Here is a 57,671-nt window from a genome sequence, read left to right as displayed (position 1 = left end):
AAGAATTTCTCGAGGTGGATCGTACACATCATTGTAGCGGCCAAGATAGCAGGAATCATGAAAGGTAATCTTTTCATCTACAGCATACTGCGGCTTTAATCGGCCTGCCTTCACTAGCTGATCGAGCAACTCCGTGTGATGGAAAACTTCAATTTCTAGACCGAAATCAGGATATTCATTTTTAAATATATTATATGCATGTGGATCGATCGTCACGATTTTTTTCACATTGTTTTTCTCGAATTCAGCGATATTTGCTGTCGCTAACTCCTGAAATAAAAATTCGTTTCCTAAGCGACGCGGTGTATCACCAGAGTTTTTTTCTTTGTTACCGAGGATCGCAAACTTCACGTCAGCTTCATTAAGAAGCTTAGCAAAAGATAAGGCGATTTTTTGGCTACGGTTATCAAATGCTCCCATCGACCCAACCCAAAATAGATAGTCGAATTCCTCGCCCGCTTTTTTTAATTCCTTTACCGTTGGTACATGGACATCTTCCCTAGCATCACGCCAGTTCTCCTTTTCCTTACGATTCAATCCCCATGGATTGCCTTGACGCTCAATGTTTTGCATCGCCCGTTGGGCATCTGAATCGATCTTCCCTTCCGTCAATACAAGATAGCGACGCATATCAATAATTTGACTCACATGCTTATTCATTACTGGGCACTGATCTTCACAATTTCGACATGTCGTACATGCCCATATTTCCTCTTCTGTGATTACCTCGCCAATCATGCTCGGATGATATTCTAATGATGCAGCGGCTTCAACTGCTCCTTCACTGCCACTTGCTTTCGCTAGTTGATTTGCTTTCGTGTTTGCAAATGCATAAGTTGGAACCCAAGGCTGTTTTTGCGTTACTGCAGCACCGTGATTGGTTAAATGATCACGTAACTTAATCATGAGATCCATTGGTGAAAGCATCTTTCCTGTACCTGTTGCCGGGCACATATTCGTACATCTTCCACATTCTACACATGCATATAGATCCAATAATTGAAGATCAGTAAATTCATCTATTTTCCCGACCCCAAATGTTTCTTGAGATTCGTCTTCAAAATCAATTGCTTTTAATTTCTTTCCTCCATCAAGCGGCTCCAAGTAGGCATTCGCGGGTCCCGCGATTAAGTGCGCGTGTTTAGACTGAGGTACATACACAAGAAAGCTTAATAGCAATAAGAGATGAATCCACCAAGCTACATAGAAAATGGCGGACGCTGTACTTGGGCTCAGCCAACTAAATGCTGCAGCAATCCCAGAAGCAACCGGCTCAGTCCATGAAGAAGGCTCGCTATGCCAAATCAGCGCCATCCCATTTCCCAAGAGAACCGTCAACATTAAACCACCGATAAATAACAAAACAAGCCCTGCATAAAACCCTCGTTTTAAACGCACAAGCTTTTCTACATAACGCCGATAAAAGGCCCATATAACAGCCACGAGAATGACAAGCGTGACAATCTCTTGGAAAAATTTAAATCCTGAATAGAGCGGACCAAGTGGCAGGTGGGATCCCGGGGCAAGCCCTTTCCAAATATAATCAATTGCCCCAAATTGCACGAGGATAAATCCGTAAAAGAACATGACATGAATAATGCCACTTTTTTTATCTTTAAGTAGTTTTTTCTGCCCAAACACATTAATGCCGATTTTTTTTAGACGAGCTTTCACGTCTTGATCGAATGCTTCCTTTTTGCCTAGCTTAATAAAGGTAATACGGGTTTTTACAACATAAACGAATAAAAAAATCGCGTAAGCGGTTACATCTAGAAACGCAAGCCAGTTCACCCAAAGCAATATATTCATCTTGTAAAGCACTCCCTTCTTTTGCCCAAGACTATGTTTATATTCTGAATGTTATTACTATCATTATATAATGAATGAACGTTCAGTCAAGTGATTTTTAAATGAGGTAGAAAAAATACAAGCCACCGTAGTAGTGACTTGCATAGGGTATTAGTATTTGGTTAACTTCCTTCATAGCGAAGATATGTAATTATTTTTTCTGTAAAGGTATCGATATTTATTAATTTTCCAATTTGGGTAGCGGCAATAACTAAGTTAATAGCTCCCTTTGTTGCGGCTATTTTTGTCATTATATCAATAAATGCTCCATCAGAAAGATAGCCATCCACAAAAATCCAAGTTAATTCAGAATTGGTAACAATGAAAGCAGAGCATCTATCTTCCTCCAAGGTTCCAGTTCTTAACTTATGAATGGATTCCTCCATATAAAAACAAATCGCTTCATTTTGTTTATGCTCTAATACATTCGTAGCGATAACAGAGCGATGCCATCCAATCCCAACTTGAGTAGCCATCATTTTTAACGCGACAGGGGAATGATATTCTACACTTGCCTCTGTCCGCTTTAAAAAAAGTTCACCTAATCTTATGCTTTCGTCGATTTGCTTCGTTTCAGGTACCAATAGCATTTGCGGTTGAGGAACATGAGGATGAAATTGTTTTACCACTTTTGTTTGATAGACTTGACGGATGCTACTTTCTTGTAAAACGAATGGAGGCTTGCCTAGTAATTCGACTTCCCCTTCATTCAAAAGTAGGAGTCTATCACAATATAACCCCGCTAAGTTCAAATCATGAAAAATCGAGACAACAGCTATTCCCCTCTCTCGTGTCCAATTTTTTAATTGGTCTAAGAGATCTTTCTGATATGCGAGGTCCAAATGATTTGTCGGTTCATCCAATAAAAGAATCTCTGGTTGCTGTGCAAGGGCTTGGGCGAGGAAAACTCGTTGGCGCTCTCCTCCCGAAAGTTCATGCAAAAGCTTATGCTGAAACTTTGCTACCCCAGTTGTCTCCATTGCCTCTTCGATTAATACTTCATCATCATGATGCCGGGAATGAAACCAGCCACTTTGATGTGCATAACGGCCAAGAGAAACCGTTTCTTTCACCGTATAGGCGAAAACCTCCGATGAAACTTGCGGTAAAACAGCAACTTTTTTTGCTAACTCTTTTGCAGAGAATGTAGAAAGAGCCCGATTTTTTATAAGCACCTCTCCATCATGTGGTGCAAGTAACCCACTAATCATTTTAAGTAAAGTCGTTTTGCCGCTGCCGTTTGGGCCAAGTATGCCAAATAACTCGCCGCCCTTAACAGAAAACGACACATCATTTAGCACGCTATTACCTGGATACCCTCCCGAAACTCCTTTTACATCAAGCATATCTTATCCTCTTCTTTCCATTCGTCTTCTTACCAAAATGAGCGCAAAAGCTGGTGCACCGATTAATGCAGTGATGACACCGATTGGTAATTCAGCCGGTTGAATAATTGTTCTAGCAGTCAAGTCAGCTAGGATGAGAAATCCAGCGCCAATTAATACGGATAAAGGTAATAATTGTTTATGGTCTGGCCCCCATATTATTCGAACTAAATGAGGAATGACGAGTCCCACAAAACCAATCGTTCCTGATACAGCTACAGCAGCGCCTGTCAATAGCGAACCCGCTGCAAGTACCGCTAGTTTACGGCGCTCCACACTTACTCCGAGATGTTTGGCTCGTTCTTCACCAAATGACATCGCATTTAGTTCTCGAGCGTTAAATAATAAAATGAGCCCACCAATTAAAAAGAATGGCAATATGATGCGGATATAACTCCATCCTCGCATCGATACACTTCCTAATAGCCAGCCAATAATTTGCCGTAGCTCTTCACCCGAAAGTGCGATCATCAAGGAAAGTAATGCACCTAGAAAGGAACTAAATATAATGCCCGTTAAAATAATTGTTTCAACCTTCATAGAAGGCTCAATACTTCTGGCAAATATTAATACGAGGAATATAGTAATGAAGGCAGCAATGATACTGACAAGAGGCAATGTAAATATTCCTGCAAATGGTATACTAATGTGAAAGAATAATACACACACAGCGCCGACAGAAGCTCCTGACGATACGCCAAGTGTATATGGATCTGCGAGCGGATTACGAAGCAGCCCTTGGAAAGCTCCTCCTGCCATCGCAAGAGAAGCCCCAACTAGGCCGGCTAATAAAACGCGGGGCAAGCGAATATTCATTACGATGTTTGTGTGCATAGAGTCGATTTGCTCACTCAAAGGTAAGTGAAGGACTCTTGTGCCGATAATAGCAGCTATATCAGCAAACGGCACACGAACAGAGCCAATCGAAATTCCTAAAAACATCGCTAACAATAAAAACCCACTTGCGACTACGTATGAAATTACTTTTTTATTTCCCGAAAACGTCCGGGTAAATGGCTTTTGCAAGCTCCTCTACTCCTTCAATAATCCGTGGTCCAGGACGGCTAACGAGGTCTTCATTTACTTCAGACACTTGTTTATCTTTGATTGCCGTTACTTCCTGCCAAGCGGTACGATCCAATACTTGTTGTTTTGCATTTTCAATATATCCGCCGTACGTAATTAATATTACATCTGGGTTAAGCTTAATAATTGCTTCTTCGTTCATTACAATCCAGTCACCCTGCTCTGTTACAGCATTGTCTGCATGAATTACTTCGAGCATTTCATTCATAAATGTATCATTTCCAGTTGTATATATTTCTGGTTCTGGCCCTAATTCAACGAAAACTGATTTTCTATCCTTATCTGAAATAGCCTCCGCTTTTTCTTTTAATTCGTCCAACTTAGATTTCATATCTTCTAATAATTTCTCGGCTTCCTCATTCTGCCCTGTTGCCTTTCCAACCATCTCAATAGAAGTGTATACCTCATCAAAGCTATGTGCTTCATTAACAACGAGCACAGTTACACCGCTGTCTTCCAGTTGTTTCAGTCCAGATTCCCACATAGAAACGGTTGAAGCATGAGCAAGTACCACATCAGGCTTTAAGGAAATGATTTTTTCAATATTTAATTCCATGCCCGCTACTTTTTCTATCTCATTGACTTCTTCAGGATAATTATCAGATTCAGAAACCCCTACTACTGCGTCCCCATCACCTAGAGCATAGACAATTTCCGTATTGCTCGGTATAAGTGAAACAATTTTTTCTGGTTTCTTCTCTATTACTACGTCCTTATCTGATGCATCTTTAATCGTTACAGAGAAACTTTCTTCTGCTGATTCCTTGTTTTGTTCAGATACCGATTCATTATTCTTTTCATTCGATTTTGGCTCCGTATCTGTTCCACACGCTGCTAAAAAAACAAGCATGAGTGCTACGAGTAACGCATTTAATTTTTTCATAAAACATTCCTCCTTTTAAAATAAAAAAACACCCCCAACGTTGGAGATGTAAAATAGCGGACAGCACTTAATAAAGTCTCTGCTTATCCACCTTCCCCATCCTCGTAGGTTCACTGGTACAATGGCATCGGCAGGTCTCCTGGCTCATGGATCATCGTTTGCTGTTCCTTCCCATACTATAAGTATAGTGGTTTTTTTACAGCTCACTCCCATTTACAGTGGCGGGACCGCGTTGGACTTAAACCAACTTCCCTTTTCAGCTTTATTTGTGTATAGCGTGGACTCTTACAGTGGGGATGGCTGATAATCAGCTTTTCCCTTCTATACGACCATAGCCAAACATACACAAGCACCGATATCCGAAATATGTAATGATAAATCTCCTATCATTATACATGTATTTTTTGTTTATCACATCTTTTTTAAGACTTTCAGGCAATACTATAGATACATATTGAGCGGGGAGTGATGTACATGGGCTGGATTACAGGAATATGCTTACTGATTGTTTTCATTGTGATATGGGCCTATATAGACTTTACTCTCGGCAGCTATATACATAAAAAACAGTGGACAAGAAGAAGTTATCCACTCAGAAAAGGTCAATTACAATTAATCACAAACGGTGCTGATTTATATAGATGCTATTTTAATGATCTTAGAGAAGCAAAAAAAACCATTCACATTCTTTTTTATATCGTAAAAAATGACCGCTTTAGCCATGCCTTTTTTGAAGCATTAAAAGAGCAGGCTCTAAAAGGTGTAAAGGTACGACTTCTTCTAGATTGGTTTGGAAGCAGAAGTGTACCCAAAAATTGGATTGCCGAAGCCAAAGAGATCGGTATTGATATTGTCTTTTGCCATAGACCATATTTCCCTTTTTACTTTTTTACTTTACAAAAAAGAAATCATCGAAAAATTACGATTATCGATGGAAAGATTGGCTTTTTAGGTGGATACAATATTGGCAAAGAATATATTGATCTTGACCCAGAATTATCACCTTGGCGCGATTACCATATTCGAATGGATGGGAAAAGCGTTGCAGATCTTCAGCAAGAATTCCTATTAGATTGGAAACGTGCTACAAACCAAGAAATTCGTATAGATTCAATGTCTTTTTCTGATCAAGCAATGACTATGGAGCATTACCTTTACCCATCGGAAGGAATAGAGGCAGAAGCTAAGTTGATTCAGCTCATTGAAAAAGCGCAAGAAAAAATCATTATAGGCACGCCATACTTTATTCCCCCGGCAAAATTATTTTCTGCAATTGAAATCGCACAAGCAAGAGGTATATCTGTCTCTATACTTGTTCCAGAAAAATCAGATCACCCCATTGTGAAAGAAGCGTCTTTTCGTTATTTAAGAAAAGTGCTTGCTGGGGGAGGTAACGTTTATCAGTTTCAAAAAGGATTTTTCCACGCAAAAGTAATTGTGATTGACGGAAATATTTGTGATATTGGTACAGCAAACTTTGACAGAAGAAGCATTCTTTTAAATCATGAAATTAACTGCTTTATATACGATAAGGTGTTTATTTCAGATGTGGAAAATGCCCTAGCAGAGGATATCGAGCATTCAACTGTGCTAACTTTGGATGAATTACAAAAGGTGCGAGTTTTTGTGCGGATAAAAGAATGGATCGGAATTCTTTTTCAAGGATTATTATAAAATAAACGTGTTTTGATTGGATACACCTTCTCTTCATACAAAAAGATTCCTTATTTGCTGTTACTGGCCATGGTCGGACTTTTACCGGCCGTCATGCGAAGGTTACTGGCCGTCAGAGAGATTTTACAATCCATAGCGAACAATTTACTGGCGGTCGCAACGTGATTACTGGCCATAGCCACTTTCGACCGCCCGGCTGACAGTTGATTTTCACTTTTCTCAATCCCCAAACGCTTAAAAAAAAGAAAAAAGCCACTGCATTCATAGTGGCTTTCGTTCGTTTTATTACATTTTCTCTGGCGCAGATACTCCGACGAGTGCTAATGCATTCTTTAATGTAATTTGCACTGCTTTAACTAATGCTAGTCTCGCTTTTGTTTCCTCTACATTATCTTCATTCAATACTTTTTCCGCATTATAGAAACTGTGGAATGTGGATGCTAGCTCAAAAATATAGTTTGTAACACGATGCGGGATACGCTTTTCAGCTGCATCCGCTACTACTTGTGGGAACTCTCCAAGCTTTTTCAACAGTTCCACTGCTTTTTCGCTATCTAATGTTGCCAAGTCTGCTTGACCATCGACTGTAAAGCCTTTTTCCTGTGCCGAGCGAAGAATGCTACAAATTCTAGCATGTGCATATTGCGAGTAATAGACTGGGTTTTCATTTGATTCCGATACAGCCAGATCAAGGTCGAAGTCCATATGAGTGTCCCCACTTCTCATCGCAAAGAAGTAACGAACGGCATCTAATCCAACTTCTTCAATTAGCTCACGCATCGTGACTGCTTTTCCAGTACGCTTACTCATTTTCATTCTTTCGCCATCTTTAAATAAATTAACAAGCTGAATGATTTCTACTTCAAGACGATCTCTTTCATAACCAAGTGCCTCAACTGCTGCTTTCATACGAGGAATATAGCCATGGTGATCTGCTCCCCAAATATTGATTAATTTATCAAAGCCGCGGGCGATTTTATCTTGATGGTACGCGATATCAGGTGTTAAGTATGTGTATGTGCCGTCATTTTTAATTAATACGCGATCTTTGTCATCACCAAATGTTGTTGAACGGAACCATGTAGCTCCTTCTTCTTCATAGATATGGCCTTTTTCGCGAAGCATTTCTAATGCTACATCAATTTTCCCGTTCTCGTATAAAGACGTTTCTGAATACCAGACATCAAAAAGAACACGAAACTGGGCAAGATCTGCCTTTAACTTTTCCATTTCGTAGTCAAGGCCATAACGACGGAAAAATGCAAAACGCTCTTTTTCATCGACATTTACATATTTATCGCCAAATTCTTTAGCTAACTTCTCACCGATACCAATAATATCTTTCCCGTGATACCCATCCTCAGGCATCTCTTTATCAAGACCTAATGCTTGATAGTAACGTGCTTCAACAGAAAGTGCTAAGTTATGAATTTGATTGCCAGCATCATTTATATAGTATTCACGCGAAACATCATATCCGGCCTTTTCCAACACATTGCAAAGGGAATCTCCAACAGCTGCGCCACGTGCATGCCCAAGGTGAAGGTCACCTGTTGGATTGGCTGATACAAATTCGACTTGCACTTTTAAACCATTTCCCGCATTAGAGCGACCATAATCGTCTCCGGCTTGTAATATTGCTGGTACAAGCTCCGTCAAGTAATTATTGTTCATGTAAAAATTAATAAATCCTGGTCCCGCTATTTCAATTTTCTCGATGGAAGCTTTTGAGTTATCGATATTTGCTTGAATTTGTTCAGCTATCATTCGCGGCGCTTTTTTCGCTACACGAGCAAGTTGCATCGCCATGTTTGTTGAATAATCTCCATGCGTTTTATCTTTTGGTGTTTCTAAAATTACTTCAGGCATCTCTTCCAATGATGCTAATCCGGCATTAACGGCCGCATCACGAATAGCTGTCTTTAGTTCACTTTGAATTTTTTCAACTGCGTTCATTGCTTCTCCTCCGTATATGTAAATTCTAAATTATATTCTCCAACAAGCTGATCACCTGTAAGCAAATCATAGTCGACGATAAAACGACCGCGATCTTCATTATGTTCAAATTGTAATGTATGGGTATGAACGGTCACTGCTAGTGAACCATATCCACCGTCATAACTTCCAGGTTGTTTTTCATTTAAAATGAAAGGTAATCTCATTTTGATCGATCCGCCTCTTAAAATAAGCGCTTCTTCCTCTCCCATTCTTACGGTTGTCCTGACACTTCCATTTTCTTGGACTTCTTCAAATGTTAGATAAGTATGATCTTGTTTTCGAAAGAGGGAACCTTCCACCCATAGCTCAAACGTTTCATTTTCCTGATCCGGATGACGGATTACTGTTACAAGCTTTATTTTCGCCACTTTTTTCTTCTCTTTAACATCCATGACTCCGTCTCCTTTTATCAAATAATCCTTTTATTATAGCCTTCCGTTCCATTCATTTCAACAAATCATCGTCGTTACTTACTATTATATAATATTCCAGGCTTCCACGGTATGCCTTCCCACAGGGCAACACAAATTACGAGAAAAGGAAATAAACTTAAAATAAATGAATAAAAAATCAGTTTTACTTTCATACTGATGAGAAAAAGATTAATAGAATGTGGGAGGTGGATTCATTGGAACCGGAAAAAGCAATAAGAAGAAAATGGAGAACAGTGAGATTACTTACTTTCACCAGCATACTAGCTTTTGCAGCTATTGCAGTTCTTCTATTTTCCTTTTATTTATATATGAAAATAATCGGCCCACCTCCATTATCTATTCCACAATCCAATTTATACTATGCAGATGATGGATCTATCATTGGAGAAAGTAATAGTGGTCAAAAACGTTATTGGGTTTCCCTAGATGACATTTCCCCTACTACGATAGACGCGATAATTGCGATTGAAGACCGAACCTTTTACAGTCATCACGGCTTTGATATTAAAAGAATTGGGGGAGCTGTTTTAGCGAATGCAAAAGCTATGAAAAAGGTTCAAGGTGCTAGTACAATTACACAACAATATGCTCGGAATTTATTTTTAACTTTAGACAAAACCTGGAAAAGGAAAATATCCGAGGCCTTTTATGCCATTCGTCTAGAAATAAATTATGATAAAGATGAAATTCTAGAGGGCTATTTAAACACTATTTCATATGGACATGGTGCCTATGGAATTGAAGCAGCTAGCCAATATTACTTTGGAAAAAGTGCAAAGGATTTATCACTTGCAGAAGGCGCAATGCTCTCGGGAATCCCCAAAGGTCCAGGTATTTTTTCACCACTTATTTCTTTTGAAAAAGCAAAAAATAGACAGTTACTCATTCTGGATGCGATGAAAGAAACAGGTGTTATCTCTAACGAACAAGCTGATGCAGCAGCAAAGGAAAAACTTATATTCATTGGTAAGCATCCACATCATCGGGCAGAATCAGCACCATACTTTTATGATGCCGTAAAAAAAGAACTTCTAACAAAGGTTGGATTAGATGAAAGGATAGTTACTTTAGGTGGATTAAAGGTTTTCACTACACTTGATCCTAAACAACAAGAAATTGCTGAATCAGTTATAGCAGATACTATTTCTGATTCTTCGGACATACAAGTTGGCTTTGCCGCAATGGATCCGCGTTCAGGTTTTGTCACTGCCATGGTTGGTGGTCGGGATTATGATGAAAGTTCTTTCAACCGGGCAACTCAGGCAATTCGCCAACCTGGGTCTACCATTAAGCCGCTTCTATACTACGCAGCACTTGAGAGAGGCTTTACTCCTTCTACTTTATTGCGTAGCGAGGCTACTACATTTAAATATAACGATAATAATTCAGAATACACACCACAGAATTTCAACAACCAATATGCGAACAGGGAAATTACAATGGCCCAAGCCTTAGCTGTTTCTGACAATATGTACGCAGTAAAAACTCATTTATTTTTAGGACAAGAAGTACTGGTCGATACGATGAAAAATTTCGGCATTACTACAGACATTGCTCAGGTCCCATCGCTTGCACTTGGAAGTTCTGGTGTAAAGGTCATGGAATTATTAAATGCCTATAGTATGCTTGCGAATGGTGGAGATAAGGTAGAGCCTGTTTTTATTCAAAAGGTAGAGGATTATCGAGGAAAAGTAGTATACGAAGCAACACAAAATCACGAGCAATTATTAAAACCACAACTTGCGTTCGTGATGAGCCATATGATGACGGGAATGTTTGATACGAAATTGAATGGCTACGCTACTGTGACAGGTGCTTCAATAGCTCCACATATGAACCGACTATATGCCGGAAAATCCGGTTCAACCAATTCAGATAGTTGGATGGCAGGCTATACACCAGCTCTTGCAGCTACAGTATGGACTGGGTATGACAAAGGGTCAGAGATTACACTTACTGCAGATAAATTATATGCAAAAAATATTTGGTCTCAATTTATGGAGCGGGCAATCGAAGGAGAACCTGAAGACATCCATACATTTAAGCCACCTGTAGGGGTAGAGCCGATCCCGATAGATCCTGTAACTGGAAAAATCGCTACTCAGTCCTGTCCAACCTTTAGACTCATCTACTTTGCAAACGGCACGGAGCCTAAAGAAATATGTCATCATTAATTTTAATTAATCACCTGGATTCCCCAAATCTTCGCTAAGTCTGTGAAAACGATTAATTAAATGCCAAAAACCCGAGGTGTGCAGCCTCGGGCTTTTGATTGTCCTAGTCTGCCATGTGCAAACTATATCAAGTTTACTTTTTTTTACGATATTCAGCAAGCAGCCTTTGTTCGTTTTCCGAAACTGTCATAGATTGTTCATACTTTTGTTGATTTTTGTAAAATTTGGTGAGCACTACATTTGAATTACAATTAAATGCACCCAATGACTAGAAAACTTTAGGATTCTTCCTACGATAGGTCAACATTGTGTTTCCTTTATCTCGCATGAAAAATAAGGTTCCTCGACTAAACCGCCACGTCCTGTGGCAACGTCGACTCACCCGCTTCCTGCGAGCGCAGTTTTTGTCGCTGAACGGGCGCTTCCGCTTTTCTTGGTGTCTAGCTACAGCGCCCAGCGACTAGCAAACTTCACGATTCTTCCTACGATAAGTCAACATCGGTTCGCCTTGCAGGCTTATCGTGTTTCCTTTATCTCGTCAGAATCCCTCCAGTTTGTACGTCGCTAAACAGGCGCTTCCGCTTTTCTGTATTAAAATTCTTTTTTTAATTCTTCGTTTGCGCGTTCCCACATGCCTTCGTCGTATTCTTTTAGGAAGTCTGAGAGGATGTTTCTGGATTTTTCATCCATGTTGTGAACGATCACATGTCCTTTCATTGCTTTATCTAGATGGTTGACATGTTCAGGCATTGACTTATAGCCTCGGCGAGCAGGACGATTGATGAGTAATTCACAGGCTGTAATTCCGGCATAATAAGGGCCCTCTGGTTTTCGGTCGACAGCTACCCAAATAACCCAAAATGTCTTTGTTCCTTCTTCTGGTAATTCAGTTCGATCTTTTAAGTATTTTACGCCACGTTCTGTTTTACTGCGTGCGTGCATCGCTTGTTCTTCGATCCACGCTTCACCTTCTTCAGGATCGACCATTAAAGGAGTAATATTTTCTAAATTGAGGGAGCCAATCCCAAAACCTTTATGCCCATCAGTTGGATCATTTTTAATAATATTAAACTCCAGCTTTCTTTTACCTTTTTCCATCCTACATTCCTCCTATCACTCTTTCATAAATTAAAAAAGCATGGCGAAAAAATTATTTAGACTATTAATAAAAAATGGTACGCCATTGTTGATGATTGGATATATTGTATATCTACCTAATGGTGTAATAACAAGGATTAAAAAAATTAAGGATCCATACTGCTCGTATTGCATCATTTTTGCTCTAACGGAAGGTGGCACAAGATCCTCCACAATTCGGTACCCGTCAAGAGGGGGCAGTGGTATTAAGTTAAAGACAAATAGCAATACATTCAGATAAACGAATAGACTAAAAAATTGCACCACTAAAGATGGTAATGTAGCAGCAATCCCAGTCACAACCAAGCCGTACATGATTCCTGTTCCAATTAAAGCGAGGGCAAAGTTACTAACAGGTCCCATCAAGGAAACAAGTATGCCACCTAGACGAGGATTTTTGAAATAATTTCGATTAACTGGTACAGGTCGTGCCCATCCAAATCCAACGATAAAAATGAGCAACGTCCCGATAGGATCAAGATGCTGCATTGGATTTAACGTTAACCGTCCCTGTTTCTTCGCAGTTGGATCTCCTAATTTATTCGCTGTATAGGCATGCGCAAATTCATGCACAGTAAAAGCGATCAGTAATACTCCGGCAATAAGCGGAATTTGTTCCAATGGAAACCTAAGAAATCGTTCCACACACACAGCCCCTTCATTTTTCAAACTATACTTCTAAACTATATTATACAAAATAAATCACGCATACTCATTTAAATTGTTCGATCTCTTGCTCCAAACCTAAAAAAGGCATACACTTTTCATGATACTACATATTGAGGGAGGAAAAATAGTATGCCATATGTAACCGTTAAAATGATCGAAGGCCGTAGTGAAGAACAAAAAAAGGCACTCGTAGAAAAGGTAACAACTGCTGTCAGCGAAACAACAGGGGCCGCCGAAGATAAGATTGTTGTCTTCATCGAAGAAATGAGCAAAAACCATTACGCTGTAGGCGGGAAAAGACTAAGCGACGAATAAAAGAACACTAGTCCAAAAGACAGCAAATCCGACATCTTAATGCGGAACGGCTGTCTTTTTCAATTGCTCTATGTATATATATGCCTGGTCCATTTCTTCTAGTGTATATTGCTGCTTATTTTTTAGTGTATGTATTTTTTTCACTACTTCTGTTTTCGGTTCTTCTTCGAAATATAGAATCGTTGAAACTAACTCTAAAAAACGCGAGGTTTCCTGATTCATACTAGTAAAACATTCATGAAGATGAGGTATTTCTTTTTGGTAAGAATTTAAAAACTCTTCCCCACTTTCAGTAATTATATATCTATATTGATAATAACTCCCTTTATCTTCTTTTGTTTCTTCGATAAAACCAAAGTTACATAATTCTTCTACACGCAGTGTCAATTCTTCTGAATATGGACCATAAAAGTGAAATTCAAATTTCTCTTGAAAAGGAAAGTCTAGTTTTTTTGCAATATATATCATTTTTTGTAATTTTTTTCGGCCAATAATCTCATCTGATACAGCAAAAACATTCATTAATCGAAGGTGGTCATTCAACATGACAACTTTTCAACTCCTGCACAATTTTTTTCAGCGTAATGATATCTAGCCATTTTCTAATGCTTTTTTAAAATGGATAAGATTTGCTGTTTGACTTTTTGATGTTTGGAATGATCTAAGAGCAGATCCTCTGGAAAATATAATTTATGATCTGTTCTACGCTTGCCAGAAATAGCATCGACGATAGTCGATTCTCTCGATAATTCCCGCACATCTCCGTTCGGCATTAATAATTGAATAGGAAGACGCTCTTCCTCTTCTCCTGGCCGGTAAAAATCATAAGGCAAATCCGATGAAGAATCAACTGCCAAATAATAGTCAGGATCGATATCTGCCTGTCGGAATAGTTCATCTAGGCGACTTAATAATTTATATTGCCTAGCCGGATCAAATTCTACATATTTAAATAAATTACGATTCATAAATCTATAACATAAATCACGAAGGATAAAATCATCTTCCTCTTCCCACATTTGAAAATAGTATAAAATAACAGACTCATCTAGTTTTATATAATCAGCTAATGTCACCTTTTCCTCAAACAATGAGACAAAATGTGATGGTTCATACTTGAAAGAATAAGAGTTTTCATACAAAGCTTTCGCTCGTTGAAGAATCTTCGTTAAAATCACTTCCGCACTCCGCGTCACTGGATGGAAGTATACTTGCCAATACATTTGGTACCGGCTCATAATATAATCTTCAACAGCATGCATTCCGCTCGATTTGAAAACAACTTGATCTTCACGCGGCCTCATTACCCGCAAAATCCGCTCCATATCAAAATGCCCATAACTAACCCCAGTAAAATAAGCATCACGTTGTAAATAGTCCATTCTATCCGCATCAATTTGACTGGAGATCAGGCTAACAACAAGCTTATCATGATATGTTTTCCCAATAACATCTGCCACTTTTTGTGGGAAATCAACACTCACGCGTTTTAGGACTTTATTGACTTCTGTATCGCCAAGGATGATTCTTTTTGTGAATTGTTCATGGTCTAGATGGTACACTTTTTCAAAGGAATGAGAGAATGGTCCATGACCGAGATCATGCAATAAAGCAGCACAAAGTGAAAGTAGCCTTTCGTCTTCATTCCATTCAGGTCGCCCTTTAAATACATCATCAACCACTCGCCTTACAATCTCATACACACCAAGCGAATGATTAAAGCGACTATGCTCAGCACCATGGAACGTTAAATATGTCGTCCCAAGTTGTTTAATTCTACGAAGCCGTTGAAATTCCTTCGTTCCAATTAGTTCCCAAATAATTTTATCTCTCACATGTACATAGCGATGGACGGGGTCTTTAAAGACTTTTTCCTCGCTTAATTTCAAGTTGGAATCATGCATTGGCAACCCTCTTCCTATCTATCTTGTTTTTATTATATAGGTTTTGATTTTTTTAATAAAGCATATGAGTATCTAGTAATTATTTTACCAATTTGGTATAAAAACTAATTTCATTGTCCATCCTATGATTACAGGAAGATGGCTTGGCCATTAAAAAATAGATGAATAATGGGAGTTGATGAGTAATGAAAACTAGACAGGATGCGTGGACAGAAGAAAATGATTTATTGTTGGCGGAAACAGTATTGCGACATGTGCGCGAAGGAAGTACACAGCTAAATGCTTTTGAAGAAGTTGGCGACAAATTAAATAGAACATCTGCAGCATGTGGCTTCAGATGGAATGCAGTCGTTCGTCATCAATATGAAAAAGCACTAGATTTAGCAAAGAAACAACGAAAACAGCGTCAACGTATGTTAGGTAAAGATCAAGGTGGAAAGAAGAAACTTCTTTATCAACCACCACAACCATTTATAAATGAATCTCAATCTGCTATTTTAAGTGCAATGGAGGAAACAGAGAACGTTCCAACAGATACAATAGACCAAAATAATTTCTATCAAGAGGAATTAGGTCAAGAGGAAAGTATGGCGGAGTCGCTTCCATTTAATAACTATCTTTTACCCGCACCTGCCTCTACCTCTGCAGTTGGAGAGATGAATATGGATAAAATCATCGCTTATTTGCAGCAATTCCAGAATTCCGAGTTTCATTTGGATATTTTGAGAAATGAGAATGCGAGATTAAAACGAGAAAAGGCTGACTTGCAAGGTGAAAACAAGACATTACAAGATAAGGTTGCAAAACTAGAAGATAACTCTGTAACAATGCAAGAAGACTATGAGACATTAATGAAAATACTAAATAGAGCAAGAAAACTAGTTCTTTTTGAAGAGGATGATCGACAGTCGAACTCATTTAAAATGGATCGAAACGGAAATCTAGAAAAACTTGCCGAATAGAATAAATATAACTCATTTTATTTTTGGCCGTGACAAGTTTCTGTCACGGCTTTATCTATTTTTCGTGACTCATTGTGTTTCCTTTATCTCGTTACGAAGGTTCCTCGACAACGTCGACGCACCCACATCATGTGGGCGCAGTTTGTACCCCCCTAAGCAAGCGCCTTACGCTTTTCCATATATTTTATTATTTCTTTCTATCATGCGGTCGTAGTAGGATTGGAACCATTCTAGTTCTTCGCCATGTAGTTGGCTTGCGTACATTTTTCCGCTTAAGGTTTTTAGGGTATTTAGAAAGCGAAGCATGACTGTTTGGACTGTTAAATCGAGGCCATATAATTCCGACAAAGATGCCATTACTTCAGGTCGGACGTCTGGAAATACAAATTTAGATGGTGCATCATATTTGGCATGATGGTAAAAATTCCGAACAATTTCAGCACGCTCATAGCCACTTCCTGTAACACATAAATAAATTTGTACAGCAATACCTTTTCTAATTCTTCTCTGAGAAATACCAGCGAATTTTTTCCCACCTATACTTAAATCATAGCTTCCTGGACAATAGGAACCAACAATTTCCCGTGCAACAATTTCGCCTTCTAAGTCTTGGAACATAAGACGAATAAGGCTCAACATAGAATCATAGCCTCTGTTTATATTTATTCCCTTTTCTGTATCGGGAAAAATAAGTGAGATATTCAAAACCCCTTCATCAAGTGCTACTGCTAAACCGCCTGAATTGCGAACAACCGATTGATAGTTTATATCATCTAAAAATGCCAAGCCTTCATGCAATCCTAGCAACTTCGTATCTTGTATACCAAGTACAATCGTTTTTGGATGAACCCACGCTCTGGCTGTCGGCGGTGAATAACCCCGTCCCACCGACATGCAAAGCGTATCATCAATAGCAAATGATTGAAGCGCATGAAAATGGGGATTAAACCCAGATTGATCAATCAAACGCCATTCTTCCTGACGTAATAATACTATCCCGTCTGACATATGTGACTCCTCCATAAAAACCGATGGGACTAGGTGAAAATTAGGAATAGATTTTCAGCCTGCCCATTGATTTGGTTTCCGGACTATGCAATTTCCATTGATTGTGCAGCTGTGATAATAGCTAGCTTGTACACATCCTCTTCGCTACAACCACGAGAAAGGTCGTTAACTGGTGCATTTAAGCCTTGTAAAATAGGACCAACTGCTTCGTATCCACCTAAGCGTTGAGCAATTTTATAGCCAATATTTCCAGCTTCTAAGCTAGGGAATACAAATACATTTGCATCTCCTTGGATCGGAGAATTTGGAGCTTTTTGTTTAGCAACAGAGGGAACGATTGCAGTATCAAACTGAAATTCTCCATCGATAATCAATTCAGGTGCCATTTCCTGAGCTAATTTTAAGCCTTCTTCTACTCGCTTCGTCTCATCAGAAACAGCAGAACCTTTTGTTGAAAAGCTAAGCATTGCTACTCTTGGCTCAATATCAAACATGGATGCTGTTTTTGCACTTTCCACTGCAATTTCAGCTAAATCTTGACTATTTGGTGCAATATTTATTGCACAATCAGCAAATAGATATTTTGTATCTTCTTTCACCATGATGAAAACGCCTGATGTTTTGCTAAGACCTGGTTTCATTTTAACAATTTGCAAGGCAGGGCGTACTGTATCTGCAGTTGAATGCACAGCACCACTTACTAAACCATGAGCTTTATTCATATAAACGAGCATTGTCCCAAAGTAATTTTCATTAAGCAATAATTTGCGAGCATCTTCTTCTGTTGCTTTTCCTTTACGACGCTCTACAAATGCAGCAACCATTGCATCGATCTCTGCATATTTCTCCGGATCATAAAGTTCCATTTTATCTAGTGAAACATTAAGTTCCTTCGCTTTTGCTTGGATTGCTTCGATGTTACCAATTAATACTGGAGTAATTAGTCCATCTGCAGCAAGCCGTCCCGCCGCACCAAGCACCCTTGTATCTAACGCTTCAGGGAAAACAATTTTTCTATCCCCTTCATTTAATTTTGCTTTTAAACCTTCAAATAAATCTGACATTATATCCGTCCTCCTTCATTATTTCTAGTGTACCCGATAAAGTACATTTTTCACATAAAAGTGTTTAAGACGACATTATATACCCTTTTTCCCCATCTTTGAAAATGATTTGACTACAATCTTGTCTTTTTATTAACATTTTTGTTTGCGAAATGTTGTGATGGACAAACTGTGTTATAGTTACTTTAGAATGACTTTGAATAGGAGTTGATCCACATGAGTGAACCGGCACTAACACTAGATGGTTGGTATACACTGCAAGACTTTAGAACAATGGATTGGGCATCATGGAAAATGCTTTCGAGCGATGAGCGCCAAGCTGCCATTCATGAATTTTCACAATACCTTGAAAAACTAAATGATGTACAGGACAAAAAAGAAGGTAGCCACGCCCTCTATAGTATTGTCGGTCAAAAAGCAGATTTCATGCTGATGATTTTGCGTCCGACAATGGAAGAATTAAATGAATTAGAGAACGAATTTAATAAATTAACGATTGCAGAATATACCATTCCTACATATTCTTACGTATCTGTCGTTGAATTGAGCAATTACCTTGCTGGCGAATCAGATGAAGACCCATATCAAAACCCGTATGTTCGCGGACGTTTGTACCCAATTTTACCGAAAACAAAGCATGTATGCTTCTACCCAATGGATAAGCGTCGTGAAGGCAATGACAACTGGTATATGTTATCCATGGAAGAGCGTAAAAAGCTAATGTACAGCCATGGAATGATCGGGCGTCAATATGCTGGGAAAATTAAACAGCTTATCTGTGGATCAGTTGGATTTGATGACTGGGAATGGGGAGTCACTTTATTCTCCGATGATGTTCTTCAGTTTAAGAAAATCGTTTATGAAATGCGCTTTGATGAAGTAAGTGCCCGCTATGGTGAATTTGGATCATTCTACGTTGGGAACCTATTAGATGATATAAACAAGTTTCTATACGTAAAATAAGAATGCTTTAGCCTAGCTTCAATAAAAATAATAAAAAGACCGAACATAAATGCGTTCGGTCTTTTTATTATTTAAAAGCACCTTACTAAATTTGAAGTTATGACATATCATCCATTCACTTTACATAAACATGGAAGAGTACAAAGTTGTTTTTCTATTACTTATAGCACTGATTCATGTTTTTATTTTTTGAATAGGAGGGAATGTTTTGGCGCAAAATCCAAATGCAGCTGGTTTTTACCCGCAAGGTCAGCTACCTTATATGCCTTACAATCAACAAAATCCTTATTTAGGGAATCAGCAAATAGCTGGGACACCACAAATGCAAGTCCCTTTTCCGGTCTCTACACCGAGTGGTGGTATAAATGTACCTGGGATGCTTCCAGTAGAAGAATCCTATATTGAGAATATTCTCCGGCTGAACAAAGGTAAGCTTGTTCATGTTTATACCACATTCGAGCATAATAGTGAATGGAATGCAAAAATCTTTAATGGAATCATTGAAGCAGCCGGAAGGGATCACGTGATACTTAGTGACCCACAGACAGGAAAACGATATCTAATCCCTATGATTTATGTCGACTTTGTTACTTTCGATGAACCAATCGAGTATGAATACCCCTTCGGCGCAGGTCCATTAGCTAACTACCCACCGAGGTAAAATGAAAAATAGAGACGCTTGTTTAGCACGTTCAAACTGCGCCCACAGGACATGGAAGTTTCAGTCGAGGGCAAGAAAGTAACAGGCACCATCCAGTTTAAAACCGGATGGTGCCTGTTTCATCTATTACAAATGTTTTACTGCAAAAATAATTAATAATACCCATGAGATAAGAAACGCAACGCCACCGAGCGGTGTAATCGCACCAAGTATCTTTATTCCTGATGTACTCAATACATACAAACTTCCTGAAAATAGAATAATACCACTTAACATAAACCATCCTGATGTTGTCAACAACGATGATGCTGAGACATTTCCAGATAAAATACAAATTGCTATAAGACCTAAAGCATGAAACATTTGATACATGACACCCGTTTTCCATACTTCTAAGTACTTTGGTTCCAATTTACCTTCTAGTGCATGGGCGCCAAACGCTCCTAAACCGACTGCTAAAAATGCATTTATTGCACCAAAAATTATAAACAACTTCATATTATATGGACATTCCTCTCTTTTTTCCTTTAGAAATCAAATAGTGAATTGCCATTTGCACCATCTTCTGTTTCTAATGGTTTAGAATGAATAGTTTGGAGCGGTTCACTAATAACAGGACTCGATGGTGGAACAAGAGGCTGCCTTAGTGGCAGGCTTGGTTCTTTATACTCCACTTTCTCTTCCTCTAACATTAATTCTGCGAGCGCCTTTAAAGCGTATATATGTCCTTTGATTTGGACTGTATCTTTTGCCGCTCTCGCCTTCTTCAATTCAAACTCCATTTTTTCAAGGAGCTTTTCATACGATATATCCATTTATGACACTCCTGTCGTTCTAAGTACATCCTTTTAAATGAATTTCTTATTACAGCATATGCATTTTCCTTAAAAAAATCAAACAGGATTCCCTCTTGATCAGCGCCTACTATATATTAGAAATTTCCCAGTCAATCGCGGTTGCTCCTATTTCTTCTAATATTTCATTCGCTTTCGAAAATGGTTTACTTCCGAAAAACCCTTTTCTTGCAGCAAATGGACTAGGATGTGGCGACATAATAACTTTGTGTTTTTTCGTATCAATTAATTTCATTTTTTCCTGGGCAGGCCGTCCCCATAGTATAAACACAACCGGCTGTTCTCGTTCATTAATGAAGGAAATGATTTTATCAGTAAAAGTTTCCCATCCCTTTCCTCGATGAGAATGAGCCTCTCCTGCCCTTACTGTCAGAACCGTATTTAACATCAACACACCTTGTTCCGCCCATTTCACCAAATAGCCATTGTTTGGAACTGTAAAACCAAGATCAGCATGCAATTCTTTAAAAATATTTCTTAGCGAAGGCGGGATCTTCACATCTGGTTTCACAGAAAAACTAAGTCCATGTGCCTGTCCAGGTCCGTGATATGGATCTTGTCCAATGATGACAACTTTCACATTTTCATAGGGCGTGTAGTGCAGTGCATTAAAAATATCTTTCTGGGCTGGATAAATTACCTTTTTCTCATATTCCTTTTCTAAAAAGGAACGCAGTTTTTCATAATACGGCTTCTGAAATTCTTCCTCAAGGAGAGTTCCCCAATCATTATGCAATATCTCTCTTGTCAAATCTGATCATCCTTTCTTTGTTTGTAAATACCTTTACCCATTCCTCCTTCTTTTTAAAAACAACATGTTTAAATCAATTATAGGGAGGATATATACAAAGTAATGCATCAGTGGAGATGCAATGAACTTAGTCTTGAAGGAGGATACTTTTTATGAATACTGTAAAAATTTGTGAGAACGGCGTACAAGCAACAAAAATTATTAATGAATTGGAAGCTGAAGGCTTTAAAAATGACAATATCTATGTGTTCGCACATGGTGAAGAACGCTCCAAAGATTTAACGGATGCGACAGATACCGGAGATGTAGGAGTAGGCGAACAAGGTATCCTCAATACAGTAAGTAATGTATTCCGAAAAAGAGGCGATGAGCTTCGCGCTAAATTCGAAGCAGTAGGCTTAACAGAGCAGGAAGCTGAAAAATACGAAGAAGTGCTAGACGGCGGGCAAGTCGTTATCGTTGCCACAAATTAATTATTATTTTAGTAGGGGCTGTCTCACAATAATTGGGACAGCCCCAATTATTATTCAACAAATATTTTTCTTGATTTTACCGTCCATATGACTGACCCAACACCGATTATCGCGATCCATGCTTCTATTACAAAAATATTTTCTATCACATCTGCTTGGTATAACGCCACGGGAAAGTCAAAGATAGCATGAATGATAATCGCATAGAACAAATATATCATTTTCTGGTTTCTGATCGCATATAACACAAGAATAGAAAGTCCAATATGGATCGCAATGGCACTAAGCCTTTCTATTCCACCAAGTAAAAAGAAATAGGATGAGCTATTTGTTAATTGATCACTGATCGGAGCTAATACTTCTCTCACTTGTGCGTTAACAAGCAATGATTCGATGTTACCGCTATTGATCATCATGGCAAAAATGATCATAACTACACTATTTAACCCGACAAGTATAATGGCTTCCATTCCTCCATGACCTATCCCAAAAGCTAACCCATCCCTCCATCGGCGGAAATGCTTTAAAACATATTTCATGATGATGAATCTACCCGTCTCCTCAAATATGCCAGCCATTAACCCTCCGTACAACATATACATCCATGGATTTTTAAATAGCTTCTCCGTTGTTTCATTACCAAAAAGAAAATAGGCATGTGCTAATTGTTCCAACACTTGAGAGAAGAAGAAAAATGTTAACATACCAAATAGAACTACCTTTATGGATATTCCTAGTTTTCTTTTGAAGATAACAACTAACACAATTGGCGCTCCTACTGAAATGGCGAGAGATATAATGATTGCAATTATTGTTAAAGTATTTACCATTTATCTATTCTCCTTTCCGTTCGTTTGCCCTTTATTTTTTACTACTTTATTGCTGCTTTTCGTATTCATATTCAACTGTTTTCCCTTATTAATAGATTTACTATTAATTATTTCTTCGTTATTCTTTTCCTAATAGCTAAAAGAATGGTGTGGTGATCATGATTAAAAAAATAATTTCTCTTTCCTTCCTATTTATCCTAAGTCTAAGTATTTTCCTATGGATGCTGACCGGAAAATGGATGAATGAAGGCAAAAAACCAAAAGCAAATGGAAAAAACGAATACGCCGTTATTCTTGGTGCCAAAGTGAACGGAGATGTCCCATCGCTTTCTTTACAATTTCGCCTTGATGCCGCGTTAAAATATGCCAATACATATCCTCATGTAAAGCTCATTTTATCAGGTGGTCAAGGTCCTGGTGAAAATATAACAGAAGCAAAAGCAATGAAGAAATTCCTTGTAGAGAAAGGGATCTCGGATGATAGATTAATTCTTGAGGAAAAATCTACATCTACTTATGAAAATATTCTTTTTTCAAAAGAATTATTACCAACTTCGGTCCAGAGCATCACCATTATCACTAGTGACTTTCACCTAGCAAGAGCAAAGAAACTTGCCGATACACTTAAATTACAATCGGACGTAGTCTCCGCTAAAACACCTAACGTAGTTGAATTTAAATTAACTACTCGAGAACGGCTCGCATTATTAAAAACATCTATTTTTGGAAAATGATATTCTGTAATTATTAAAGCGTCTCTGCTTGCACCGGGCGCTTTAATAATATCCCTTTTTCTTGCGTTTATATAATAAGTAAACTGTAAAAATGAGTAATGCGATTATCAACACCGCAAGATAATATAAAAGTAAGGTTTTGGATAATAAAATGTTCCACACATCCTTCCCATTAGTATCTTGTGTGTATGTTTTATATGGATTCTCTTTCGAGTACCTTATAGGCAAATCAGCATCTTTGTATGTATTGTATGTATGTCTCGTCACTTCTTTAGTGAGATAAATTGGTTTACCATCTTGATCTTTATAAGCGAGAGCTAAAAAGTAATTGTCTTCATAATATCTATAGCCGACTGTCTCATCATAGTCACTGTCTGACACCAATGCATATGTATCGACATAACCTTCGCCATTATATTTTCCGTATACATTCTTCACCATCTCTACTCCCGGAGAAAAAAGAAAGTAGAACATCCCAACAATAAGTCCACCAAAAATCAAAAAATTAAAAAAGTAAGTTAAACCACGGTCTACCGATTTAATCTGTAATATACGGTCAAAGAATAAGCGCAACCGTATTATTTTAAACAACCAAAATAACATATAGCCAATTGGATAAAGACTTAGGAATACAAAGCCAAAATAATAACCCCTATATTCTTCATTCACATATGCTTGCCTGTGAAATACCCCATCAACATGAAAACCGTCGATGGAATCTCCAATAGACAATGTGTTGAATTCTTCTTCTGTTAGATAGGTTATAGCACCTTCTCTTATACTCGTTGTTGCTTTTCCAAGGAGGCCAGGTTTTAGAAGGGCTTTATAAGAGATTTCACCAGTATATAAGTCTTCAAATGCTGTTTTATCATATATAATTGCAGTTGCCTGTTGACCCGCATGCTCCTGTTTCAATTGCTCATATCTTTCGTAGTTAACAAATAGAAGATGGAATGAATAAATAAAGGCAACAAATGCGAGCAGTTGATATCCTATTCGTTTAAAATCAGTCTTCGCTTTCCGTTTCTTGATTATAATCGCCTCCTAACCTATTATTCTTTGGCTATATATACCATAATAGTTTTGGTAACATGTGTAAATAAGCTAAATTGACTCCTTCCTTGCTACCCCCTATAATTATCTAATAATTCCACCCCTTTGGATGATTTTAAAAAAGAGCCGTTATTTTAAATAAGGAGCAAAATGACTATGTTAACGATACATCAACTTGAGAAAAGAGACCAAAATACTCTGCTATTCCCTCCTTTTGATTTAGAAGTGAATAAAGGTGAAACAACTGCGATTCACTGTAATAGTGAACTTGGAATTAAATTAATACAAATTGTTATCGGAGAAATTCCGTCCTCCAATGGCGAAGTTCGCTTTCAACAATCGTACATTGATCGCCAACAGTTTTTTCAACATATCGGTCTATCATTACAATCCGATGCTATATATGAACGTTTGAGTCCGAAAGAACACTTAACCTTTTTCAAAAATTTATACGATGTAAAGGTAGATATAGATGAAATCCTTGAAAGAGTTGGACTGATTGACAAGAAACATACTCGTTCCGATAAGCTTTCTTTTTCAGAAAAAAAACGACTCCACTTCGGTCGAACGATATTACATAATCCTGACGTTATTATAATGGAAGACCCTGCTCAAAATCTTGATATCGAAAGTACAATGATTTTATATCGATTGATTGCTAGTTTGGAAAGCCAAGGTAAAACGATATTGATTACAACATCGAATATAGAAAATGCCATTTCTCTGACGAATCACGTGTATCGTTTGGATGATTCCGGACTTAAACAATTGGATGTAGCCGATGAAAACGAAGAGCCTGTTAACGAAGGTAAAAATGAAGAAATGATCCAAGAAGAGCCAGTACCAGAAACAAGTATGCAAATTCGCTTCGATAAAATTCCGGCAAAAGTGGAGGATAAAATCATTTTATTTGACCCTACTGAGATTGACTATATTGAAAGCATTAGTGGGGTTTCAAATTTAAATGCGCAGGGCGAAGTATTTCCTTGTTCACTTACATTACAAGCTTTACATGATCGACTACAGCCTTTTGGATTTTTCCGCTGCCATCGATCATATATTGTAAATTTACAAAAAGTTCGAGAAGTCATCACATGGACCCGAAATAGTTATAGTTTAGTGCTCGATGATCAGAAGAAAAGCTCCATCCCTTTATCAAAAGGCAAGCTAGATGAATTAAAGGATATAATTGGAATTTAGGCCTGCACGATGCAGGTCACACAGACGTTGCCACAGGACGTGGCGTTCTTAGTCAGTGCTCCTTTACTTGCCCTAGTCGGTGGCGTTATCTATTTTCCCTGCTCCGTTCACCGAAATATATGCACCATTCAACCCTATATATGCTCTTTTTAACGTTGATCTAATGCGGTTTTATTGTTTTCACCATATGATGGAGTCAGAAAACAAAATCACAAGATGAAAATTGAAAAGGAGTAGGGGATACATGGAAAATATTATTGAAGTAAACCATTTAATGAAATCATTCGGCAATAAAACAGCTTTAAAAAATGTCTCTTTCGAAGTGAAAAAAGGGGAAACATTTGGCTTTCTTGGTCCAAGTGGCTCGGGAAAAACAACGACAATTAAAATCTTAACCTCTCAATTATTACATACGTCAGGTGAAGTGAATATGTTCGGCAAACCCCTGGCAAAGAAGAAAAATCCTTCTATGATGCAAAGAATTGGCATTCTAACTGACAATAGCGGATTGTATGACAGACTGTCGGTATATGACAATCTCTTACTCTATTGCAATCTATATGGGGTAAAGGAACAAAGAATTAGCGAGGTATTGGAACAGGTCAATTTGGCAAGCGAGCAAAAAACGCTTGTCAAAGAACTGTCAAAAGGAATGAAACAGCGTGTCACATTAGCTCGGGCCATTATTCATAAACCTGAATTGCTCTTTTTAGATGAACCCACTTCTGCTCTAGATCCTGTTAATTCCAAGCATATTCATGAAGGCTTGCGCCAATTGAATAAAGAAGGAACAACGATCTTTTTAACGACACATGATATGGATGAAGCAGAGCAATTATGTGACCGAGTAGCCTTTTTGGATAATGGAGAAATTCAGGCTCTCGACACTCCGCAGAATCTGCGTTTACACTATGCGGATTCAACCATCACTGTGCTATTAAAAGATAGACGGACGATGTCTATCGATAAAAATGAAATTGGGGCTGAACAAATTTATCAATGGATGAAAAAAGGCGAATTGCTTTCCATCCATTCCAATGAGCCAACATTAGGAGATATTTTTGTGAAATTAACTGGGAGGGTTTTACTATGACATTTTCATTCAAACGCATGAACGCCATTTTCCAAAAAGATTGGAAAGACCTGTACAAAAATTCATATATTTTATTTACATTAGCAATACCTTTGGCTTTTGCAGCTTTATTAGGACGAATTGGAGAAGATGATTCTACGATGCAATCCATGCCAATCACACTTGCTTTCGTGATTGCTGGGGTTTTTGTTCAAGCGGCAATGATTGCTGAAGAAAAAGAAAAGAATACATTACGTGGGCTATTGCTCTCACCTGCCTCCACGACTGAGATTTTAATTGGAAAAAGTGCTTTATCATTATTAATGACGGTCGTAGTTATTATCGGCTCTATCATATTAAGTGATTTTCAAGTTGAGAATGTAGCTTGGTTTGCTATACTCATTATTATTAATCTTATTTTCTATATTTCCATGGGAACGATACTTGGATTGCTTTCACGAACAGTAATGGAAACGACGATTATCGGAATGCCTGTGATGCTTATTTTCGGCTTAACCCCAATGTTTGTATCCATTATCGAAAATAAAGCGATATTAAAACTCATCAACTTTCTGCCAAGCGAACGCTTTAGCGCAGCCTGGAGTGCTATCGCCAGTGGAAAAGGTTTTGCCGATATTGGTACTCATATTGTCATTCTACTAATATGGGCAATTGCTTCATTAATATTAACCTTTATCATATATGGCAAGCGACAGTTTGATAAATAAGAACAAGGAGCAAAGTCGACTGCTTTGCTCCTTGTTCACACTGCTTTTCGCTGAAAATAAAGTAAACCTCCACATAAAAAGACGAGAAAACTACCTAGTACAACATAAAGCAATGTTTCAATCGGAATATAGAAAAATTCATCTACTTTTCCATTCCCAGCCGAAAGCATCGTTAAAAATGGCTGAACCCATGGATAAAATGGCGCGTATTTCTCAGAATTGGCAACGAGAATATTGGGCATCGTGAAAATCACATTGATCGCAAGCGGTGCAGCAAAGCTGGCCCATGCGGTTGATATCCAAAGCTGCAAAGCGGCAAGGGGTAAACAAGCAAGCCATCCTACAAGCGCAATTTTACATGCCGATACTAATGGAAACGGGTCAATAATTCCTTTCGCCATACCAACACCATACCAGGCTACAATGAAAAAGAACTGAGTGATTGCAAGAAAGATCATTACAACGGTACCTTTCGCCAAATAAACTTGTAATCTAGAAACCGGAAGAGCAAGTAACTGCTTCCAGCCCCCTCCTTGATGTTCATATCTAGTAACAAATGCCGAGAATATGCCTGTCAAAAGCGGTAAAAATAAGAGTCCGTGGACAAACAGCATTCCTGATAAAAGATAATACCACTCTATTCCTTCCATTTTCTGCACATCCGTTAAAAAACCAACAAGGGCTGCGAGTAGTGGGCTCACAAAAAGGAGCAGCCATATATTTGATTTCCGGAACTTTAACCATTCCGATTGAATGATCTTCATAAACATACTATTTCACATCCCGTTTCATAAAATCTATTGCCCCAAGGAAAAAGATAATCGTTCCAACTCCTACACCAGCTTGCACAAACGTGAGTGGCTCATATCCCTCTGGAAGAAGAAGTGGTAAATACATGGAAAATAGCGCCAATAATATACCTGTTGTTAGCGGCAATGATTGATTTTTCATCGTAATTGACAACCATGTTTGTAGGGCAAGAAATGGCAGAGCAGTCAATAATGGATAAAAGCTATTTTTAGCGATCGCTATTAGCGGGAAATCGATGCCGAACTTAAGTAATAATCCAAGGATAATCGTTTCAATTAATACGAGTAAACTAGCGATAGCCAGAAGGAGTAAATTAAGTATGAACTTTGATGTAAAGATAGACATCCTTGTAACCGGGAGCGCCAGCACTTGCTTCCAAGCATTTTGCTGATGCTCGATACCCGCTGTCATTGATGAAATAATGGCGATCCCGAGCATTAATGTGAGTGGAAGTAACATATTTACATCGTTAAGTAGATTCTTCCAATGATCATTTTCTGGTCTAACAAGCCAGTCATAACGCAAACCATAATTAACCCCTTGAAGACCAATGACACCAAATGGTCCAAGGAAGACTAAAAACCAAATCCACTTTCGTTTTAGCTTTAGCAAATCTGATTTTAAGATTCTAATCATAAACTTGCCTCCTCCCGTGTCAAATCAAGGAAGATATCTTCGAGAGACATTTTCTGTTCTTCCACCCGATAGATGGGAAAGTCACTCTTGATTAGTTCAGCAACGGTTCTAGCGACAAACATATCCTCTGTTTGATTGAGAGATAGGACGCCATCTGTCCACTCCGCTTTTATCCCTTTCGATAATAGATGTTTCCATGCTGCTTCGCCCTCGTTCGTTACTATACGAATATGACTTGTAGCTCGTTGACGTAGTATTTCAATTGAATCTTGGAAAATGAGCGCTCCTTTTGATATGATACCGACTTGCGTTGCCATATGATCGATTTCGCTTAATAGATGACTGGAAACAATCACTGTAATACCATGTTCCTCAGGCATTTTTTTAATCAATTCTCTGATTTCATGTATACCAGATGGGTCAAGTCCATTAGTTGGCTCATCCAAAATCAATAATTCTGGATTGGCGAGCAGAGACGCGGCAATGCCTAGCCTCTGTTTCATTCCAAGCGAGAATCCCTTCACTGGCCGATCCGCTTCCTTTGTAAGCCTAACAATCTCTAATACTTTTGCGATTCGCGCTTTTGGTACATCCAATATGAGCCGTAGTGCTTCCAGATTTTCCTTCGCTGTTAAATGACCGTAATAAGATGGAGATTCAACAAGAGAACCAACTTTTCGCAAAATTGCTATTTTTTCTTTCGTCAAATCTTTATTAAACATGCGGATCGACCCATATGTTGGTTTCATTAAGCCAAGTAGCATTCGGATCGTTGTCGTTTTTCCTGCCCCATTTGGACCTAAGAATCCATATATCTCCCCTTTTCTAATCTCCATATTCACTCCATTCACTGCTTTACGTCCTTTAAATCGTTTCGTTAAGTTATTCGTCTGTATAATTATTTCATCCACTTTTTTCACCTCTTCATCAGCTTATCGTCATAAGGTTAAATGAGAGGATGGAGAAGTTTAAATTTTGGTTAAAAAAAGAACGAGGCATTTAACCTCGTTCACCTTTTCCGCTTATATGAATGATTGTACCCTCCTCGTCCGTTTCCATTTCCCATTGTAGATTCATTTCCTTCAACATAAGAGAAATGATTGCCATTCCAATACCTGCTCCTTTATTTTCCGATTCCTTTGTAAAACCAGGTCCATGATCAATGATATCCAATTCGAATCCCTGTTTTGTTCTCTTACCTTTTATCCCAATATAACCACCTGCTTTTGCATGGCGAACAACATTTTGAAAAATATTATCTAGCACACGTTCAAGCCAGCTTGCATCCAATTCCCATATAATGTCTTCCTTTTCCGGTAATTCAATATCCATATGAAATCCACCTTTTTCAAATGTCGGATACCAAGAAGCGACAGTTATCCGGACTGCACGGAAAATAGAAATTGCTTCTGGTTTATTCGGATATTTTCCAGTTGTCAGAAGCGTGTATGACAATAAATTATCAATTAATTGTCCCAGGTAGGTGATTTTATGATCAATTAACTGCAATGAATCCTGTCCTTGTTTACTTAATGACTCCTTTTGTAATGTATAGAGATGTCCCCTCAAGGTTGTTAGCGGTGTTCTTAAATCATGTGATAAGTTCGCAATTAACTGACGGCGCAAACTTTCTTCCTCTTGTTGACGATCGCGACTTTCTTCAAGCTTATCTATCATATTGTTAAAAGATTGTTCTAACTGGCCTATTTCATCCATTTTGCTAACAGCGATTTGTTTAGGAATCCCATCTGCTTCCTGTTGATCCATTGTTTTTCCTAATCTCAATAGTCTTTTTCTCATTCGGTAAAATAAAAGCCACGATATAAATATAAACAAAGCAAATAAGACCAATAATCCTGCATAAAAAAGATAATAATACCTACTCATCAAACTATCTACAGAAGAATCTAGTTCATCCCGAGGGATTTGAAAAACAATAAAACCGTTATTCTGATCTTCTCCAATAAAAGCTACTGTTGTGAATGGATCTCCACCATAACTTTTTTTCATAAATTCAACCGTATATGTAGCACTCCAATTAGACGGTATATCTGAGCGTTCTGGCAAAGAGGTTTGTAAATCCCCTAGATGATCAACCCAAAACATAGTCGATTCTGGATACCTGTTTTTCATCAAAGAAAAACGTTTTTTTATTTCTTCAGCACTCGCATTGTTTAATCCTCTTGCCTCTTGGTGCCATAACTTTTCGAGACCTTCTCCATTGATTGTTGCTGTTTCATTATCCTTTTCGAACGAATACCATATAACAGTAAAAGTGGGAAATGCAATTGGAATAAACATAAGTGCTGCAAAGATTAGCAATAAGTACCTGGCTAAAAGGGAATGTCGAAATTTGGCAAGTTTCATAGTCTTATCCTATATCCCAAACCACGGATCGTCTCTATAATGACTGGATTAGCAGGATCTTTTTCAATTTTCTCTCGCAAATAACGAATATGTACCATTAATGTTTTATCACCGTCTAAGTATGATTCCTTCCAAATCCCTTCATACAACTGCTCTTTCGTTAAGATTTGATTGGAATGTTGCAATAAAAAGTGAAAAATTTGATGTTGTTTACCAGTAAGAAAAATTTCTTTCTCTTTTTCATGATCAACAATTCTATTTTCCGCCGGATAGACGATAAGATGTCCCAGTTCAATTTTTTCCGGACGATAACGCTGCGTTCTACGAAGCAAAACATCAATCCTAGCAGCTAATTCTTCGGGATAAAATGGCTTTGTTAAATAATCATCTGCAAACTCAAGCCCTTGTAGCCGATCTTCAACAGACGTGCGTGCCGATAACATCAAGATTGGTAAATCAGGCACTTCTGCTTTCAGACGTCTCCCCACAGAGAAACCATCCAATCCCGGAAGCATGACATCTAAAATGGCAATATCCACTCCACTTAACTTTTCCATTGCCCCTTCCCCAGAAGACAGCCAGAAAACGTCATGTCCTTTTTCTTTTAACACGTCTATGACCCATTTGCTAATCTCCCGGTCATCTTCTATATATAATATACTAGCCATAATTCCCCCCCCTTTTTTTAAAAGTTCACTTTCTTTATAGTATATATTAACAAAGAGGCATAAAACAAAGAGGCCAGCAATGAAACTGCCAGCCCTTTATTGGATCCAAATATAAGTTATAAAACTACCTAAAAGTAATATTTTACCGCAGTTACCACGCGCCTCCGCTTTTCTTTCATCATTTTTTCTGTTTTTTCTGCCAGGTCGTGATTTTTTTCCATTTTTCTTTGTCTGCTAGGGCAAGTTGCTTATCTTCTTTTCTTTCTATATATGCAAGTTCCTTTTGGAGTTTAAGGTAGCTGTCGTAACGCTTTGAGTCTAAAGTTCCTTCTTCCATCGCTTTGCCAACAGCACAGCCTGGCTCTCCATTATGTTGACAATCTCTGAATTTACATTGAGCTGCTAATTCTTCAATATCTGTAAATCCTTGACTTAAACCTGAATCGGCTTCCCAGAGCTGCAATTCTCTCATTCCAGGTGTATCAATTAAAATACCACCTTTTTCAAGAACTACCAGTTCGCGATGGGTCGTTGTGTGCCGACCTTTCGCATCATCTTCTCGAATCTTAGCAGTTTTCAATATTTCTTTTCCAGTAAAGACATTAACAAGTGTCGACTTCCCTACTCCAGAGGACCCCAGCAATGCCACTGTCCGACCTTCTTCCATATATACACCTAATTGATCTAGACCAATCTTCTGTTCCGCGCTGACTACATGAATAGGGACGCCAAAGGCCACTTCCTCTGTTGCACTCACCTTTTCATCTATATTATCGCAAAGGTCGGCTTTGCTTAAAACAATGACCGGATTCGCTCCACTCTCCCAAGCCATTAAAATATATCGTTCCAACCTTCGAACATTAAAATCAGCATTTAAAGCCGCCACGATAAAAACAGTGTCGACGTTAGTAGCTACAATTTGCTCCTCCGTCGTAACCCCTGCAACTTTACGAGAGAATTTACTTTTTCTCGGCAAAATTCCATGAATCGTTGCCCGTTCTTCCTCTCTCCTAACCTTCATTACAACCCAATCTCCGACAGCTGGATAATCACTACGATCCCCCGCGTTATACCTGAACTTTCCCGAGACTTCAGCGAGGACTTCTTCATTCTCAGTCAACACTCTATACATCCGCTTATGTTCCAAAGCTATTCTACCTACTGTATATCCCGCTTGTTTGTATATGTCAAATTCAGTTTCAAAAAATTGATTCCAACCTAATTTTTGTAAATCCATGTCCATCCTCCAATTGATTTTTTCCATAAAAAATAACCGCCAGCTGCGGTTTATCATTTTGTGTAACGGGCATACGTATCCCGATCACTTAAACCATGAGCTAACTTTTTTGCCCATGGGAAATGGAGGAATCAATGAAGTATAAATATACTACTATACATTAACACCTGTTTCCATGGGCTGTATGATGAAATTAGATTTATTACTGATTACACTCGCCATACTGCATTCCCCCTTAGAAATTACATTTTATTTTACCAATTCCAGTATACTATATTCACACTATTCTATAAAGTGATTAACAAAAATGAGCAGTTCCTATTTTTAAATCCATCTCAATTATACTGCAACTCCATACTCATTTTTTCGTTTTATTTTTCTACTAAGTGGTATGTGAGAAAGATAGCCTATTATAGGAGGACAAAAGATGAATGTCTTAGACTTACTATCCGACCTCGTAAAAATAGATAGTTCCACACAAGAAGGTGCGAATCAAGCCATTGATTATTGTGAAGGATGGCTTAGTGGACAGAATTTGCGGACAAAGAAATTTGAAATCGATGGCGCTAAAATGTTACTAGCAGAAATTGGTGAAAGTGAAAAGACAATTGTCTTAAATGGGCATGTGGATGTCGTACCAGGGAAATCAGAACAATTTTCCCCCCTTATGAAAAACGGAAAAATGTATGGACGCGGAACAGCAGATATGAAGGCTGGAGTTGCTGCGATGATATGGGTCATGACATTATTGGAAAAAGAACAACTTCATTGTAAAATAATGTTGCAAATTGTTTCTGATGAAGAAACGGGAAGTAATTGTTCACGCTATTTGTCTGATGAAGGATATCGCGGTGATTTTGTTATTTGTGGCGAGCCAACACAACTTGGAATTGGCCTACAATCCAAGGGCGTGTTGTATTTAGATTTGATCGTAAAAGGAAAACCCGCCCATGGAAGCAGGCCGTGGGAAGGAGAAAATGCGATAATAAAGGCTTTTCACCAATATGAGAAAATTACACAGCTACCCTTTGCCTCTGAAAGTTCTGATATGTATGAATTTCCTTCTATCGACTTACCTATTATTGAAGGTGGGACTGTCATGAACCAAGTTCCAGATGTTTGTAAAATATCAATTAATATTCGGTTTTTGCCAGAACAATCTCATGAGGAAATTATTAAACAAATTGAAAGTGTTGTCGACGGAAAGATTGTCATCACTGGAATGGGCGAAGCAATCGCAACGAAGAAAAACGATCCGTATGTACAAGCATTAGAATCTGCCTGCGTAAAAATGAAACCTGAGAAAGATATCAATGTTTTTGGCCAACACGGTTCTTCAGACGGGAAGCATTTTGCTAAGTATGGTATACCAGCAGTTGAATTTGGTCCGTCTGGAAGTGATTGGCACGGTGACCAGGAAAATGTGATACTTCAAAGTGTGGATGATTATATTGACATTCTGATTGAACTGGCAAAATCAATGGAGCGTACTTAATTTTTAGTTACTCTCCCTTTCTTTTATCAATAAATTGTTATATTCTAAAATAAACATCAAAGTGCAAGCTAGGAGGAAAGATGAATGACAATGAAAAAAACATTAACGCTAGCTGGTTCTGATTCAAGTGGCGGCGCAGGTATACAAGCAGATTTGAAAACCTTTCAGGAAAATGGAGTCTACGGAATGACAGCATTAACGTCGATCGTTACGATGGACCCAGAGAATGGCTGGAATCACGGTGTATTTCCAATTGAGGTTAGTACAGTAGAAAAGCAATTAAATACAATTCTTTCCGTTGGCATTGATGCAATGAAAACAGGCATGCTTGGTTCAGTAGATATCATTGAACTTGGTGCAAGAAAAATGGACGAGCATAATCTAAATAACATCGTAATTGATCCTGTTATGGTTTGTAAAGGTGAAGATGAAGTACTACAACCAGAAAATACAGAGGCAATGCGAGAATTACTTATTCCTCGCGCTACAATCGTCACGCCAAACCTTTTTGAAGCATGGCAGCTTGCTAAAACAGGTCCAATTAAAACGATTGATGATATGAAAGAAGCTGCTACAAAAATTCATGATCTTGGTGCGAAAAACGTTGTTATTAAGGGCGGAGTCGGCATTGAGCATGATAAAGCAGTTGATCTTTTCTATGATGGGAAAGATTTCACACTTATGAAAAAGGCAAAACTTGATACAACATATAATCATGGTGCAGGTTGCACATTTGCTGCGGCTATAACAGCGAACCTTGCTAAAGGCAAATCAGTAATAGACGCAGTTGCTGCCGCTAAAGAATTCGTTACGGCTGCTATTGAACATGGCTGGAAGATGAATCAATATGTGGGACCAGTTATGCATGGCGCTTATACTCAATTTATCGGAAGTGCAAGAGACTAATTTTCATAAAAGTAATCCAGTCTTTGGTGGCTGGATTATTTTTTTCTAATATGTATTTCACTTTGTCCATCTAACCAAGCCTCCATCTTTTATTCTCTTCCTCCTCATTTTTAGCAATTATTCACCCTCGGGAAAACTTATTTTTCGTATTCCCCCCATATTTTTAGTAGAATAAAAATATTGCTCCAATAAGAAGGAGGTCTTTATGATGGAAGTTATCAATATAGAAAAAGTTCAACATATAATCAATCAATTTGCGGGTGAAAATGTGTATATCCATTTGGAAACAACAAATGGTGCTTATGCTTCTCATCAAGACGAATCTTTTTTTTCAGCTGGTGCATATATTCGTAATGCTGAAGTTTGTTATGAGCACGGAAAGATTATTGGGAACGGTCCGTATCGCGTAGGATTGAAGCTACAAATTGGCTGGATTTACGCGGAAGGACTTACACATTTTGAAGTGGATCATTTAGGAAGATTACTGCTAGCAGGTCACGGAAATGATGGAAAACTAGCAGTTGCTCTTGAAATAAGTAAAACACCGTTTGAATAATTAAAAGGAGCTGATACCAATGGAAAAAGAGCGCCGCGTGTTAGTCGTGTTTCCCCACCCTGATGATGAGGCTTTTGGGGTATCAGGCACGATTGCCGCTTATATACAACAAGGAGTGCCAGTTACATATGCTTGCCTGACACTTGGTGAAATGGGTAGAAACCTTGGTAATCCTCCCTTTGCTACGAGAGAGTCGCTACCTAAAATTAGAAAAGCCGAGCTTGAAGCGGCCGCTAAAGCAATGGGGCTTACAGACTTACGCATGATGGGTTATCGAGACAAAACACTTGAATTTGAAAATGATGAAGAACTTGCAAATATGGTATTTGGTTTGATAGAAGAGCTGGATCCATCGCTTATTATCACATTCTATCCAGGATATTCTGTTCATCCTGATCATGAAGCAACCGCTAGAGCAGTTGTCCGCGCCGTTCGGAGATTGCCAAAAGAAAGCAGACCAAAATTACATTGCGTGGCATTTTCAAACAATCATGAAGCGGAGATTGGGCCAGCAGACATTGTCTATGACGTGAGTGCTACTTGGGAACAGAAGCTAGATACATTGAAAGCCCATATCTCTCAAACTGCCTGGATGCTTGTCGAGTTAGAAGAACAATTAACTAAAAATAGTCCGGATTTAATTGCCCGTTGGCACAAAGAGCGTTTTTGGACTTATGATTGGGAAAAAGATAAAGTCTTATAAAGCTGATCTGAGAAAATAATCTTTTACTCACCAGAAAAGACCAAAGCAGCCAAGTTAACTCGTTTGCTTTGGTCCTTTTCTAATTTATGTCTAATTACAGGCGCTAGGGCTCGGGTCATAAGTTTGCCAGAACACCTTCTCATCAGCTAGTCTTATGCTCGTCGCCCTAAGTGAGCGCCTTCCGCTTTTCTTATAGGCTATTCAAATAGTTTATGCTAATTTCAATGCTCTCAAAAGGTGTGCGACGTGTTGCATCTTGTTCAACTACAAACCAGGATACTCCGATTTCTTTTCCTGCTTCAAGTACTGCTTCAATATCAACGCCGCCAGTACCCAGTTCTGCGAAAAATTGCTCTTCATCTACTGTCATATCTTTTAAATGAATAAGCGGTGTACGATCTTGATAACGTTTAATCCATTCCACTGGGTTTTCTCCAGCTTTTGTCAACCAGTAAACATCTGGTTCCACTTGCACATTATTTGCACTCGTATCATCAAAGATAGACTCTAAAGCCGTTCTGCCATCAGATAGACGTTCTAATTCAAAATCATGGTTGTGATAGCAAAGTGTGATGCCTTCAGTACGACATGTTTCACCTGCTTTTTCTAAAAATGGAATAAGTGCTTGATAATCTTCTTCGCTTCGTTGATCTGGTAGTAAATATGGGCAAACGATATATTGGCTACCTAATACTTTTTGGTCCTCAATCACTCGTGCTAAGTCATTTTTCAAATCATCCAACGGAACATGACTGGATGCAGCCTTAAGACCAAGTTCATCTAATAATGCCCTTACTTCTGTTACAGGTAAGCCGCCATAACCTGCAAATTCCACCCCATCATAGCCAAGCTCTGCAACTTTTTTCAATGTGCCTGCAAAATCTTTCTCACTTTCTTCACGTAAAGTAAACATTTGTACTGCTACTGGAATCGTTCTCATTTTTCTTCCTCTTCTCTATAATGTATTATTTCAACTCAAATTATCTCATTTTCGCTTCTAACGAATAGCGCTTTCATAACGAAGTTTCATTCTTTTTTGCTGTACAGGAATTTCTAACAACGAGATTACCTTCCAATCTATCAAGTTGTCCTACCCCATTATTTTGTATCAAGTTTATTAATCTATCTACAGCCAGGATTCCTTGCTCTGAGATGGGATTGTTTACCGTAGTGATAGGCGGATTATAGTATTCGCTAATCTCAATATCATCAAAGCCAATTACACTAATATCTTCTGGTATCGAAAGACCTTCAGATTGTAAGGCTTTCATGCATCCTATTGCACTTGAATCATTCCCAGCAAAAAAAGCATCCGGTAAATCCTTACCACTATTAATAAAAGCTTTTACAGCATCGTAACTTGCTTCCTCTTCAAAATCTCCATATAGAAGGTGATCTGTTGAGAATGCTAGACCAGCATCCTTTAATGTATCCTGAAATCCTCGAAACCTTTCTATATCATCGTATATATGACCAAAACCTTTTATATAACCAAGTTTTTCATGGCCAAGTTGGATGAGATATTCTGCGACAACTTGTCCACCCTTATACGAATTAAAAACAACACTGGACATTACTTTGCCTGTTTTTTCCCTATCTAAAAAGACAATTGGAATATTTGCCTTTCCCAATAAATCTTCATGTGTTTCAGAAATAAATTCATTGGAAATAATGGCACCATCTACTCTTCTACCTAAAATATTACTAAGCGCATTTTGATCGTTCTTAGTAATGAAGATATTCAGTTCATATCCATTCTTTTCACACTGCTTATAGATAGCATCTGTGAGTGTACCATAATATGGACCTGTCATAGTGGTAATAAAAAGACCAAGTACCTTTGTACGGTTCGACTTCAGGTTTCTCCCGTTTATATTCGGGATATAATTCATTCGTTTTGCTACGTTAAGTATATGTTCCTTCGTATCTGGGTGAAGCACATCCACACCATTTAATGCATTAGAAACGGTCGAAATTGAAACACCCGCTTCCTTCGCTACATCTTTTATCGTAACTTTATGATTAATTATGATCTCCTTCCCCATAATAAAAACGTTTTTATTACTGGAAGAATACCATTACATCTATTTACTGTCAACCCTGTTTTTAACAACTAAATTACTAACTTGTATGAAAACAAGTCGTATCACAGGTTACAGACTTAATAGCTTTCCAGAGAAAAAGCGGTTAATCTTTCATGAACTAGATTCGTATAAAAGAGGCAGTCCCATATGATATAAATAATGACTTTTATGAGACTGCCTCTTCTATTTTTATTTTCGTTGCAAAGAAAGACTTTCAAGCCTCCCTAGCTATAGTATGTATCTTATTTAATTCCCTCTATGTCCTTATTCTATATCTATTTCCAAGTCTTTATAATAATATTTCATATCCTTGTCATTAATTTCCCTAATTACCCTGCATGGACTGCCAACTGCCACGACATTGGCAGGTATATTCTTCGTCACCACACTGCCAGCACCAATAACTGTATTTTCTCCAATATGTACACCTGGGAGTATGACAGAGTTTGCTCCTATCCAGACATTATTTCCTATATGAATCGGAACATTGTACTGTGCCTGTTTGCTCCTTAACTTTGGGTGTACAGGATGAGTCCCAGCTGAAACCGTAACATTTGGCCCAAACAAAACATTGTCACCAACAAAAATATCGCAATCGTCAACCAAGGTCAAATTGAAATTAGCATACACATCATTGCCAAAATGCACATTTCTCCCTCCCCAATTGGCATGCAAAGGTGGCTCGATGTAACAATTTTCTCCTATTTTAGCAAACATCTTCTTTAGCATTCGATTTCTTTCAGCCTGTTGGCTTGGACGGGTACTATTAAAATCATACAGCATTTCTAGATATCCCATCTGCTCTGTCATTAAAGATTCGTTGTTGCAATAATAGAGCTTTTGATTATTCATTCTTTCTGTAATTTCTTTAAGTTCCATATTCTTCCCCCCCTTTTCTTGAGATTATTATTGCATCATATTTACATTATACTAAATTTGCTAATTAATATAATATTTCATCTAAAAACCGTAGGTACAGAAATATATATTCTAATACCAACTCTCCATTCATTTCATGAAACACTTTCTCCCGTTCATTATCGATATACGACGTCAGCAAACCTTTCTCTTTATTCCTTTGGAACCAAAGGGTAGAATTTAACCCTTTTTCACTAATTAGGTTATATCAAAACATTATTTATGCCCCTATGGTCGATTTTAATTTTCATATGCCATATTTCCTTTTAAATGAGTGCATTTCATCCTTTTGGCAATACTAATTTGATCTAAACATGATTCGTGGGAGGTGAATTTTAAATGGGTAAAAGCAAAAAAAACTTCAGAGGGAAAGAATCTTCTAGCAATAAAGGTAAGAAGGCAACGAGTGTAACTCCTCAAGGTTACGGTGATACTGAATTCGCTGAAGAGCCAAAAAGCAAACTCGAAAATGCTGCTAAAAAGAAAAACACTAAATAATCATTCATTTTATACAAATTTATAAACAGCAAATAAGCCGCTCTCTTTCCGAGACGGCTTATTTGCTGTTGTTTATTTATTTTCCTTCAAGTGCTCTTAAAATTGCCTGAGCAACACCATCTTCATCATTGATAGCAGTAACATATTTAGCTACATCTTTCACTTCTTGCTCTGCATTGCCCATTGCAACAGAGTGACCAGCAATTTTTAACATCGACATGTCATTATAATTATCCCCTAGGGCCATTGTATCAGCGAGGGAAATGCCTTGTTCTTCTGTATACCTTTTAAGTGCATTACCCTTTTTAGCTTCGTAATGCATGATTTCAAGGTTATTACGTCCAGAAGAAGTTACCTCAATCCCATCGATTGATTTTAAGCGTTCGCTTACTTCAATCAATAAATCTTCATCCATTGAAAAAGCAAGAAATTTATAAACATGGCAGTCTGCCTTTTCAAAAATAGGAGCATAGTCATCAATAACATGAATTAGCCTTTGTTCAAAGCGCTCATTTGCTGATGAACGAATTTCCTCCACATCTTGAGAAGGATTTGCAGTATGATAAATATCCACAATAGCTTGGATCCCTTTTTCACGGTCCGTAGTATATGTCCCATCTTGGGTATATAATTCAAAGTACATATTGATCTCTTCAAAGACTTTCGTGATTTTTGCTGATGTTGAACCATCTAAACCAACGGAAAAGCTCACATTCCCCTTTTGATCACGAATTTCTCCACCATTCACACAAATCGCTGGGCATTCTAACCCTGCTTTATCCAATACATAACGGACCTCATTATATGCTCTACCTGTTGCTACTAGGAAATCGATTCCTTTTTCCTGAGCAGCCTTAATTGCCTCAATTGTTACTTCACTAATTTCTTGGTTCGCATTTAACAGCGTCCCGTCCATATCTGATGCAATACATTTAATCAATTTGTTTTAGCTCCTTCTACTTCGGGGTAAACGCCCATCATATTCTTCATAAGTCTAACTGAAAAAACGCTCCATTGCAATGAAACGTATCTAATTACAATGTTTACATATAATTAATATGGGTATTAATAACCAGATATGGAAATGGGTCTAGCCATCGCTTTCGGTTCATAGACAGGTGTGCTTTAATAGTACTCATACTAAAAATATAGAAGAGGTTTGTTGGAAGGGGTTCACATGGGTAAAGGAAGTAAGGCCGTTTATAACAATTCAGTATTTTGGGTTTCAACTGTTTTTATTACGATCGTTGTACTATTTGGAGCAATCTGGCCGAGTAAATTTGAGAAGGGTGCTTCTGCTGCTTTTGATTTTACTACATACGCGTTTGGCTGGTTTTATTTATTAGCCGTATTATTTTTTGTATTATTACTAATATTTCTAGCACTCAGCAAATTTGGCAGAATTAAGTTGGGACCAGATGGGTCTAAACCTGATTATCCATTCTTTACATGGATTGGCATGTTAATGTCATGTGGACTTGGCATCGGCCTCGTGTTTTGGGGAGTTGCTGAGCCAATGAGCCATTTCTTTACAAGTCCATTTCAAGGGACAGATGATCTCACTCGTCAAGCTGCTCGAACAGCTATGGGTTATTCTTTCTTTCATTGGGGTATGAGCCAATGGGCAATCTTTGCAGTGGTCGGATTAGCTGTTGGTTTTTTTCAATTTCGTAAAAATGAAGATGGATTAATTTCCACTACTATAAAGCCACTTATACAAAAACGTCGCAGTAAAAATACGATAAAAAAAGTGATTGATACATTAGCAGTTATCGCAACCGTAGTTGGTGTTGCTACCTCATTAGGACTTGGGATCATGCAAATCAATGGTGGTCTAACAAATGTATTTGGTTTTAATAACAATATTGTTACCCATCTTGGCATCGTCGCAGTTATGCTAGTATGTTATCTTCTATCTTCCATTACTGGGCTTGATAAAGGGATAAAATGGCTTAGTAATTTTAATCTTGCTTTAATTTTTATCGTGATGCTATACGTGTTTATTACTGGGCCAACAGTCTTTATTCTTAATACATTTACCCAAGGACTTGGCGATTATGTTACGCATTTTATTGAGTATAGTTTGCGCCTATCCCCTTATACAGGAGATACATGGGTACGCGAATGGACCATTTTCTATTGGGCTTGGACGATCGCATGGTCTCCTTTCGTTGGAGCCTTTATCGGCAGGGTTTCACGCGGAAGAACCATTCGTGAATTCGTCATGGGTGTCTTAATTATCCCGCCACTCATTTCATTATTATGGATCGCTGTTTTCGGTGGTACAGCATTACATATGGATTTATTTAAAGGAACAAATATTGCTTTGGATGTAAATAAGGATGTCACATCTGCATTGTTTTCTACATTTAACCAATTGCCACTTAGTTATCCATTATCTATTATGGCGATCATTTTAATCTTTACTTTCTTAGTTACTTCTGCAGATTCAGCTTCTTATATTCTCGGAAGTATGACAACAAACGGTATGTCAACTCCACCTATTATTGTTCGTGTCATTTGGGGAATTTTGATTGCAGCAATTGCAGCTGTTCTAACAATTGCTAGCGGATTAGAAGGATTGCAAACTGCATCACTTGTTGCAGCATTACCATTTACCGTTATTTTAGTTCTGATGTCCATTTCTATCATAAGTGGAATAAAAAAGGAATATCGATTAACTAGCAGAAAAAAGTGACTATTGAATACAGAGAAAGCCAGGGAGAAATCAATTCTTTCTGGTTTTTTCTGCACCCTCTATCATCAGGGGATTTTCAATGGAATTTGCGAGATGATTTTGACTGCTTACTGGCTGTGCAGGACGTTTTACAAGCCGTCACCGGATGTTTACTGGCCGTCGCGTGAGAATTACAGGCCGCTGTACGATATTTACAAGCCGTCCTAGCGTATTTACTGGCCGTCGTGTTCTTACAGGTTAAAATGAATCAGCTAAAGGTGCGGGATTACATAGGTAGATATTTGCACTTACTAGCCATCAGGTGTGAAATACAAGCCGTTGAACAACTTTTATTTGCCGTGATGAAGTATTTACTGGGGGGCACAAAAAATATGCAATAGAAAAAGGTGAATCAAAAGATCGTCAATTAAGGATCTTAGATTCACCTTCTTCGTTTTTTATTCTTGTTTTTGCAAAAATGCTCTGATCATGAAAAAGCTAATCTCATTAGGCAAGAGTTCTTTGATAGGTGTTAATCTATCCGTTTCTGCTTCAGTCACGGCCTCAGCAATTAATGATTCATATTCTGTGGGGATAAATGCCCCCCAGTCTATCTCTTTTCCCTCGTCTGAGCATTTAATTAGATGCCCTTCAATCGTACGCTCAGCCATGTCTCGCTCTGCTGCTATTTCAGAAACCGTTAATCCTGTTTGTAACATTTGATAGGTAGTGTGATGACTTGGTTCTTTACCATTATCTTTATTTGAGCTTACCCGCTTTTCTCCACTTCCTATTTGATTCAGTGTTTCGCTTTTTTCCAAACCATTCTCATCGCAATAGTCATTGATTACCCCAAGGAAAGATTCACCATACGCTTCCAACTTCCGCTCCCCTACTCCCTTAATTTGCAGAAGCTCTTGCGCATTCCTCGGTAAAAATGCACTCATTTCCCGTAATGTCACATCAGAGAAGATAATGTATGGAGGAACCTTTTCAGTCTCAGCAATTTCTTTCCTAAGCGATCGTAATTTTTCAAATAACGCGTTGTCTTCCACGATTTGAGCAATATGAACTTTCTCTTTACGCAAAACCGGTTCGTTTCCGCGGAGAACATTTCCCGATTTTTCCGTCAGCATTAAGACAGGATAAGCGCCATCAGTTGGCTTTAAATACCCCTCTGCTGTTAAAAAATCAATAAATTCATTCACATCTTTTTGTGTCTTATCTTTCATAATTCCATATGTTGATAACTGGTCCAGTCGAAACCCTTTGATTTTTTTATCCCCAGAACCGGTCAGTACTTTTGTAATCATTGTTTTTCCAAATCGTTCGTTCATACGCCGAATGCAAGATAGAACCATTTGCGCTTCAACTGTCGCATCTACTTGCTCACGTTCATCTGTACAACTTCCACATTTCCCACATTCCGGCGCATTTTCCTCACCAAAATAGTGGAGAATATATTGCTGTAAACATGATTCTGTATGACCATATGCAACCATTTGCCTCAACTTAGCATATTCATTTTCTTTACGGCCTTCGTCCATATCTGATTGCTCAATTAAGAATGATTGAATATGGGTGTCCTGAGGAGAAAATAGTAATATACATGCACTCTCCTCCCCATCACGTCCTGCTCTTCCAGCTTCTTGATAATAAGCTTCCATATTGCGAGGGATATGATAGTGAATAACAAAGCGCACATTTGATTTATTAATACCCATACCAAAAGCATTAGTTGCGACCATGATCGTCGTATTATCATATAAAAATCTTTCTTGATACACATTACGCTCTTTCTCTGATATTCCTGCATGATATTTACCTGCCGCGAATCCTCTAGCTTCTAAAAAGTGATGAATACGATCTACTTCTTTTCTCGTTGCTGCATAGATTATCCCCGCTTGCCCTTTATTTTTTTCAAGGTAATCAAGCATATAACTGTCTCTATCTTGACCTTTTACAACTTGAAAATGCAGATTTTCTCGTGCAAACCCAGTAATAACTGTATTTTGTTCTTCAATATGCAGAAGCTCACAAATGTCATCACTCACATGTGGTGTCGCTGTCGCAGTCAATGCCAAAACGGTTGGCCTTGGCTGAATTCTACTAATTAATTGTTTGATATTTAAATAGCTTGGTCTAAAATCGTGACCCCATTGCGAAATACAATGTGCTTCATCGATTGCGATGAGGGATACGTGAATGCCTTCAAGAAGACGCAAGAATGATGGGGTTTCCAGTCGTTCTGGTGCAATATAAACAAGCTTATATTCACCATTGTAAATATCAGCAAGTCGTTGTTGCATTTCTTCACCTGTAATCGCGCTATTAATATATGTTGATGGGATACCTGTTTTCTCCAAAGCATCCACTTGGTCTTTCATTAATGATATTAATGGAGATATAACAATCGTTACACCACGTAGCAACATCGCGGGAACCTGATAACAAACTGATTTCCCTCCGCCAGTTGGCATGATACCAAGTGTATCTTTGCCATCCATGATTTTTTGAATAATATCTTCCTGCCCTTTTCGAAACTGGTCGTAACCGAAATGAGTGTGCAGCAGGCCTCTTGCCTTTGTTAGCAATGGACAAACCTCCTGATCTTAGATATACCTATTATAGCAAAGAAGAGAGAAGAAAAGCGGATAAAAATACTGCCATAAGCAACAGCTATCATTCATAAAAAAATGCTAGACTGATTCATCATAGTGAATCAATCTAGCATCTTATTTCATTTTAGCTCCCACTTACTGAGATCAAATGTCTCTATTTGATCACTATAGAAAGTAATACATTTGTCATTTTCTTTAGCAAAAAATCTCGCTGTACATACTTCCTCCCCGTCGTTTAAAAATATTTCAATAGAGGATGTATCTAGAAAAATATGCAATTTGTGTAGTTTCTCCAAGGCACATCGGCGAAATTCTTTCTTCCCATCTTTAAAATTTTTCCGCTCTAATGTAAATAATTGCTCTGTACTATGATAGCTTATTTTTATATTGTCTCTGATCTCCATTTCAAAAATACCTGCGATAGAATCATTAAAATCAAGTTGCATTTCCAATGAATCACCTTGTATGTCTGAAAAATTCTTTACTATTCCAGCTTCTAAGCAAACCGCTTTGTATCTCACTTCATTTTTACGTAAGGCCTTTAACTCTGTGGCTGGCTTTTGATATATTTTATTGTTCACAATCTTTAACTCTCTAGGAATCGTCAATGCATGAATCCAATTGTGTTCAATAGTTGGTTGATATTTTTCCATTTCATCCGTAATACCCATCCAGGCAATAAGCAATCTTCTGCCTTCACTATCCAACGTTGTTTGAGGTGCGTAAAAGTCAAATCCGCGATCAAGCTCTGTAAATGTTCCATGTTGAAGCCTTTTCGTTTGCGGATCAAGCTTACCAATAAAATATCCAGATTGATACAAATTATGGAAGTGATCACCTTCCGGTTCAAGCCCCTGAGGTGATACAATGAGCACATCATGACCATCTAGCTGAAACAGATCTGGACATTCCCACATATATCCAAATTCCTCCAGCTCATTCATCTGACTACCAGCTGCTGGACCAAGAAACTCCCACTCAAATAAATTATCTGACCGATAAAGTACCGCTTCACCCTCATGTTTGAGATTTTGTGCGCCGAGTACCATCAGCCATTCATTCCCTGATTTCCATACTTTCGGATCACGAAAATGAGCTGTATACCCTTTAGGTAAATGGATAACTGGGCCTTTTTTTTCAAATGAAATGCCATCCTCAGACACTGCCATACATTGATATGTGGATCGTTCACCATTATCTTCTTTTACATTTCCGGTATAAAAGAGATACATTTTCCCATCATGTTCTATTGCACTTCCCGAGTAACATCCATTCTTGTCATACCACTGATCTGGAGCGAGCGCAATTGGTTCCGTAGTCCAATTTACCAAATCCGTTGAGGTAAAATGTCCCCAAAACTTTGCTCCATGAGCTGTTTCAAATGGATTCCACTGATAGAAGACATGATAAACTTCATCTATTTGAATGAAACCGTTAGGATCATTCAACAAGCCAACCAGAGGCATGAGATGAAATTGAAGTCTGTACATATCTGATGCTACCTTTTGCTGTTCTTGCTCTACCCTCCGATATGCATCTTCAACAAGATTATTAATCTTAGTCATTGCTAAATCTCCCTTTTAACATTTTAAATTTAAGCTTCATTCGTTTGCTCCAGTTGTTTATCCGAATAGCCGAACATCCATGTCAACACAAAAGCAACGGCTATTGCAACTAGATTAACAAGTATATACAGAAGGATTTGACCATTTAAAAATAATAAGGTCCCTGGAATAACTGTGATCGCCATTCCAGATGCTTTTAATCCGAAGATGGATGCAAGAAATCCCCCGGCTCCTCCGCCAATTAACCCCATAATAAATGGTTTCATGTAACGTAAGTTGACACCGAAAATAGCAGGTTCTGTGATTCCAAGAAATGCTGAGAATGAGGAAGGCAGTGCAAGAGCTTTTAATTTTTTTGACTTCGTTTTCAAGCCAACAGCAAGTGCTGCTCCTCCTTGTGCAGCTACAGAGCAAGTAATAATCGCATTATATGGGTTATTTCCGAAACGCTCTAATAGTTGAATTTCCAATAAGTTAAATACATGATGTACGCCTGTGACAACAATAACTTGATTCAGTGCACCAATTAGTAACCCACTTAATCCCAGTGGCCAAGATAGTACGGAAACAGTTACATTTAAAATAACCTCTTCAAGACTGTGAAATATTGGACCAATGACAAATAGTGCAAGTGTACTCATAATTAATAGTGTTAAAAATGGAGTCAAAATTAAATCGAGCGCTTCAGGCACTCTTTTGCGTATCCACTTTTCAAGCTTTGCTCCAACTATACCTGCAATAAAAGCTGGGAGTACGGATCCTTGATAACCAACTACCGGAATAAAACCCATAAACATGATTGGAGTCACATCTCCGCCAGCAACTGCCCAAGCATTCGGCAAAGCTGGACTGACAAGCATTAATCCTAAAACGAGCCCAATAATTGGATTTCCACCGAAAACTCTAAATGTGGACCACGCGACTAAAGCAGGTAAAAAGATAAATGCGGTATCCGTTAATATCTCAGTAAACAAAAGAAAGTTATCAGATATATCTGCAGGCGATAAACCGAATAAACCAAGGATTTGTTCCTGCATGACAAGTCCACGTACCCCCATAAACAAGCCTGTTGCTACAAGCGCTGGAATAATAGGTACAAATACATCACCGAAGGTTCTTATTGCACGCTGAAACCAATTTCCACTTTTGCCAGCTTCTTTTTTTAATTCATCCTTTGTAGAACTTTCCAAACCAAGCTTCGTAACCTCTTCATATATTCTATTCACAGTTCCAGTTCCGAAAATTACTTGGTATTGGCCTGAGTTATAAAAGGCCCCTTTGACTTTATCCACACTTTCTACTTTAGGTTGATCAATTTTATCCTTATCAACTACCATAATTCTAAGTCTTGTTGCACAATGAGCAACAGAAGCAATATTTTCTTTCCCACCAACCGCTTCCACTAATTCTTTTGCAATTTTATTGTTCTCTGACATAGGTTTCCTCTCCTTTTATATTATTTTTTTAAAAATAGGGAATCGATTCCACAAAACTAAAAATAAAAATGAAGGCGTTTAAATATCTCACCCTCATCATAAACTATCTCTTTCAATAAGTCTAAAATCAAGCACCAATTTATTGAAATTTGGTTTTTCTGACTTAAGTAGCTGTAACATAAGCTTCGCTGCTTCTATACCAGCCATCTCATTTCGATACTCGATTGTCGTTAAAGCCGGATCAATAAACTTAGATGTTTCGGACGAACCTATCCCTGTAACTGAAATATCAGTGGGTATCTTCCACCCTTGTTCCTTAATGAATTTCCATACCCCTAATGCCATTCTGTCCGTAGCAGCAAATACGGCATCAGGCCTAACAGAAGAGCTATCCATTATTCTTTTCATCGCTTCATAACCCGATTCGATCGAAAAGTCGCCCACCTGTATCCATGATTTCTCCATAAGAAGTTGATGTTCTCGCATCACATCGAGATATCCCTTTTTCCGCAAGAATCCAACTGCCCTGTCTGCTTCATCCACCCCTATAAATGCAATATTTCTATAACCCTTTTTCACCATTAACTCCGTCAACGATCTTGCAGCGCCATAATCATCAAATGTAATGGAAGGAATATCGGGAAATTCTTGTCCCACTAAAACTACTGGAATTTTCATTGATTTTATTTCATTTAAAAGATTACCATCTGTATTCGTAGCAAGTAGAATGATCCCATCAACCTGCCGACTTTGCAGCAATTTTAAGTACTCTATTTCCTTTTCCTTATCCAAATTCGTATTCGCCAACAAAATTTGATATCCCTTATTAGCAAATATCTCATTCATCCCATTCACAGTACGGCTAGATGTATCTGTACTGATTTTCGGCAAAATAACTCCTATTACTTTTGTTTTCTTGGTGCGCATCGCTTTGGCGTGCTGACTCGGTACATACCCAGTTTCCTCTATTACTTGCTGTACAGCTATTCTAGCCTTTTCACTTACATAGCCAGAATTATTCAGTACTCGGGAAACGGTTGTCCGTGAAACTTTTGCAAGTTCTGCGATGTCTTTAATCGTAATCAAACATTTCACCCGCTTCTAATTTTAAACATCGTTATCTATATTATTTTAATACACTTTTTCAAGACTACAAGCCCGAGAACAAAAACGTTCACGTCTTTTTAGTGACATCACGGCGAAGTTAGACGCCAATATTTTGTTTTTAACAAGAAAAAAACCTTCAAGTTTAAACAAGAAGGCTAATTATTTATGCTCGCTTGCAAGCTCTTGTAATTCATCGTCCATCTCAGACAAAATTTGAGCAAGATAAGAATGGTTTGTCACTTCAGCGTATATTTCTTCAAGTTCATCTTGATAAACTTTTGCTTCTGCAAGGTACTTCTTACCAGCATCCATGTGCTTCCGGTATGCTGATTCAATTTTTGCAATTTCAGTTGCGAATGTTTCGTCTGTCCCTGGAGCTATTGTCAATTCATACATATCAATTATTTCATCACCTGGTCGAGATGGAAAATACTCATGTGGTTTCGTACTATCAAATATAGCCCAACCTAATGCACGGACAACTACCATATCAAGACTTTCCGGATCAAATCCACAATGGTATACTTCTATATCATATCCCCTTAATTTTGCCTCCTGAACGATTTTGCGTAAAAACGTTGATTTCCCTGTGCCCGCTCGCCCCTTCAAAAAGTATCTTGCTTTTAATTCCTCCGTAATGTTATCAACATAATCTATTGGCCCTTCAGGGGTCGCCGCTCCAAGAAAACGATGCTTTGTATCTGATTCCCTTTGGCAAGTCTTTGTTTCCGGGAATAGATCCGCTATACTTTTGTGTATCGTTTCATTCGCTTTTTCAAAATCCATTTGATTTATATATATTCGTTCCCAGTCATCATGGACCCGAAGACCTTCTGCGTATGCTTGATAAGCTTTATCGAAAGCCACTTCCATTTTTTCAATCAATTCGCTTATTTCATTCTCACTTTTATCAAGATTTGCCGTTCGCGAGGCCTGATCCATATCAATCGTTTCCCAGTGAGAACCAACATACTCTTTTCCGATCGTCCTTGGTAAATCGCCATCGATAACAGCAAAACTAAGTGTGCGAATAATCAACCCTTCTAATCTTTGGTAATCGTTCGCTCGGTGTATGACCTCTATTGTATAGCCTGCCTCCGTCCACTTTTCCAAAAGCTGTTCAATTATATATGACTTTTCTCTAGAGGATTTTCCCGATAAAATAAAGACCCTATCAAGATCTGCAAGGTTTGAATCATATAAATTATAAAAGCCTTGAGTAGTATTTCCGCCTGCAAAATATCGCAGTATTCTTGTTCCCATATCGTCACCTCTCGTTAATCCATCGTTCTATTTAACTTATGCGCCTATGCTTGGCAATGTACATTTCAGGGGTGTTCTCATATTTCAATCTTTTCCTAAGTCCTTCTGTTATATCCAATTTAAGTATATGAAATTGCTCCGTGACAAGGCTTTCCCTTAATGTATTACCTTTCTTCTATACTCATTTGGTGAGATTTCATTATATTTCTTAAAGGCCTTTGAAAAATGGGAGTAATCAATATAACCAACAGCATCCGCTACTTCATAAGATTTAAAATAAGGATTTCCTAATAATATTTTCGCCTTTTCCATACGCATTTTTGTAAGATATTGAACAAAGCTTGATCCAGTTTCTTCTTTGAAAGTTCGGCTGAAATATGCAGGCGAAAGTTCTACATAATCAGAAATTAATTGTAATGATACGTTTTCATTATTAAAGTTTTCATTTATAAATTTAACAGCCTGAATAATTTTAGGCGAAAGATTTGTGAGTGGATCTGGAGCATTTCTTATTTTTCCATTCACGTCATCTTTTGTTTGTAATTTTTCATTTACTCTTTTAAGTGCTTTGAGTACTAGTTCTACTTTAACTGGTTTTAATAAATAGTCTATGGCTCCTAATCTCAATGCCTTTTGTGCGTATTCAAATTCTCCAAAACCTGATACGACAATAACTTCTGTCTGTTTACTTTCTTTATGCAACATCTCTATTAATTCCAAACCATCCATCACAGGCATTCGGATATCAGTAACCAATAAGTCAGCTTTAAACTCCTTAACTAAATCCAGTGCTCTACTACCATCATCCGCTTCACCAACAATTTTAAAATTAAAGGGAGAGCTTTCGATCATTACAGCTAGGCTTTTCTTTATCATATATTCGTCATCTGCAATTACTACCTTAAACATATTAGTCATCTCCATCTAAAAGAATTATGTATAATATCTTTTATTGTAGATCAGGACTATCGTAGGGAAGTTTTATCTGGATGGTTGTTCCCGCTATATCTGATCTCTTAATATAAATACCATATGGAGCACCAAATGCTAAACGAATCCGAAAATGAACATTCCATAAACCGATTCCGTTCGATAGCATCTCTTGATTAACTTGATTCATTTGTTCTAAATCACTTATATCAAAGGCACAATTGTATTTATTTAAGCGTGAAGATGTCATCCCTTCGCCTTTATCTACTATCTCTAAAAGGTAATAATGTTCACATGATTCTCCAGTTATCTTTAAATAGTTTGGTTTAATTCTTTTTGACTCATATCCATGTTCGAATGCATTTTCAATTATAGGTTGCATAATAAGCCTAATTGCACTGACCTTCGAAGTAGGAGTTTCGTCGAATAACCATTCTACTTTTAGATAGCGATATCTTTCTTGCTGAATTTCAATAAAGTTTTTACTATTTTCAATTTCTTTATCTAAAGAAACTCTATAAGTATTCCCTTGAACCGCATACCTAAAAATATCTGCCAGGGCAGTCGACATGCGACTAATGGTCATTTCGCCATTAACAATGGCGTGTGAATTTATTATTTCAAGTGTGTTATATAAGAAGTGGGGATTTACTTGAAACTGCATAGCTTGAAGTACCGCTTCCCTTTGTTTTAATAACACTTCCTTTTCCCTAAGTTCAGATTTATGTACAACCTCAATTAATCTTTCCATCTCCTCAACCATTTTATTGAAGCTTCTATTTAATTTGCCAATTTCGTCTTGTTTTCCTTCGTTAATTCTTACTGTCAGATCACCTATTTCCGCTTGTTTCATTTTTGTTTGCAAATTTGCAAGGGATTTTATTATTTTAATAGAGAATGAACCGATAATAATCAAAGCAAATATCGTTATGAATAGGATAGAGGCGACTGCGGTATTTCGTAAATTTATAAGATCGATAATTAATTCTTTCTTAGGTACTTCAGCAATGGTAATTAGATCAGTTAAAGGAGAGTGACTGTATGTTATTATATTTTCACTTTTAGTACCCTTTTTAACTAAAGATCCAGTGGGCTGACTTAGGAAATTTTTTAATTCTTCTTTCGAGATGTTCTTTCCTATTTTATTTTTATCGTGGTGATAAAGGATTAACCCGTTTGAATTAACGATGGAAGTATTCCCTGACTCCCCCAAATGTACCTCACTGATAATTTTCAATAATTGGTTTAGATTTATATCAATTAATAATAAACCTGTAGATCGGTAGGATGTAGTATCTATTAATTTTCTAGCAATTGTTAATACAGGCTTCTCCGGATTGCTAATCCCCATGATTTTATAATTATCATCTTTAAGGTCTTTTCCACTATAAAGATGGTTACTTGTTGTCCCATAGCTTGTTATCTTCCGACCATCCTCCGAAACGATTGAAATGCCAGAAATATCCGGTCTGCTCAATCGTATATTTGGGAGTACCTCATTTCCTATCTTCTTATGAAGATAGAAACGGTTATATTGATCTTCTGGTTCAACTTCTAGTAACTGTTGAATCAAGGGATGCGTAAATACAGGCAATGTTATACGTTCTAAATCTGCAAAGTAATAATCAAGATGATTATTCAATTGTTGAACATATTGAATACTGGATTGTGTCGCATTATTTTCAATTGCAATTGTAGACTTGTTATACCAGTAGAAGCCATACAAAGTAAAAGGAATGCATAATGTTAAAATGATCAACCAAGTAAGCTTCGTTTTAATTGATAAGGAGCCCAATATAACAATTCTCCCTCCATAAATAACCCTATAATTTTATATAAAACCATTCTAATTTCTTTAATCCTAACTACTAATTATCACTTCTATTATAATCTAAAAATTTCGCATTTTGCATAAATACTAATGCTACTTAAAGGAAAATACAGATGGCAGGAGAAAAAGAGGATGAGACGATTCGTAGATTAAATGAAATAAAACTCAATCAGCAGGAATTTTTCCATTCCCACTGATTGTAGTTAGTGACATCTTTGATCTTATAAACTGTTATACATTCAGATTAACAACTTTATTCTCTTCATTCGCTTGGTCTGCCGCAAAAACAATTAGGTGACCATTAATAGAATCTTCCAATGAAGTAGTCGATATAGATGGTTCATTACCTTTCATCACACTAACAAAATCCTCCACTAAACGTAAATCTCCCCCACCATGCATATCTTGGGAGATACTTATATCTATTCGCTCTTCTTTATATTCGTGACCTTTACGTGCATCAGGGTATCGGACAATAAAATACCCGTCCTCCATACACCCCTGAATTTCCCCTTTCTCCCCAATAATGTGGATATTCCTACAAGCCTTAGCGCTACCACCCATCAAATTATGTGTTGCAGTCGTACCATTTTCAAATTCAATCGCTACAGACTGGTGATCAACTACATCATTATCACTATGCCACACACATCGACCATACGGGTTATCTGTTCTTAACGATTCTATTTTTTGTTCCAATGTTGGGTCAGGTCCTAAATGTTGAAGACTTCTCCAAGCGTACCACCCCCATTTACCTTGATCTATGTAGTTCTTTTTGGCTGAGAATGGACATTCATTTTCAATTTTGCAATCAACTAAACAACGGCTCCCCGCCCCTGCCGGAGCCTTTTCAGGACGGAAATGCATTAAACTACCGAAACTAGAAACCCTTTTTGGTTTGGTCCCGCTCATTAACCATGTAACAATATCTAAGTCGTGACAGCATTTTGCAAGTAACATGGAGGATTTACAGGTTTCTTTATTATTCCATTTGCCTCTAACAAACGACACTCCCATATGATCGTATCCTACATTCTCCGCTGTTTGAATATTGATAATATCTCCTATAGCTCCGTCTATTACTCTTCTCTTTATCTCTTTATAAAATGGGGCATAGCGTAAAACATGGCATATCATGACTTTACGATTATACTGCGCAGCAACTTCATTTAATTCTAAAATTTCATTTTTCGCAGTACCAATTGGTTTCTCTAGTAATACATCATAACCTGCTTTTAGTACTGGTATCGTTGTTTGAACATGAACTTCATCCATCGTTCCATTAATCACAGCATCTGCAAATTTTGGTTTTAACACAAATGCTTCAATGGAATCAAAGCATTGCTCTTCTGGTACATTAAATCTTTCTGCGGCTTTAATCCGTCTCAAGTGATCAGGTTCCACGATTCCAACAATTTGCAGTTCTGCCGGGTTTTCAATCGCATACGTTGAATATACATTCGTTCTATTTCCAGCTCCAACAATCACTGTCTTTACAGGACCTGTCCGATTTTTAATCACTTTAACATTCATTTCAGCTGTTTTTGACATAACAACCTTTCCTCTCTGTTTCAAATAAATCCCCAGAGCTATACTGGGGATTTATTTTTATTTCTTAGCCATTTCATACCATTCCGTCGCTTCATCAATCACCTGATCTCCACCACGCTTTTTCCAGTCCTCAACGAATTTATCGAAGTTTTCTATCGGTTCCTTACCTGTTAAAACCCTAGCCGCGAATTCCACCCACAATCCATCCTTTTGCAATTCCGGACGTTCTAAAATGGTTGGAGGGTTGGGCATGTCAAGAGCATCATTTTCACGCCCTTCATTGTTAGCTACCTCTATGGCTTGTTTTATTAAGTCACCGTGAGGTCTATTCGACAAAAACTCTTCATTATCTAAATGTGAGGGTCCAATAAATCTTAAAAAGTTTTGATATAACGTTTCATTTTGAATACTGTCTTGATCTGATGGGTAATTATAATTTATTTTCCCATCATCCATCGTATAATTATCTCCTTCCAGTCCATAAGTTAAGAATGTTTGAACTTCTTCAGATAAAAATTTATCTAAGAATTTGATTGCAGTCACGGGATCCTTATTTGTAGTAGGAATAGCCCAAACCATTTGATTTACCGGTGAGGAAATCGTATGGCCTCCTTTGCCATCAGGACCTACTGGTGCAGGAATAACTGCAAGCTCAGCATCGGGAAAATTACTTTGAATCTCTGTTAGCCACTTGTCTGGATATGTCGGATCATGAATGAACATTCCTACATTCCCTTTCCCTTTAATCTTCGCATCCCAATCTTTTCCTTGTTGAACTAGAAACTCATTATCAAGTAACTTCTCTTCATATAGATCCTTATAAACCGCTAATGCATCTTTCATTTCAGGGCGGATAAAGTTTGGAACTAATTTGCCATTTATATATTTCCAATCGTTTGGAAGGACGTCATACGCACCAAATATTGCTTCACCATACCTGAAATTTTCGCGTGCGGACCAAGGAATTTCATCATTTTGTCCATTACCGTTGGGATCCTCTTTTTGAAAACGTCGGAACATTTCAGTGTACTCTTCAATCGTCGTTGGCGTTTCTATAGATAATTTATCCATCCAATCTTTACGAACCATTACAACAGCCCAGTTTTGAACAGAACGTGTAGATGGTATAGCAAAAATTTCTCCTTCCTTACTAACAAGTGAACTATCCCATTGTTCCTGTGTAATGTATTCTTTTAAATTTGGTGCATGTTCTTCTATAAGATCATTTAATGGTATAAATGCGCCCGCATCGATTGCTGGTGCAACTTGAGGGGAGTTTATACCATTAATCTCCATTAAATCCGGGTAATCCCCTCCAGCAAATGCTAGAGTTAGGCCTTGTTCGTATTCAGCCCATGAAAGTAATTCAATATCTAGTTTTGTCTCAGTTAGTTTTCCTAGTTCCTTGACATATTTATCATTATTTATATTTGGAGAACCCTCTACTGCTTGGATACCTCTATCCGCCATGAGAATGCTAACTTCCGCCAAATCCCCATTCGATCCCGATACAGCACTATCTTTACCCGCACTTGAACTACAACCTACTAATGAAAGTATAATTAATAACGCTACGCTCCTAAACCAAAAGCTTTTCCAGCTTACCTTAGACATATCATCACCCATTCTCTCAATTATTCTTTAATAGATCCGAGCATAGCTCCTTGCGTAAAATACTTTTGGATAAACGGATAGATCACTAAAATTGGTATCGTCGCAACCATAATTGCTGCCATTTTAATTCCTTCAATCGATGATAAAGTAAGTTCTGCACTTTGCATCATCGCTTCCGCATCACTTTCTACCAAGAGTTTCCGTAATTTCACTTGAAGCGGGAATAAGCTAGAGTCGCGAATAAACATCAATGAATTGAAATAACCATTCCAATGCCCTACTGCATAAAACAGTCCAACAGTTGTCATTGCAGGCAATGACATAGGTAGTGCAATCTT

The 57,671-nt window shown here is 37.9% G+C and carries 54 protein-coding genes and 1 riboswitch (2 of these 55 running past the window's edge); of the genes, 17 read left to right on the top strand and 37 right to left on the bottom strand.

The annotated features are described in order from the left end of the window. The 4 genes from BLE01S_RS14860 to BLE01S_RS14845 form a co-directional block, all read right to left on the bottom strand. Positions 1-1,809, bottom strand: partial view of a (Fe-S)-binding protein gene (locus BLE01S_RS14860; protein ID WP_066143902.1) — the 5' portion only. Its footprint begins 297 nt before the window's first position; only the first 1,809 of its 2,106 coding nucleotides appear in the window; the start codon lies at positions 1,807-1,809; its stop codon lies beyond the left edge, outside the window. A gap of 161 nt (positions 1,810-1,970) precedes the next feature. After that, positions 1,971-3,194, bottom strand: coding sequence for an ABC transporter ATP-binding protein (locus BLE01S_RS14855; protein ID WP_066143898.1), 1,224 nt, complete (start codon positions 3,192-3,194; stop codon positions 1,971-1,973). A 3-nt stretch (positions 3,195-3,197) separates the two neighbouring features. Beyond that, complete coding sequence (locus BLE01S_RS14850) at positions 3,198-4,259, bottom strand: FecCD family ABC transporter permease (protein WP_066143896.1); 1,062 nt, start codon at positions 4,257-4,259, stop codon at positions 3,198-3,200. Beyond that, the gene (locus BLE01S_RS14845) at positions 4,222-5,202 is read right to left on the bottom strand and encodes an ABC transporter substrate-binding protein (protein WP_066143891.1); all 981 of its coding nucleotides are present in this window, start codon (positions 5,200-5,202) and stop codon (positions 4,222-4,224) included. The genes BLE01S_RS14850 and BLE01S_RS14845 overlap by 38 nt, the downstream gene beginning before the upstream one ends. Positions 5,203-5,314: 112 nt before the next feature. Continuing rightward, positions 5,315-5,504: riboswitch (cobalamin riboswitch) on the bottom strand. 172 nt (positions 5,505-5,676) lie between these two features. Between BLE01S_RS14845 and cls the strand changes: the two genes are divergently transcribed. Then, on the top strand, positions 5,677-6,876 hold the full coding sequence (gene cls / locus BLE01S_RS14840) for a cardiolipin synthase (protein WP_066143888.1): 1,200 nt from the start codon (positions 5,677-5,679) through the stop codon (positions 6,874-6,876). 285 nt (positions 6,877-7,161) lie between these two features. On the opposite strand, the gene argS is transcribed toward cls, so the two are convergent. Both argS and BLE01S_RS14830 read right to left on the bottom strand, forming a co-directional pair. Then, positions 7,162-8,832, bottom strand: a complete 1,671-nt coding sequence (gene argS / locus BLE01S_RS14835) for an arginine--tRNA ligase (protein ID WP_066143886.1) — start codon at positions 8,830-8,832, stop codon at positions 7,162-7,164. After that, a complete protein-coding gene (locus tag BLE01S_RS14830) occupies positions 8,829-9,266 on the bottom strand; it encodes a YwiB family protein (protein WP_066143883.1) in 438 nt (145 codons plus the stop codon). Before BLE01S_RS14830 ends, argS begins: the two co-directional genes overlap by 4 nt. Positions 9,267-9,484: 218 nt before the next feature. Between BLE01S_RS14830 and BLE01S_RS14825 the strand changes: the two genes are divergently transcribed. Continuing rightward, positions 9,485-11,482 carry a transglycosylase domain-containing protein gene (locus tag BLE01S_RS14825; RefSeq protein ID WP_082788755.1) on the top strand — a complete coding sequence of 666 codons (1,998 nt, stop codon included), beginning with the start codon at positions 9,485-9,487 and terminating at the stop codon, positions 11,480-11,482. Between the two features lie 591 nt (positions 11,483-12,073). Here BLE01S_RS14825 and BLE01S_RS14820 read toward each other — a convergent pair. Beyond that, a complete protein-coding gene (locus BLE01S_RS14820) occupies positions 12,074-12,580 on the bottom strand; it encodes a YwhD family protein (protein ID WP_066143880.1) in 507 nt (168 codons plus the stop codon). Positions 12,581-12,610: 30 nt separating this feature from the next. Continuing rightward, positions 12,611-13,264, bottom strand: coding sequence for a site-2 protease family protein (locus BLE01S_RS14815; protein ID WP_066143878.1), 654 nt, complete (start codon positions 13,262-13,264; stop codon positions 12,611-12,613). Positions 13,265-13,417: 153 nt separating this feature from the next. On the opposite strand from BLE01S_RS14815, the gene thmT reads away from it, so the two are divergent. Then, positions 13,418-13,603: a 2-hydroxymuconate tautomerase gene (thmT, locus tag BLE01S_RS14810; protein WP_066143875.1), complete on the top strand. Its 186-nt coding sequence runs from the start codon at positions 13,418-13,420 to the stop codon at positions 13,601-13,603. 36 nt (positions 13,604-13,639) lie between these two features. Here thmT and BLE01S_RS14805 read toward each other — a convergent pair whose 3' ends face one another. Then, positions 13,640-14,149: a YwgA family protein gene (locus BLE01S_RS14805; protein ID WP_066143874.1), complete on the bottom strand. Its 510-nt coding sequence runs from the start codon at positions 14,147-14,149 to the stop codon at positions 13,640-13,642. Positions 14,150-14,205: 56 nt separating this feature from the next. Next, positions 14,206-15,507 carry an HD domain-containing protein gene (locus BLE01S_RS14800; protein WP_066143869.1) on the bottom strand — a complete coding sequence of 434 codons (1,302 nt, stop codon included), beginning with the start codon at positions 15,505-15,507 and terminating at the stop codon, positions 14,206-14,208. 185 nt (positions 15,508-15,692) lie between these two features. Here BLE01S_RS14800 and BLE01S_RS14795 point away from each other — a divergent pair, with 185 nt between their 5' ends. Continuing rightward, positions 15,693-16,469, top strand: coding sequence for an RsfA family transcriptional regulator (locus BLE01S_RS14795; RefSeq protein WP_066143866.1), 777 nt, complete (start codon positions 15,693-15,695; stop codon positions 16,467-16,469). Positions 16,470-16,634: 165 nt separating this feature from the next. Here BLE01S_RS14795 and lipL read toward each other — a convergent pair whose 3' ends face one another. Together lipL and pta are read right to left on the bottom strand one after the other, a co-directional pair. Beyond that, on the bottom strand, positions 16,635-17,477 hold the full coding sequence (lipL, locus tag BLE01S_RS14790; protein ID WP_066143864.1) for an octanoyl-[GcvH]:protein N-octanoyltransferase: 843 nt from the start codon (positions 17,475-17,477) through the stop codon (positions 16,635-16,637). 83 nt (positions 17,478-17,560) lie between these two features. After that, positions 17,561-18,541 carry a phosphate acetyltransferase gene (gene pta / locus BLE01S_RS14785; RefSeq protein ID WP_066143860.1) on the bottom strand — a complete coding sequence of 327 codons (981 nt, stop codon included), beginning with the start codon at positions 18,539-18,541 and terminating at the stop codon, positions 17,561-17,563. 216 nt (positions 18,542-18,757) lie between these two features. Here pta and hemQ point away from each other — a divergent pair, with 216 nt between their 5' ends. Together hemQ and gerQ are read left to right on the top strand one after the other, a co-directional pair. Continuing rightward, entirely contained in the window at positions 18,758-19,504 is a 747-nt protein-coding gene (hemQ, locus tag BLE01S_RS14780) for a hydrogen peroxide-dependent heme synthase (protein ID WP_066143857.1), read from the top strand. Positions 19,505-19,766: 262 nt separating this feature from the next. Beyond that, the gene (gerQ, locus tag BLE01S_RS14775) at positions 19,767-20,165 is read left to right on the top strand and encodes a spore coat protein GerQ (RefSeq protein WP_082788760.1); all 399 of its coding nucleotides are present in this window, start codon (positions 19,767-19,769) and stop codon (positions 20,163-20,165) included. Between the two features lie 126 nt (positions 20,166-20,291). Here the strand turns inward: gerQ and BLE01S_RS14770 are convergent, their stop codons facing one another. From BLE01S_RS14770 to BLE01S_RS14760, 3 genes are all read right to left on the bottom strand, one after another. Next, positions 20,292-20,663 (bottom strand): DUF423 domain-containing protein, encoded by a 372-nt coding sequence (locus BLE01S_RS14770; protein ID WP_066143850.1) that lies wholly within the window; start codon positions 20,661-20,663, stop codon positions 20,292-20,294. A 29-nt stretch (positions 20,664-20,692) separates the two neighbouring features. Then, positions 20,693-20,980 (bottom strand): YwdI family protein, encoded by a 288-nt coding sequence (locus tag BLE01S_RS14765; RefSeq protein ID WP_066143844.1) that lies wholly within the window; start codon positions 20,978-20,980, stop codon positions 20,693-20,695. Between the two features lie 109 nt (positions 20,981-21,089). Further along, positions 21,090-21,770 (bottom strand): uracil-DNA glycosylase, encoded by a 681-nt coding sequence (locus BLE01S_RS14760; RefSeq protein WP_066143841.1) that lies wholly within the window; start codon positions 21,768-21,770, stop codon positions 21,090-21,092. 152 nt (positions 21,771-21,922) lie between these two features. Here BLE01S_RS14760 and BLE01S_RS14755 point away from each other — a divergent pair, with 152 nt between their 5' ends. Then, a complete protein-coding gene (locus BLE01S_RS14755; RefSeq protein WP_066143837.1) occupies positions 21,923-22,243 on the top strand; it encodes a YflT domain-containing protein in 321 nt (106 codons plus the stop codon). Between the two features lie 50 nt (positions 22,244-22,293). Here the strand turns inward: BLE01S_RS14755 and BLE01S_RS14750 are convergent, their stop codons facing one another. Then, positions 22,294-23,073 carry a YhfC family intramembrane metalloprotease gene (locus BLE01S_RS14750; protein WP_066143834.1) on the bottom strand — a complete coding sequence of 260 codons (780 nt, stop codon included), beginning with the start codon at positions 23,071-23,073 and terminating at the stop codon, positions 22,294-22,296. Between the two features lie 158 nt (positions 23,074-23,231). On the opposite strand from BLE01S_RS14750, the gene BLE01S_RS14745 reads away from it, so the two are divergent. Beyond that, a complete protein-coding gene (locus BLE01S_RS14745; protein ID WP_066143831.1) occupies positions 23,232-23,807 on the top strand; it encodes a YdcF family protein in 576 nt (191 codons plus the stop codon). Positions 23,808-23,849: 42 nt separating this feature from the next. On the opposite strand, the gene BLE01S_RS14740 is transcribed toward BLE01S_RS14745, so the two are convergent. After that, the gene (locus BLE01S_RS14740) at positions 23,850-24,722 is read right to left on the bottom strand and encodes a hypothetical protein (protein ID WP_066143826.1); all 873 of its coding nucleotides are present in this window, start codon (positions 24,720-24,722) and stop codon (positions 23,850-23,852) included. Between the two features lie 294 nt (positions 24,723-25,016). On the opposite strand from BLE01S_RS14740, the gene BLE01S_RS14735 reads away from it, so the two are divergent. The 3 genes from BLE01S_RS14735 to BLE01S_RS14725 all read left to right on the top strand — a co-directional run bounded on the left by BLE01S_RS14735 (position 25,017) and on the right by BLE01S_RS14725 (position 27,860). Next, positions 25,017-26,060 carry a response regulator transcription factor gene (locus BLE01S_RS14735; RefSeq protein WP_231955859.1) on the top strand — a complete coding sequence of 348 codons (1,044 nt, stop codon included), beginning with the start codon at positions 25,017-25,019 and terminating at the stop codon, positions 26,058-26,060. Between the two features lie 244 nt (positions 26,061-26,304). Further along, complete coding sequence (locus tag BLE01S_RS14730) at positions 26,305-27,153, top strand: ABC transporter ATP-binding protein (protein WP_066143819.1); 849 nt, start codon at positions 26,305-26,307, stop codon at positions 27,151-27,153. After that, complete coding sequence (locus BLE01S_RS14725; RefSeq protein ID WP_066143816.1) at positions 27,150-27,860, top strand: ABC transporter permease; 711 nt, start codon at positions 27,150-27,152, stop codon at positions 27,858-27,860. Before BLE01S_RS14730 ends, BLE01S_RS14725 begins: the two co-directional genes overlap by 4 nt. 35 nt (positions 27,861-27,895) lie before the next feature. Here the strand turns inward: BLE01S_RS14725 and BLE01S_RS14720 are convergent, their stop codons facing one another. From BLE01S_RS14720 to rsgA, 6 genes are all read right to left on the bottom strand, one after another. Next, positions 27,896-28,630 carry an ABC transporter permease gene (locus BLE01S_RS14720; protein WP_066143813.1) on the bottom strand — a complete coding sequence of 245 codons (735 nt, stop codon included), beginning with the start codon at positions 28,628-28,630 and terminating at the stop codon, positions 27,896-27,898. A 1-nt stretch (position 28,631) separates the two neighbouring features. Further along, positions 28,632-29,306 carry an ABC transporter permease gene (locus tag BLE01S_RS14715; RefSeq protein WP_066143811.1) on the bottom strand — a complete coding sequence of 225 codons (675 nt, stop codon included), beginning with the start codon at positions 29,304-29,306 and terminating at the stop codon, positions 28,632-28,634. Beyond that, on the bottom strand, positions 29,303-30,217 hold the full coding sequence (locus BLE01S_RS14710) for an ABC transporter ATP-binding protein (protein ID WP_066143806.1): 915 nt from the start codon (positions 30,215-30,217) through the stop codon (positions 29,303-29,305). Before BLE01S_RS14710 ends, BLE01S_RS14715 begins: the two co-directional genes overlap by 4 nt. Positions 30,218-30,305: 88 nt before the next feature. Further along, positions 30,306-31,673 carry a sensor histidine kinase gene (locus tag BLE01S_RS14705; RefSeq protein ID WP_066143803.1) on the bottom strand — a complete coding sequence of 456 codons (1,368 nt, stop codon included), beginning with the start codon at positions 31,671-31,673 and terminating at the stop codon, positions 30,306-30,308. Continuing rightward, positions 31,670-32,341 carry a response regulator transcription factor gene (locus BLE01S_RS14700; protein WP_066143800.1) on the bottom strand — a complete coding sequence of 224 codons (672 nt, stop codon included), beginning with the start codon at positions 32,339-32,341 and terminating at the stop codon, positions 31,670-31,672. Before BLE01S_RS14700 ends, BLE01S_RS14705 begins: the two co-directional genes overlap by 4 nt. Before the next feature lie 178 nt (positions 32,342-32,519). Next, positions 32,520-33,578 carry a ribosome small subunit-dependent GTPase A gene (gene rsgA / locus BLE01S_RS14695; RefSeq protein WP_066143797.1) on the bottom strand — a complete coding sequence of 353 codons (1,059 nt, stop codon included), beginning with the start codon at positions 33,576-33,578 and terminating at the stop codon, positions 32,520-32,522. A gap of 427 nt (positions 33,579-34,005) precedes the next feature. Here rsgA and BLE01S_RS14690 point away from each other — a divergent pair, with 427 nt between their 5' ends. The 4 genes from BLE01S_RS14690 to bshB2 all read left to right on the top strand — a co-directional run bounded on the left by BLE01S_RS14690 (position 34,006) and on the right by bshB2 (position 37,238). Further along, positions 34,006-35,073, top strand: coding sequence for a M20 family metallopeptidase (locus tag BLE01S_RS14690; RefSeq protein WP_066143793.1), 1,068 nt, complete (start codon positions 34,006-34,008; stop codon positions 35,071-35,073). Positions 35,074-35,157: 84 nt separating this feature from the next. Continuing rightward, on the top strand, positions 35,158-35,979 hold the full coding sequence (gene pdxK, locus BLE01S_RS14685) for a pyridoxine/pyridoxal/pyridoxamine kinase (RefSeq protein WP_066143790.1): 822 nt from the start codon (positions 35,158-35,160) through the stop codon (positions 35,977-35,979). A gap of 208 nt (positions 35,980-36,187) precedes the next feature. Then, positions 36,188-36,535, top strand: a complete 348-nt coding sequence (locus BLE01S_RS14680; protein WP_066143787.1) for a YojF family protein — start codon at positions 36,188-36,190, stop codon at positions 36,533-36,535. 19 nt (positions 36,536-36,554) lie between these two features. Continuing rightward, positions 36,555-37,238: a bacillithiol biosynthesis deacetylase BshB2 gene (gene bshB2 / locus BLE01S_RS14675; RefSeq protein WP_066143784.1), complete on the top strand. Its 684-nt coding sequence runs from the start codon at positions 36,555-36,557 to the stop codon at positions 37,236-37,238. Positions 37,239-37,428: 190 nt separating this feature from the next. On the opposite strand, the gene BLE01S_RS14670 is transcribed toward bshB2, so the two are convergent. The 3 genes from BLE01S_RS14670 to BLE01S_RS14660 form a co-directional block, all read right to left on the bottom strand. Continuing rightward, positions 37,429-38,178, bottom strand: coding sequence for a sugar phosphate isomerase/epimerase family protein (locus BLE01S_RS14670; protein WP_066143782.1), 750 nt, complete (start codon positions 38,176-38,178; stop codon positions 37,429-37,431). Between the two features lie 73 nt (positions 38,179-38,251). Continuing rightward, on the bottom strand, positions 38,252-39,283 hold the full coding sequence (locus tag BLE01S_RS14665; RefSeq protein ID WP_066143779.1) for a LacI family DNA-binding transcriptional regulator: 1,032 nt from the start codon (positions 39,281-39,283) through the stop codon (positions 38,252-38,254). A gap of 303 nt (positions 39,284-39,586) precedes the next feature. Further along, positions 39,587-40,201 carry a sugar O-acetyltransferase gene (locus BLE01S_RS14660; RefSeq protein ID WP_066143777.1) on the bottom strand — a complete coding sequence of 205 codons (615 nt, stop codon included), beginning with the start codon at positions 40,199-40,201 and terminating at the stop codon, positions 39,587-39,589. A 378-nt stretch (positions 40,202-40,579) separates the two neighbouring features. On the opposite strand from BLE01S_RS14660, the gene sspL reads away from it, so the two are divergent. Next, a complete protein-coding gene (gene sspL, locus BLE01S_RS14655; RefSeq protein ID WP_066143774.1) occupies positions 40,580-40,738 on the top strand; it encodes a small, acid-soluble spore protein L in 159 nt (52 codons plus the stop codon). 76 nt (positions 40,739-40,814) lie between these two features. Here sspL and BLE01S_RS14650 read toward each other — a convergent pair whose 3' ends face one another. Further along, on the bottom strand, positions 40,815-41,678 hold the full coding sequence (locus tag BLE01S_RS14650; protein ID WP_066143771.1) for a Cof-type HAD-IIB family hydrolase: 864 nt from the start codon (positions 41,676-41,678) through the stop codon (positions 40,815-40,817). 237 nt (positions 41,679-41,915) lie between these two features. Between BLE01S_RS14650 and BLE01S_RS14645 the strand changes: the two genes are divergently transcribed. Continuing rightward, entirely contained in the window at positions 41,916-43,436 is a 1,521-nt protein-coding gene (locus BLE01S_RS14645) for a BCCT family transporter (protein ID WP_066143769.1), read from the top strand. Between the two features lie 437 nt (positions 43,437-43,873). Here the strand turns inward: BLE01S_RS14645 and recQ are convergent, their stop codons facing one another. From recQ to BLE01S_RS14595, 10 genes are all read right to left on the bottom strand, one after another. Continuing rightward, on the bottom strand, positions 43,874-46,009 hold the full coding sequence (recQ, locus tag BLE01S_RS14640; protein ID WP_066143766.1) for a DNA helicase RecQ: 2,136 nt from the start codon (positions 46,007-46,009) through the stop codon (positions 43,874-43,876). Between the two features lie 146 nt (positions 46,010-46,155). Beyond that, the gene (locus tag BLE01S_RS14635) at positions 46,156-47,601 is read right to left on the bottom strand and encodes a glycoside hydrolase family 32 protein (protein ID WP_066143763.1); all 1,446 of its coding nucleotides are present in this window, start codon (positions 47,599-47,601) and stop codon (positions 46,156-46,158) included. 29 nt (positions 47,602-47,630) lie between these two features. Continuing rightward, positions 47,631-49,037, bottom strand: coding sequence for a sucrose-specific PTS transporter subunit IIBC (locus tag BLE01S_RS14630; RefSeq protein ID WP_066143761.1), 1,407 nt, complete (start codon positions 49,035-49,037; stop codon positions 47,631-47,633). Between the two features lie 96 nt (positions 49,038-49,133). Then, positions 49,134-50,132: a LacI family DNA-binding transcriptional regulator gene (locus tag BLE01S_RS14625; protein WP_326255471.1), complete on the bottom strand. Its 999-nt coding sequence runs from the start codon at positions 50,130-50,132 to the stop codon at positions 49,134-49,136. A 171-nt stretch (positions 50,133-50,303) separates the two neighbouring features. Further along, positions 50,304-51,407: a PRK06851 family protein gene (locus BLE01S_RS14620; protein WP_066143756.1), complete on the bottom strand. Its 1,104-nt coding sequence runs from the start codon at positions 51,405-51,407 to the stop codon at positions 50,304-50,306. Positions 51,408-51,563: 156 nt separating this feature from the next. Further along, a complete protein-coding gene (locus BLE01S_RS14615) occupies positions 51,564-52,316 on the bottom strand; it encodes a response regulator transcription factor (RefSeq protein ID WP_066143753.1) in 753 nt (250 codons plus the stop codon). Between the two features lie 40 nt (positions 52,317-52,356). Beyond that, a complete protein-coding gene (locus tag BLE01S_RS14610) occupies positions 52,357-54,132 on the bottom strand; it encodes a sensor histidine kinase (protein ID WP_066143750.1) in 1,776 nt (591 codons plus the stop codon). A gap of 267 nt (positions 54,133-54,399) precedes the next feature. Beyond that, complete coding sequence (locus BLE01S_RS14605; protein WP_082788753.1) at positions 54,400-55,719, bottom strand: Gfo/Idh/MocA family protein; 1,320 nt, start codon at positions 55,717-55,719, stop codon at positions 54,400-54,402. A 57-nt stretch (positions 55,720-55,776) separates the two neighbouring features. Beyond that, the gene (locus tag BLE01S_RS14600; protein ID WP_066144141.1) at positions 55,777-57,333 is read right to left on the bottom strand and encodes an extracellular solute-binding protein; all 1,557 of its coding nucleotides are present in this window, start codon (positions 57,331-57,333) and stop codon (positions 55,777-55,779) included. A 20-nt stretch (positions 57,334-57,353) separates the two neighbouring features. Further along, positions 57,354-57,671, bottom strand: partial view of a carbohydrate ABC transporter permease gene (locus BLE01S_RS14595; RefSeq protein ID WP_066143746.1) — the 3' end only. Its footprint extends 549 nt past the window's final position; the window shows 318 of its 867 coding nt (coding positions 550-867); its start codon lies off the right edge, out of view; it ends in the stop codon at positions 57,354-57,356.

The sequence above is a fragment of the Lederbergia lenta NBRC 16444 genome, assembly GCF_001591545.1.
GTDB classification, from domain to species: Bacteria; Bacillota; Bacilli; order Bacillales; family Bacillaceae_C; genus Lederbergia; species Lederbergia lenta.
This window is presented reverse-complemented; position numbering and strand designations above follow the sequence as displayed.

Coding starts and splice junctions, on each gene's coding strand:
- BLE01S_RS14855 (WP_066143898.1), bottom strand. CDS start 3,194: ATGCTTGATGTAAAAGGAGTTTCGGGAGGGTATCCAGGTAATAGCGTG.
- BLE01S_RS14845 (WP_066143891.1), bottom strand. CDS start 5,202: ATGAAAAAATTAAATGCGTTACTCGTAGCACTCATGCTTGTTTTTTTA.
- cls (WP_066143888.1), top strand. CDS start 5,677: ATGGGCTGGATTACAGGAATATGCTTACTGATTGTTTTCATTGTGATA.
- argS (WP_066143886.1), bottom strand. CDS start 8,832: ATGAACGCAGTTGAAAAAATTCAAAGTGAACTAAAGACAGCTATTCGT.
- BLE01S_RS14830 (WP_066143883.1), bottom strand. CDS start 9,266: ATGGATGTTAAAGAGAAGAAAAAAGTGGCGAAAATAAAGCTTGTAACA.
- BLE01S_RS14825 (WP_082788755.1), top strand. CDS start 9,485: ATGTGGGAGGTGGATTCATTGGAACCGGAAAAAGCAATAAGAAGAAAA.
- BLE01S_RS14820 (WP_066143880.1), bottom strand. CDS start 12,580: ATGGAAAAAGGTAAAAGAAAGCTGGAGTTTAATATTATTAAAAATGAT.
- thmT (WP_066143875.1), top strand. CDS start 13,418: ATGCCATATGTAACCGTTAAAATGATCGAAGGCCGTAGTGAAGAACAA.
- BLE01S_RS14805 (WP_066143874.1), bottom strand. CDS start 14,149: ATGTTGAATGACCACCTTCGATTAATGAATGTTTTTGCTGTATCAGAT.
- BLE01S_RS14800 (WP_066143869.1), bottom strand. CDS start 15,507: ATGCATGATTCCAACTTGAAATTAAGCGAGGAAAAAGTCTTTAAAGAC.
- BLE01S_RS14795 (WP_066143866.1), top strand. CDS start 15,693: ATGAAAACTAGACAGGATGCGTGGACAGAAGAAAATGATTTATTGTTG.
- lipL (WP_066143864.1), bottom strand. CDS start 17,477: ATGTCAGACGGGATAGTATTATTACGTCAGGAAGAATGGCGTTTGATT.
- pta (WP_066143860.1), bottom strand. CDS start 18,541: ATGTCAGATTTATTTGAAGGTTTAAAAGCAAAATTAAATGAAGGGGAT.
- hemQ (WP_066143857.1), top strand. CDS start 18,758: ATGAGTGAACCGGCACTAACACTAGATGGTTGGTATACACTGCAAGAC.
- gerQ (WP_082788760.1), top strand. CDS start 19,767: ATGCCTTACAATCAACAAAATCCTTATTTAGGGAATCAGCAAATAGCT.
- BLE01S_RS14770 (WP_066143850.1), bottom strand. CDS start 20,663: ATGAAGTTGTTTATAATTTTTGGTGCAATAAATGCATTTTTAGCAGTC.
- BLE01S_RS14765 (WP_066143844.1), bottom strand. CDS start 20,980: ATGGATATATCGTATGAAAAGCTCCTTGAAAAAATGGAGTTTGAATTG.
- BLE01S_RS14755 (WP_066143837.1), top strand. CDS start 21,923: ATGAATACTGTAAAAATTTGTGAGAACGGCGTACAAGCAACAAAAATT.
- BLE01S_RS14750 (WP_066143834.1), bottom strand. CDS start 23,073: ATGGTAAATACTTTAACAATAATTGCAATCATTATATCTCTCGCCATT.
- BLE01S_RS14745 (WP_066143831.1), top strand. CDS start 23,232: ATGATTAAAAAAATAATTTCTCTTTCCTTCCTATTTATCCTAAGTCTA.
- BLE01S_RS14735 (WP_231955859.1), top strand. CDS start 25,017: ATGTTAACGATACATCAACTTGAGAAAAGAGACCAAAATACTCTGCTA.
- BLE01S_RS14730 (WP_066143819.1), top strand. CDS start 26,305: ATGGAAAATATTATTGAAGTAAACCATTTAATGAAATCATTCGGCAAT.
- BLE01S_RS14725 (WP_066143816.1), top strand. CDS start 27,150: ATGACATTTTCATTCAAACGCATGAACGCCATTTTCCAAAAAGATTGG.
- BLE01S_RS14720 (WP_066143813.1), bottom strand. CDS start 28,630: ATGTTTATGAAGATCATTCAATCGGAATGGTTAAAGTTCCGGAAATCA.
- BLE01S_RS14715 (WP_066143811.1), bottom strand. CDS start 29,306: ATGATTAGAATCTTAAAATCAGATTTGCTAAAGCTAAAACGAAAGTGG.
- BLE01S_RS14705 (WP_066143803.1), bottom strand. CDS start 31,673: ATGAAACTTGCCAAATTTCGACATTCCCTTTTAGCCAGGTACTTATTG.
- BLE01S_RS14700 (WP_066143800.1), bottom strand. CDS start 32,341: ATGGCTAGTATATTATATATAGAAGATGACCGGGAGATTAGCAAATGG.
- rsgA (WP_066143797.1), bottom strand. CDS start 33,578: ATGGATTTACAAAAATTAGGTTGGAATCAATTTTTTGAAACTGAATTT.
- BLE01S_RS14690 (WP_066143793.1), top strand. CDS start 34,006: ATGAATGTCTTAGACTTACTATCCGACCTCGTAAAAATAGATAGTTCC.
- pdxK (WP_066143790.1), top strand. CDS start 35,158: ATGACAATGAAAAAAACATTAACGCTAGCTGGTTCTGATTCAAGTGGC.
- BLE01S_RS14680 (WP_066143787.1), top strand. CDS start 36,188: ATGGAAGTTATCAATATAGAAAAAGTTCAACATATAATCAATCAATTT.
- bshB2 (WP_066143784.1), top strand. CDS start 36,555: ATGGAAAAAGAGCGCCGCGTGTTAGTCGTGTTTCCCCACCCTGATGAT.
- BLE01S_RS14670 (WP_066143782.1), bottom strand. CDS start 38,178: ATGAGAACGATTCCAGTAGCAGTACAAATGTTTACTTTACGTGAAGAA.
- BLE01S_RS14665 (WP_066143779.1), bottom strand. CDS start 39,283: ATGGGGAAGGAGATCATAATTAATCATAAAGTTACGATAAAAGATGTA.
- BLE01S_RS14660 (WP_066143777.1), bottom strand. CDS start 40,201: ATGGAACTTAAAGAAATTACAGAAAGAATGAATAATCAAAAGCTCTAT.
- sspL (WP_066143774.1), top strand. CDS start 40,580: ATGGGTAAAAGCAAAAAAAACTTCAGAGGGAAAGAATCTTCTAGCAAT.
- BLE01S_RS14645 (WP_066143769.1), top strand. CDS start 41,916: ATGGGTAAAGGAAGTAAGGCCGTTTATAACAATTCAGTATTTTGGGTT.
- BLE01S_RS14635 (WP_066143763.1), bottom strand. CDS start 47,601: ATGACTAAGATTAATAATCTTGTTGAAGATGCATATCGGAGGGTAGAG.
- BLE01S_RS14630 (WP_066143761.1), bottom strand. CDS start 49,037: ATGTCAGAGAACAATAAAATTGCAAAAGAATTAGTGGAAGCGGTTGGT.
- BLE01S_RS14620 (WP_066143756.1), bottom strand. CDS start 51,407: ATGGGAACAAGAATACTGCGATATTTTGCAGGCGGAAATACTACTCAA.
- BLE01S_RS14615 (WP_066143753.1), bottom strand. CDS start 52,316: ATGTTTAAGGTAGTAATTGCAGATGACGAATATATGATAAAGAAAAGC.
- BLE01S_RS14605 (WP_082788753.1), bottom strand. CDS start 55,719: ATGTCAAAAACAGCTGAAATGAATGTTAAAGTGATTAAAAATCGGACA.
- BLE01S_RS14600 (WP_066144141.1), bottom strand. CDS start 57,333: ATGTCTAAGGTAAGCTGGAAAAGCTTTTGGTTTAGGAGCGTAGCGTTA.